This window comes from Affinirhizobium capsici, from assembly GCF_977018625.1.
Map to the genome: position 1 here is coordinate 1 of NZ_CDRNXD010000008.1, position 57,511 is coordinate 57,511.

Consider the following 57,511-nt stretch of genomic DNA (forward strand, 5'->3'; position numbering starts at 1 on the left):
GGTAGCGTCAACTTCCGCGCTGGCAGTCAGTTATTCATGTTGCCACAGCGGCCATATATTCCAGCCGGAACGCTTCGCCGCGCGGTGTCCTACCCACAACCCGCGGAAAGCTGGACAGCGGAAGAGATCGGCGTCGCTCTCGATAAGGTCGGTCTAGGCCAACTCAACGACAAGATCGAGGACGAGGCGCCTTGGGACCAGACACTGTCAGGCGGAGAAAAACAACGGCTTACCTTTGCGCGCTTATTGCTCAACGCGCCAGACATCATCGTCATGGACGAGGCCACGGCAGCGCTGGATGACAAAAGTCAGGACAAAATGATGCAGATTGTGATTGATGAGCTGCCCGATGCAACAATTATTAGCGTGGCGCACCGAGCTGAACTGGAGGCATTTCACAGCCGCAAAATTACACTGGAACGTCGAGAGGGCGGCGCAAAACTCGTAAGCGATGTCGAGCTCATGCCACGCAAATCGCGCGCAGGTTCTGTGCTTCGCCGAATGGTAAAGCGCAAATAGTCGGCAGCGATCAGCACCTGGTGCTGATCATCACAGATGACGTCCCTGCCCAGCTTCATCTCGCCATTTGGATTTATCTTCGATACGAACCTCAGACGAAGCGGATAGCTGAGCTTCTTGAGTATCGAATTACGAGGCGCGGTTTAGGAAATGATGGGACGAGAAGTGAGTGAAAAACCTACCTGTCGCGTCTGTTTTGCCGCCAGCGTTGGAATTTGCGCTTCAGCCAGATAACTGCTGCCATAAATAGCACGAACCTGCCCACAACCGGATGGATCATGAACCCAGCTATCGTCAGCACCATGATGCCTACTGCCGCTTTGAATAGCGACATTTCTTCCTGACCTTCGTCCTCTGGCACGACGGTATCTAGCGGCTTGCTACCCTGCACTAGGCGGTCGCTCGGCTGTGCGCGTAGGCCGACTATATCCAGTGCGCTGCGGGGTGGCTCTTCGTGAGGCTGTGATGCTGGTTCCAGTTCAAACAAAACCGGGTCCGGTGGGGGCAAAGGAGGTTCGGCAGGTGTCCACCAGCGTTCGAGCGGCTGTTCGCTCGCAGCGGATCTCGTACGGAAAGTGCGTTCTGCAGTAACTGGAACTGCCTGCCGGCCATGGCGTTTTTCAAGATCGTCCACCAATGCAATCAATGGACCGCCGGTTTGCGGTGTCACCATGTGAACGAAACTTGCAAAGCCCCGTGCCGCGTCCATAACGTCCTGCGCCTGGCCCCAGCGTTTGCCTTCCGGCCCACTGGCAGAAATACCGTGCAGCAGGGCGCGGAAGCGGCGCAGCACATCGCGTGGCACGGCAACGCGGTCATTGACAGTGAGGCCAGTCACTTCCTGCCGACTGCCGCGCCTCATGATGCGCGTTTTGTCGGGATGGACTATAAATCCTTCATTGGCAACAATTTCGTGCACTAGGCCAATCAGCGCACCCGCCTTGCCCGCGCTGTGTCCCGAGGCAGAGAATGTCATGTCATCGGCATAGCGCGTATAGGTGAAGCCAAGCGAGTTCGCGAGCCCAGCCAGACGATTATCGAGCCGGGAGCAGATCAAATTGGTCAACATCGGGCTTGTTGGCGCACCCTGTGGTAGACGGCGCGGTCCACGCGCCGCAAACAAGCGTTCGCCATCGATCTCCAGTTCATCCACATCAGGCTCAGTGCACAGTAGCGCGAGAACCGTGGCGACTGGTTCGCAATAGCCGAGGCCACGGAATTTGCCCTTGATACGGCGGAAATCGAGCGTCGGGAAAAAATCCTGAAGATCGAGGTTGACCACCACGTCACGGCCGGTATGTGCGCTCGCATTGGTGACGATTGAACGCCCTGGCACGAAACCTTGGGCAGCATCATGAACCTTCGCATGCACAAGAATATTGTCGAGGATCCAATACTGCGCCCGCTTTAGGCGCGGCATGGGTGCCGAAATCAGCCGCTGGCCACCGGTCTTTTTGGGAATGGTGAAACGCTGATAGTGGGATATACGCGACAATGCACGGTCATAGGCGAGAAAGCGCAATTCCGCCAGTTCCACGCCCATGGCCACGGCAAGCGCTTTGGGCGTTGCGAGATCGTGCAGGCCAGGTTTCGGCTTGCTTTGTCCGCCATCGGCGTCGGTGTGCAAACCGGCAGAAACCGTTTCGCCAAGATAAAGAATATCGTTGTTGCGCCGTTCGTGCCAGGCCAGCGCCCGCTCGTGGCGCGCCGTTGCATTGCGCTTTTTCGTTTCTTTGCGCCGCTCCAACGCCTGCTTTTTGCGGCGGCGATGCATTTCGCGGATCGCCGCTTCGGTGTCGCCCCAGCGGGCATCCTGCGCGCCGAGTTCGGCAAGCTCGCGACGGATTTCGCCGCGGCGGCGGATCAATTCCTCCGGAGCGTCGGGCTTTTCCTCCTCTGCTTTCCAAAAGCCAAGCCGGATCATTTCTTCAAGAATGACCTCGTCCTTCGAGCTTTCACGGATGCGATCGTAAAGCTGCTGGCGGGTCAGTTCGCCGGGGCGCACGGTCATGGGCGTGATCTCCGTGCGGAAAATATAAGGGGAAAGAGAGGTGCCGGGCGGTTTGCCTTCGTCTCGTCCTGGGACTGGATCGTTCCACTCGAAGGCGGGACGGGTACCTGTGCGGGTGCGGGTTCAGCGAACCCAAACCGGGAACCCGCACAGGTACCCTGTCCCGCCCCAGTGAAGAGCGAGCCAGTGACGCTTTGCAGGGCAGGGAGCAAGGACGGCGAAACGCCGCCCGGATTGCAAGGTCCTCGCCGCCCGGCATCTCTCGTAGGGTGCAATGTAAAAAGAATATGCGTAGGGATCAACCGTTTCATGCTGCCCCTCATGCTGATTTTCCTTCCACCTGAACGTGGAATTGCCGCCGCAGCGCCAACATATGCTCGCAAGGGCCGCGCATCAGTCTGTTATGTCTGTAAAAATCACATCCACATGTCGCGCTTGTCAGTCGGTCGTCGCCATCGACGAAAAGGCGGATCTGGTGCTCCTTGCTGTCATCCAACACTTGGCCTGAAACGGTGGTGCGGTCGCTTATGTGCTCAACAGAGGAAATCGTCACCAAACCGGCCTGAATGAACCGGTCTGCCTTCTCTTCCTGCTCGGAGGCAAAGCGCAACGAACCGAGCTGTAACGGATCGCGCAGCAATTCGCGTAGGCGATAAACACCCTTGTCGAGATCGAACATCGCGCGCCCTGCCTGCACATAAAGTCCAAGTGCGCTTGCAACGACTGGGCCTTCAATACCGGTATCGGCGGCAAGTGTGGCAATATCGGCAAATTGGCGTTTTTTTAGTGCTGCAAACACTACTTCCGACGTACGTCTATCGACGTTGCCCCGCGGATTAAGCAGATCGAACTGTCCGGCGCGTGACCAGTCATTCGCTGTCCAGCCTGAAAGACCGAGCGTGAAACGCAGACCGCCATAATCGACAACCGCGAAGGACGGCAGGCCGGTTCCCAGCAGATGCAGCCGCACCGAGCGCGCCAGCGGCAGGGCGCGGGCGAGAATTTGCAGGCGACGGCGACCCCAGAGGCGAATTTCAGCTCCCTCCGCGCCTTTGTAGATTGAACGCCTGAAGGTGAGCCGCTCATTCCATGGCTCAATAAGCACCGAAACCGGCTCGCCGGGCGTTAGCAGAAAACGTAGCGAACGAGGCCCGTGCCGCTCTTTGCGCGCTGCAAGCCGCGAGAGAATGGCGTGCATATCGACAGGATGAAGATCTATTACATGCGCGGGCTGCGTCATGGCGCTCGATACCTGCAAAAAGCCGCGCATCCAGCTATCAGGCAGTTCGATCTTGTCTTCGCGAAACGCCACCTCGCCTTCGGTCTGCACGTGGAAGCCCGAAGGGTCGATGCTCAGTTCCGTGTCGCGGTAGCTGCGGATTTTCTGGAATTCGTCGTATAGCGCGTGGCTGTAGTCAATATTTGTGGTTCCGCAAGCCAGATCGTCGATGCGTTCGAATACATCGTGGTCGCAGGACAAGCGACCGTACGTCGATTCATCGAGGCTGAAGCATTCGAAGAACACCTCATCAGGATGAACGGTAATAACGGGATCGAGAACAATCCACGCGTCGCGATTTTCTTTGTAGAGCCATTCGAAATATCGGCTCTGCGCGCTCATGAATGGCCGCATGATCGCGTCGGAGGCACGATTGATTTCGGCCAGCTCTTCGCGTAGCGCCTCTATGCGTTCGCGGACTTTCGCCCGATCTCCGAGCGCTTCGGCAAGGAGTCGCTGTTCGTTTTCCTGTAACCAGGCCAGATAAAGCGAACGGTCTTTCGGCTTGAAGCGCATATCGGACACAACGACGTGATGCAGCGCCGAAATCGCTTCACGAAAGGGCATGTGCTGCCGCACTTTTCCGATAAAAAATGTAGGCTCGCGCAGAACGTCTGGCGCGAAGCCGAGCGCGGTGCTGATGGCATCAGAGGAAACCGAACTCGCGCCGAAATAACGATGGACGAAATTCATCTGGCAATTCTCTCCGTGACCGGGCGGCGCACCAGCGGCATTTCGATCCCTTCATGTGTCAGGGCGATATCGCGCAGGGCAAGAATGGCTGCGGAGCGGTCACGCGCCACCCCGGCCAGTGACAGATCGGAAAATAGCGGGGCAATCTGCTCAGCACGGCGGCGATCGCGCAGCGCTTCCGCAAGTAGGAATGCCGATATGCGGTCCTTTGCGACACGACCTTGATGAACCTGCAACATGATGATGCGTGCCAATGGCAGGAGCTTTTCGAAAGCATCCTCGCTCCGCACACTGTCCGCTGTCAGCAATTCGGTGACCAGCAGATGCATCGAACGCGCCGGATGTTCCAGCAGTCGCAAGAGTTGAACAGGCGCGTCTTCCGGGGAAAGATGGCTGCGCAGAAGACGCCGCGCCAGTGCCAGCACTTCCGGCTTCACACTGTCCGTGATGACTGCAAGCGTAGCGGGGGCCCATGCTTCCGGCGGCCATTGGGTGAAGTAATCCTGCGCAAAGTCCAGCGTATCCGGCCAGTCGCTCTCCACCAGCAACACCGCATCCTGCGCTTCGGCCTGAAAACGCGCCGGGTCGGCGGCAAAAGCCTCGAGCGCCCAGGAGCGGGCGGCAACATGCGGATGGTTGCCGAGCCGCGCCAGCTGGCGCACCGAGAAAATGTCATAGAACCGGTTCAACAATTCTGTCGAACCGAGAAGTTGCGCGCCTTTCGCGCGCGCCTGCAACAGCCGCCACAGCATGTTGCTGTCAATTGCCGATACCTGTTTCGGCATTGCTGCGTAAAGCAGATCAACCGAATCCTGCGGCCAGTCATCGTCAGGCGAGGCAAGAAATAGGCTGTCGACAAGACGCCGAGACAGATCTTCGGCAAGTTGCAGATCAGTTGCCACCAGCCGCTGTACCAGTGGTCGTGCGGCCGTGCGCAACCGGTGAGAAGGTGCTGTCGCGAATGCGAGAACAAGCGATGCATGCGTGGTCAGTGCCGCGTCGTTCAAGCGGCCAAACAAACGCAGAGCCGCCGTCTGCACATCTGCCGAGGAAGAGCCGAGCAGCTGTTCCCAGGTCGCATTATCGATTGTCGAAACGTCTGCACTGGAAAGCGCAAGCATTTCAATGCCGGCGGCTGCCACTGCGGGAGCGGAATGAATGGCGATCCTCATGGCGATCCCGGCCGCAACCGGCATGGGCTCGTTTGCCCAGAGAATTGCAATCCGTTCGCGCAGCATACGCAGTTGCGCCTCGCTCTCCACGTCCAACACAGCCGGATGCCGCTCCAGCCATGCTACGAGCCGATCCACAATGGCCGTGGCCGAAGAATTATCCGGCTGGCGTTCATGCGCCCAGCCCTGCACATGTTCGGCGATATCCTCGTGCATGCCAGTAAGCACGGCGAGCGACAGATCGGCATCCGACCAGGGCAAGGAGGGCGTAGCGTCGATACGGGCGATAGCCAGCCGGCGCGCGTCGGGCGTGTGAGCGCATATCAGCGCGGTAAGAAGCTCAAGGTCGCATTCGCCCCGCGCCAGCCGTTCTCGCGCTTCCGCAAGGCCCAGTCCCTGGGCGGCAATGTCATGCGCCCTCAACAGCCGCGCCAGAATGGCGGCCGGGGCCGCGCGTAAAAATTCTGGTGTCGCTTGAAGTACGCGTAGACCAAGATCCGAAATCGGTTTGCAGGCGCTTTTGCACGCCAGTTCCAGTGCGAGATCAGGGCGTTTGTCCCATAATTCGGGAAATGCCTCGCCGCGAACGGAAGCGCTGGAAGCAGGGGCTTCCTCGCTCGTCAGACTGCTATAGCCGAAGCGCATACCGGGATTGTTGCGCCCCAGAAGCTGGCTGGCCGTCCAGGTGCGCGAAAACGGCCCAAAAGTCCGGGTTTCTGTGTGCCAGCGATTATTGGCGTCCTGCACCCAGCGTGACCGGGTGGCGGTGGCGGGCAAATCTTGCGGGCGGAAACTTAGTAGAAATGCCGCCGCCATCTCAGTAAATGCGCCGTCGCCTTCTTCGCCGCGCTTGCGCAAGGTACGCCAGATGCGACGTTTGAGGTAACGAAGCGTCGCGTCGGAAAGGCCGATTTCCGTATCCGGCTCGCCGAGAACCTTTTCCAGCCGCACCCGTTTCTGAAGCTCGGGAATCCATGTCCACGGGCTGTAGCGGTTGCGCGTGTACATCGCGGATGCGGTCTCGAAACGATGCGCGGTCGCTGCAAAAATGGCTGCGTCGTCGCTCATTTCCGCATATTTGAACAGTCGCCGCAAACCGATCAGCCAAGGAGGACGGGCCGGTACGCGCAACAGCACATCTGCCAACATGCCATGTAATCGGCTGTCATTTTGCGCCATGCGGTATAGGGTGCAAAGCGCGGGGCCGGTGGCGGAGGAATCGCGCTCGGCGAGTGCGAACAGGGCGCCACTCAGGCTGTCAGCATCGCAGCTTCCCGCAGCGCCCACGAGAGAGGGTGGCAATTCGCGGCCGTCCTCTATCCGCCTAGACTCCCCCATAAGCGGCGATACCAGCGCAAAGCGTGCCAGTTCGCGTGTGGTTTCGATCTGTGATGTATCGGCTATATCGCTGAGAACCTCTACGGATGCCGGACCTGCGGCACGAGCAAGCGCCCATACCAATGAATAACTTGCGTCAGTAGCGCCTTTGCGGCTCGCAAGGCGCAGAAGATCGCTCGTAGCCCCAGCAAGCTTCAACTGGCCGATGCGCCACAGAAGCCGGTCGAGGTCCTTTGCAGGCCATGTGCTGCGAATGCATGCTTCGAGCCTTGAAAGCAGGGTCTCATCACGAGCGCTGTCGATGTCGTCGCGGATTGCTCGGGATGAAGGTTCATCGGTGCGGCGATAGCCGTCATTGACTTTGGATACGACTATACTGTCAAAAATTTTTGTAGCTGCGGCAAGCGCTACCGGAGCTGGCGTCTTTGAGCCTTCCCGCAGTGTCGCGCCGCGTCTTCCGTAGCGGAAGTTGACCAGATAGCGCTGTTCGGACGGAAATGCGTCGTTTTCCAGCAGGTCTACTTCGTATACTTTGTCAGAGCTACCTTCCCTGAACCAGAGACGAGCCGAACGAACGGTTTTCATGCGTTCCCTATGACATTGCTACTAGGAGTTGGCGAACCTAGGGAAAAACCCATGGCATTGCAAGCGCAACGCCTGCCACGGTTTTACGGTCAGGGCGAGGATGTGTGAGGACGGTTGCGACGAACATCTTCGTCAATGAGCGCGACCGCAGGAGGACTGACGCAAAGTCGACAAACTCCGGCTGGTTTTCCTTCTCGGCAGATAGCCTCCACCAGGCGGCCGAATTCTGGCTTGGATCTGTATCGATAAGCAAAACACGTTTGTCATAGCTTGCGTATTCGCCCGCGATGATGGTCGCCAATGTGGACTTTCCCGTGCCGCCCTTGAAGCTCAATGTCCCAAAAACTGTTGCCATCTCAATGCCCCTAATGCGTGTAATTGAACGCCATTATGATTTAGGTGTAACCACATCTCTGTCAAACCACTGATGCACCAAACATGTTTGATGCAATGCCTTGCTAGCGGAAAAGAGTAGTAACATCAAATATGTTTGGCGTTATCATTGATAAATAGGTCGCATGAGCTCCGCTAAATATGTCGGATGTATATACACCAAATTGGTTTTATATGAAACAAAGTTGATGTTTTAGAGTTTGCGTAGCTTTCCATCAAGCCATTTCGACGCAAACCATGTTTAGCGGTTTACTAGTACGCATTTAAAATTCGTCAGTGTTTTCAATGTCTGCCACTTCTCCATCGTTCTCCTGAAGTGGTGGTGAACCCCGGAGCCGCGCAGGGTCTGACTGCGGCGAGCGCACGCAGCCAGCAAGGGCTTCAGAGCGTCAGCGTCCCTTGTCTGGCGAGTACGATTGCAGCACCAAAAGAGCCGAAGCGGACCGAGGTGAACCCTAGTGAGCGCCCGTCAGGAACCTTCAACGGAGGCCGCAGGCCGACCATGAAAGAATGCCGAACGCAGTGAGACCAAAAGGCGACCGAAGGGCGTGGAAAAGAGGCATATTCGAGAGTTATTGGTTTGGCAGGATACGCAAAAATGTGATACATTTTGCCGGTGATCGAGGTTTCGATCTGTTTCTCATTGCGTTGTTGTGATTGGAATCGGCAAAGTGGCAGCTACGAGAGCCAACAAAGATCCCTCGAAGACTAAAAGCCGGACCATCCACGCTCGTGTAACCGAAGAGCAATTAGAGGCAATCTCTGCGGCAGCAAAGGCTGCCGATCTGACCGTTTCCGCATTCTTCTCATCCTTACTTTTAGAAGGGGCGGGCGTTGTTCCGTTCCTGACAGACGACGACCGAGTGGTCCTACGTGTCCTTCATGAGGATATGCGCAAGGTGGGTGTGAACCTTAATCAGGTGGCTCGTGCACTCAATTCCGGTCGCGCGGTTTATCCCGACGAGGTGTTTGAAGCATTGCATGGTGTTCTGCAGGTGACGGATGCAATGCGCTCGGAGCTCCGAAATCTGACTTCGCGCCCAGGCCGAGAGGGTAGGGGCTCACAATGAAGGGGTTCATGCCAGGCGCAACGGAAGACGAATGGCGACGCCGCAGGGCGGCAGCTCTTGAGGAAGAGGAGCGTCGTCGGCGTGGAGGAGCTGGTGGCGGTGGTGGCTCAGGGTCCGGTTCTTTTGGCAAAGGCGGCTCGCGATCTGGCTCTCTCGCATTTTACAAACGTTCAGCGAAGGAACATGCGGGCTGGACAGCGCCGAAGACTTCACCACGACCGGTTGTAGAGCGTCTGAAGTCTGTGGCGGCTGGAAGCCAGCCAGCCGTTGCCAAAGTGGCATCCTATGGCGGTGGTGTTCGCTTCGGTGCGATGGCGGAATACGTTTCGCGCGGTGGTGAGATTGCGCTTGAGAACCAGAACGGCAAGCGCCTTCAATCGCGTGAGGATATCGCTCGTCTGAGGGAGGAGTGGAGCCCGCTTTTCCAGAACCGCAGTGACAGCCGGGACATTGCCGGCTTCCGGGTTGAGATCGAGGCAGAGCCGCCAGAGACCGAGGCAGATGTTCAGGCGCTGATCAGTGGTGCATTGAAATCGGGTCTTGGCGAGCGGCGCTTTGCCTATGGGATTACACAGCGAAGCTATGGTCGCTTCGAGGTCTCCGGTCTGGTTGTTTTGCGCGCTCCTAATGGTGAGCGGCTGACTGGCGACGAGGTGGCTGGCCGTCATGTCCAATCTCGCATGAGTGCTGATCCGGCAGGGGAGGGGGTGTCTTCGTTTCGGTTCACCGGCTTCGGCAATGGCCTGGACTACGGCACGAGCAGGCTGCGGTTCCTCACCAAGGCCCATGGCGGCAACGTTCGAGACGAGCGTGGTCGCACGATCCGCAGCGAGGATGCGGCCGCGGATCCGGTTCAGAAGGACTGGCGTCGTCACTTGCACAGTCGCACTGGTCGCGACGTGATGCATGTCATCCTGTCGGCCCGTGCTGGAACAAACTCGGATGCATTCGAGGCGGCATCGCGTGGGTTCCTGGCAGAGCAGTTCCGAGGCTTCAAATACGTGTTCTCCAAACACGATCCGTCAGACGATCCGAAGGATCAGCATGAGGGAGGCAAGCGACCGCATATTCATATTCATGCACTCGTCGTCATGCGCAACGAAGACGGTGATCGCATCACCACCAGCCCGCAGGTGTTCCGTGAGTGGCGCGAGCGTCTTGCTGAAAAGGCAAGAGAGCAGGGGATCGCGATGGAGATGACGGATCGCCGGGAGCTGGCGACGGCTCCTGCCTTCCGGCAAACACAGGTGAGAGCTGTCGATCACACCGGCCAGACACGTCATGTCGGAACCAGTGACGCTGCCCAGGCACGCTACGACGCCAAGCGCGCGGAAACCCCGACGATTGCGACTTCGGATCGCAGCCTCTCATATGCATTCGAGATCAAGGACGCATGGAGGCAAATCGCAGCCGATGCTGCTGATGAGAAGATCGCGAACTTTGCTCGTGAAAAAGAGCAACGTGTGACCACTGCCATTCGCGATACGGACAAAGGTGTTGTCGCCAGCATAGCGCGAGGAGTTCTATTCTTTTTCCCATCAGGAAAAACGACATTTGTCTTGAAAGCAGAGATCTTCTTGCTGTTAAGGTCGCGGCTTCTTTGGAGTTGATGCTCCTGCCATTTAAGATGGTGCAATGTTCTATCGTGGACTTTGGCCCCGGTATGAAGGGTACCCGCTCTGGCAGCATTGGCAGACGGATTCGTACACCAGCTTGGTTACCTGAGAACGAGGATGCGCACAGCTATCTCCTCGACAAATCGAGGAGTGTGGCAAGTCATCCCAGCATACAACATCTCAATACGGCCATGGTAGCGGAGTGGAGGAGATCCGCGCGCTAGATACCTTGACCGCAGGTTACCTAGATCTGCAGACTATCATTTGGTGCTTGAATGGCCAACGCAACTTGGATGGGCCGTGCCGACAATTGCAGCGTTGCCGAGAACCCGCTCGCCATGCGGCTCGTTCAAGACTTGTCCCGCAGTAAGAATGAGAAACCGTATCGAAAAGAATGCCTAAACAACGCGTTCCTGAGATTGTTGTGCATCACCGTACTGCATGCTTGGGTGCGTTTAAGTGCCACAAACACGCCGTCATCGGCGCTTGGTCTCGAATTAGGAGCAACCTGATCAAGTAGGGTAAGGTTACTACGGTATCCTCAGCATATGCGCCAGATCCTCCCGCCTGAACGGCTTTGTCAGCCGCGGCAGATCCGGCGCAACGTCTTCCACCTCCGAAAACCCCGAGACTATCAGAATCTGTACGTCAGGACGGGCTGAGATAACCAGGCGCGCGAGCTCTGTTCCGTTCATGCCAGGCATTAGTTGGTCGGTGATAAGTATGTTCGGCTTCAGTCCCTGATCCAGTAATGTAACAGCTTCTTCCGCAGATCCCGCCTCGATGACTTCGTAACCCAACTCGCGCAGCATCTCAGCGGTGCTGAGCCGGACCAGCTCCTCGTCATCGACAAGCAGGGCAACACCGGAAAGGGCAGCTGTCGTAACGGTCGACGGACGCTCTTCCTCATGAACGCTTTCCGCGCTAACAGGCAGCCAGATCTCCACGTTCGTGCCAATTCCCGTTCGGCTTTTGATCGTGAGCGTGCCCCCTGACTGGAGCGCCAAGCCGTGTACCATCGAAAGGCCGAGGCCCGTTCCCTTGCCTTGGCCCTTGGTCGAGAAGAAGGGCTCGGTAGCGCGCTGCAAGGTTTTCTCGTCCATACCAGTACCGGTGTCGGACACCGACAAACAGATGTAGTCTCCCTTTGCGAGTTCCGAGGGTCTTGTCTTTCGGCTAGAAGATGCCTCAGCGGTAATCCGCAGCGTTCCGCCATCCGGCATGGCATCGCGTGCGTTGACCGCAAGGTTCAAGAGCGCCATTTCCAACTGGTTCCGATCCGCCAGAGCCGGTGGAAGATTTTCCGAGACTTCCACCGCGATGTGGATCTGAGGACCGGTGGTGCTTGAAATCAATTCAGCCATGCCATGGACCAATTCCCCGACGCCGACGGCCGCAGCCTGTAGTGGTTGTCTGCGTGCAAAGGCCAGCAAACGCTGTACGAGCACACGGGCTCGCTCTGCTGCCTGGGCGGCACCTGCGATCATGCGCTGTTCTCGTTCGCCACCAACTTGTTTTCGCTGCAGAATATCAAGGCTTCCGACGATTGGAGTCAGAAGGTTGTTGAAGTCGTGCGCAACGCCGCCCGTGAGTTGCCCGATCGCTTCGAGTTTCTGAGCCTGTCGGAGTTGCTCTTCAGCGAGCGACAGGCGTTCCTGCTCCTTCAGAAGTTCGGTAATATCACGACCAATTAGATAGGCTGCTCTCACCGCACCATCTTCGCCAAAGACAGGTCGGAAACGCATCTCGTAGACACGCCGACCGATGTCGTCCTCGCCCCACCAACCGGTCTGATCGAATGCCTCACCAGCGAGCGCGCGATCCCAAACGGCCTTTGCTCCATCTCTTTGAGGGGGGACATGATCAAGCAATTCAATCAGGCTTTGCCCCGGTTGGGGCCGAACACCAAAGACCCGTTCATAATCCGCGCGGGCTGCGGGATTGATACCAAGGAACCTGTAGTCGCGGTCGATCATTTGGATAGGAGAGTCGGTATCCTCCACGATGTTGGCATAGATGCGCCGTTCCGCAAGGCTCTGGCTCACCCGCTCCTCAAGCGTTGCATTTAAAGCGCGCAGAGTGCTCTCAGCACGCGCGCGTTCGACCGCCCCCCAAGTTCGGTCCGCGACTTCGAACGCGATAGCTGCCTCTTCATCGGTCCAGCGCTTCGGTTTGCTTTCATGAACATACAAGATTGCTACCAGCCGACCTCCCTTTATCAGGGGGATGACTAGCAAAGATCTGGTTCCGATGCTCGCATATCCTTCTGCGTATGGTGCAGATAAAGGATTATCGGAGATGGAATCCAGGCGCAGCGTGTGCCCGGCCCTTAGCTCAGAAATGATGGCCGGGCCGAATATTTCTAACCGTCGTGTTTCGCCACCAAGTGACGACATCTCACCGTCGCTCCAGTCACGTTCGACTGTCACATATTCCTGGGTTGCATCGATTTCCCCGTAGCCGGCTCTTCCGACCGCCAGATATTGCCCTAGCAATTGCGCCGCGACCTGTTTGATTTCTTCGGCGCTTGCGAGCGGACGAAGCTGGTCAGACAACGTCAGCAAGAAGGACTGGCGTTCGGCATGTGTTCGCAGGTCGGCTTGAGCGTAGGCCCGCTCGACGGCTGACCACGTTCTCTCGGCTACCTCACGTATCAATGCAAGGTCCTGCTCCGTCCAAACTCTGGGCTCCTTGTTATGGACGTAAAGCGCAGCCACGAAGCGACCGCTACGGATCAGCGACACTGTCACCACACTCCGGATCTGGAGGGCCTGAAACGCCGATGCGCTGGCGGGATCGGAAACCCTGGCATCGGTGAGGGAGTCAGAGATGACGAGCGAGATCCCACTCCTCAGAGCCTCAAGTACCATCGGCCCGAAGGCGACAAGATCATGTGTACCGCTATGACTTTCCACGGTGCCATCGGTCCAGTTGCTGGGCGTCGTGAAATAGCGCTCGCTGTCGTCTACCGATCCATAACCAACTCGGCTCACGCCAAGATGCGACCCAAGAGCCTCCTGGGCAATCTCAATAATCTCGAACGCATCGTCGCTGTTATGAAACGCGGCTTCGAGATCGATCAGAAAAGCCTGGCGAAGCCTCGCAGTCACAGCCTCGGTCGTTTCTGTGCAGATGCATAAGGAGGCGGCAACTTTGCCATTTTCATCGCGAACTGGGCTATACGAAAAGGTGAACCATGCCGGCTGCGGCGTTGGTCGGCTCAGCATCACTTTCATATCCTGAAAGAGAGTTGACCTCCCTGCAAAGGCCTCATCGATGATAGGGGCCACCTGCTCGCCGACTTCAGGCCAAACCTCAAAGAACGGCCTCCCAAGCGCCGAGGGATGACGGGAACCAAGAATCGGTATGTAGGCTTCGTTGTAGATCAAGCGACGGTCGACCCCGATCACGATAAACATAGGGAAGGGGGCATTGGCCACGACGTCGATGACGCTTTTGAGGTGGATCCCCTGTTGCTCGATGAACTGCTCCAGGTCTGCAAAAAGCTCCCGCCGCCCACCTGCCAGGCGATCTAAAAGTTCGCTCACTTATTGGTCTCCGCGCCGTCTGATGCAGCCTTTGTTTTCGTTAGTACACATAATGCTCTGCGTCGATCAGCAAAGATGCCAACTGGAAATTCGAGTTCGGGAGATAGGGTAGAGAAAGAGGCTGCCCAAATATACGTTCAAACCCGTCCACAACACCGTTAAGGGTATGTTCGAATAGTCTGGCTCACCCGAGCGCCGCCCTTGATCAAGGTATGGCAAGACAATAGACTAGACTAGACTACCGTGGAAGAAGGTGTCTAGGCTAGGGCAATCTTCCTGATCGAGAGAGGATGGAGAGCGCCTGCCAAGCTTCGATACATTGGTTCGGGCGTCGTAAATCGGAACCGGGTCTTCGCTCACCAAAACTTCGCTAAACGTGAAGTCGAGCTTTAAGTCTTCTTGGAGACGTCGTGCTATCTCCAAACCTCGACTTCAAGAAAACTGCCAATGCTGCCTTGTCCGTAAATCTGAACGGTGACCCAGCAATTGCCCTGCAATATGAGTTCGCGAGCATCTTGCGACATAGACCCATTCGCAAGCATCGCCTCGAGTTTCTGACGGTTACCCGCGTCGTTGAAGAATGAATCGTCTTCGTCGCCACGATCACGAATGCCGAACGAGTGAAAGTTAGCGCGATCTTGGCGGATGATCTGCCAAGGCTGGGTGAGCCTGGCTCCGGTGGAATTTCGAAGGTCATCTCTGCCGATAAACGCTGTGTAAGTTTCAATCACCTCAGGGTGGCGTGCCCTCGTAATCGATTGTGCTTCTGCTGAAGTACACATAAGCAATGCAGATATGATCGCGGCTAAAATCTTCATGGAGCTCCCTCGGCGCAGTTCCCTTTTTATCCAACGGTTAATGCGGCGCAGGCGAGAGATCAATAACCGGCGCGATGAAGCTGTATACGCATTTAAAAGAGCTTGCCCAGGAGCTGACAGGGTTCAGTTGGGCGTCACGGAATGGATTCCGCCATACACAACGATCACCCCAATGAAGATGCCGAGTATGGCGACCCCGCCGCAGAGCCCAATCAGGATCAAGCTCCCCTTCACAGTCTTGCTCTTAGGATCGTTTGGGGTTGTGTTACCGGCTGCCATGTCACTTCTCAATTCTTAATCCCGTAAGACAACCCGAACATAAGCGATTGACGCTAGTTCCAGGCCTATGTTGGCTGCGTCACTCAGCGCCCTTCCATTTCCGCATCGTGCTCCTCTACAAAAACCTCCTAGTCTCGGAGGTTTCAGAAAAAAGCAACCAGCTATACGCGCGAGTTGGCGCCAGAAGCTGTGCATGCTTGTAACCTGTCACACCGGCACCGATGAGGACGACGTTGAAAATCGTGCTCGCTCCTCATACCTGCGAAGATTTCAAACCAGCGCAATCTCGCGGAGATGCTCGGCAGTGGTCGACGGGAAACCGAAAAACTCCAAATAGGCAGGGATTTGTTCGAACAGCATGTCGAGCCCCAACTGGAACTGGCATTCACGCGCGCGAACAGCTGCGAGAAAAGGCGTGATTTCTTGTTTCAGTACCACTTCACCAACGAAAGCGGCCGGTGAAATCCGCTCCACATCGAAGGGAAGCGGATCATGATCCAGCATGCCCAATGGTGTCGCATTGACGACGATGTCGTAGCCATCCGGGTCGGTTGCACCTGTTATAACCGTAAGGTCAGGATAGTGAAGGCGTAGACGTTGCCCGAGATCAATCATCATCGGCGGATACGCGTCGTTAAAAGCAAGTTCTGCGATACCTGCCTGCGCCAGTGAGGCGGCGATAGCAGATCCCACACCACCAGCACCTGCCAGGATCGCGCGTTTGCCCCTGATTTCTCTTCCCCTACGAAGAACGCCGCGAACAAAACCCTCGCCGTCAAACATATCGCCGATCAACCGACCGTCAGTTCCGATGCGAACAGCATTACAAGCACCGGCGACAGAGACGCGTTTCGAGACTTCGTCCAACAATCCGACGGTTACGATCTTATGCGGCATGGTAATGAGCGCGCCATGGACGTTGGACAGCTTGAATACCAGTTTCAGGAAGGCAGGATAATCCTCAGTGCGGCAGCCCATTGGCACGACAGCGGCATCGATATCAGCTTCCTCGAAATAGGGATTGTAGATCAATGGCGCCTTGAAGGTATGGGTGGGATAGCCGAGATGTGCGATAAGTTTCGTGTTGCCGTTGATCATCGGCTTCACCTTCCATGAAATGACAATTCAGACAGCGGCCAGCAAGACGCTGGTCAGTGGCCAAGGATTTCGCCCAGAAACTTGCGTGTCCGTTCATGCTTCGGGTTGGAGAAGAATTCGGCAGGCGGTGCCTCCTCGACGACAGCGCCACTCGCCATGAAGATGACGCGGTCGGCCACTTGGCGGGCAAAGCCCATCTCATGGGTGACGCAGATCATTGTCATGCCTTCTTCGGCAAGGCCAATCATCGTATCCAGCACTTCCTTGACCATTTCGGGGTCGAGCGCGGAGGTGGGTTCATCAAACAGCATGACCTGAGGCCGCATGCAAAGGGCACGGGCGATGGCGACACGCTGCTGCTGGCCGCCCGAAAGCTGCGCGGGATATTTGTCGGCCTGCTCCGCGATCTTCACCCGCTCCAGAAGTTGCCGCGCACGGGCCTCTGCTTCATCCTTTGGAAGTTTTAATGCACGCAAAGGGGCCAGCATGCAGTTCTCCAGCACGGTCAGGTGTGGGAAGAGATTGAACTGCTGGAACACCATACCCACCTCGCGGCGAACCGCGTCGATGCTCTTTGCCTCGTGGCCGAGCAACAGTCCGCCTACGCGGATTTCCCCTTTCTGGTAGGTCTCCAGATGGTTGATACAGCGGATGAGCGTCGATTTGCCGCTACCGGATGGGCCACACAGGACAATCTTCTCACCCTTTGCGACGGAAATGCTAATTTCCTTCAAGGCCTGAAAAGCGCCATACCACTTTTCAACGCCACTCATGTGGATCATGGCCGGGTCGCTGTTCGCAATGGTCGAGATGTCGTTCATGAAGAGAACTCCGTGTGGCACAACATGAGGATGAGAAAGTTGCCAGTCACGCTGTTATCTCGCCGAAACTGCGAACTTGCGTTCGAGATAGGCGCCGTAGATCGTCAGCGGGCAGCACATGATGAAGTACAGAGCCCCGACGATCCCGAAGACCGTCAGTGGCTGGAAAATCTGGTTGGATATGATGTTGCCCGCGCGCGTAAGTTCCGTAAAACCAACGATTGATGCAAGCGACGTCCCTTTGATCAACTGCACGAGAAAGCCAATTGTGGCGGGAAGCGATATGCGCAGCGCCTGCGGCAGGATGACGTCTTTCATTCGTGAAACGTAGCTCAAGGCAAGCGCTTTGGAGGCTTCTGTCTGTCCGCGGGGGACGGCCTCGATGCCACCGCGCCAGATTTCACCCAGATAGGCACTGGCGTGAAGGGTAAGACCCACAGCGACGGCCGCCCATGCGTCCATTTTGATGCCAATCAGCGCCAGACCATAATAGACCACGAACAACTGCATCAGCAGCGGCGTTCCTTGGAAGAGAGCGATATATCCGGCTGTAGCGCGCTCAAGCGCAGGTATGTTCGATGTCCGAAATAGCGCAATCACGAGGCCTGCCAGACAGCCGCATACGAAGCCAATCGCTGAGAGCGCAACAGTCCATTTCAGGCCGATCAAAAGGAAGAGTAGTTCATCGTGACCCATGATCATGTCCTTATTTGACCGGGTAGGCGAAGTAGCGGGCAGAGAAGAGCGCGAACAGGCGCATCATCAGCCAGGAGATGACCAGGTAGAAAATCGTAACGGTGAAATAGACTTCAAAGCTGCGAAAGCTGTCCGATTCAATTCGCTGGGAAACGGATGTCAGTTCATAGGCCGAAATGGCAGATGCGATGCTGGTGGTCAGCGTCAAGAGCACGAACTGGCTCGTCAGAGACGGGAAAATCGCTCTCAGTGCCGGCTTCAGGACGATCAGACGGAAGACCTGCCCCTTGTGAAGACCAAGGGCCAGTCCGGCTTCCATCTGTCCCTTCGGTATCGACTGTACGCCGCCGCGGATGATTTCGATCGCATAGGCACCGCCATTGATGCCAAGCGCGATAATCGCAGTCGGTGTCGGATCCAGCCGGATGCCGATCAAAGGTAAAGCAAAGTAGATGAAGAATATCTGCACCAGGAACGGCGTATTTCGGATCAGTTCGACAAAGCCGATCACCAGCCAGCGCAAGGGGGGGACTTTCGATTGTCGCAGCACGACCCCGCCGATACCGATGATGGTTGCTAGAAACATGCCGCAGATCGCCAGGGTGAATGTGCCAAGGCAAGCCACCAGCAGGCTCGGCAGACCTTCGATGACGGGCGTGAAATCCAACGTGTAATTCATGATGGCTCCGTCATTGATGCGCGAGAGGGACCGCCTGCCATTTGGGCCATGGCCTCGATCGCCAGCTCATATCCCCGAGCTCCGAATCCAATCATAATTCCTGTCGCAACACGGGAGATGAGGGAGTTGTGGTATATGCTTTCACGGGCGTGGACGTTTGAGATGTGTAGCTCGATCTTCGGTCCGTCGAACATTTTTAAGGCGTCCAGCAGTGCCACGGAGGTGAAGGTATAGCCTGCAGGATTAATAATGATGCCGCAGGCTTGGCGACGGGCCTGATGAACAGCTTCGATGAGATCGCCTTCAAAATTGCTTTGCCGAAAATCGATCTCGAAGCCGAGTTCTGTCCCACGGGCGATGCAGTTCCTTTGAATGTCGGAAAGCGTCGTGGTGCCGTAGATCGATGGCTCACGTTCTCCCAGAAGGTTGAGATTTGGGCCGTTAAGCACAAAGATCGTTTTGCTCATAGTAATGCTCCCAGGTCGGAAAGCGGAGGCGGCTACACGCAGCCAGCTGCACGTCGACGTTGTCGACACCGCCGAAGCGGTGTCGACCTGCCTCATGAATGTCAGAGGAAGGATCGCTATTTTGCTGCGAACGGGATGCCTTCGAGGCTGTCCGGGAATTCAGGAACAGGAACCTTCATCCACTTGTCGTAAATTGCCTTCAACTCACCATTCCCCTTGATCTTGTCGATGAAGGTATTGAGCGCGGCATTAAGTTCTTTCTCACCGAGACGCGTGCAGGCGCCGTTATAGAGTTTCTGGAACTCCAGCTTGTTCTCGAACTTGCCGGGAGCAGCTTTTTCGACGCGATCCAGGTAGAAGATGTTGCCACCAAGTGCTTCAGCCTGACCGGATATCAGGGCCTGCACGCTTGCTGCATCGCCATCATATCGGCGGATCGTTGCTGATGACGGCGCATTTTTAGTGACTTGCGTATCCTGAGCCGCGCCCTTGGCGACCGAGATGGTCATGTTGGCCATGTCCTCGTTGGTCTTGATGGACTTCTCCTTGGGACCAATCAGGACGATGGCATTCGCGTTATAGGGTTTTGAAAATTGCACGGCCTTGGCACGATCGGGAAGCATAGCCATGGTAGCAAACAGAACGTCAACACGGCCAGAGGTCAATGCCGGTATGCGGTTGTTGACTTCGAGCGGAACGAACTCAACGGTCACGCCAAGTTCGTTGGCAAACAGTGTCGCCATATCTGCGTCAAAACCGTCCTGCTTGCCCGCGCTCGTCACGAAACCCCATGGTGGGTTATCGCCCTGGATGCCTACGATGATCTTGCCTCGGGCTTTAATCTCTTGCGGCGTAATGGCTGCGGCAGACCCTGCAAACGACGTAGCGGCCAACACAGCGGCTGCCCCTATCAAGACGCGACGCCGCGTCAAATTCCTACCCAACATGCTGCTCCTCCTAACGTTGTTCAGCCAGCACTCCCTTTGCTGTCTAACTAGAAGTGCCATGGAGCTCCTCTCCAATCAACAGACAATTTGAAAAATATATGGTAGAAATTGATTTCACATTGACTTTGAGGAGTGTGCCGTGGAAGCGATATGGTCCTATCGCGTCATGGTTGATGCTGAAGGGGAGGAGAACCCATGAAAACGTCAATCGCTACTGTTTCGATCAGTGGGGAACTGCCGGAGAAACTCGCAGCCATCGCTGCGGCGGGTTTCGACGGTGTGGAGATCTTTGAAAATGACTTCCTAGCGTTTGATGGCAGCCCACGCGAGGTCGGACGCATGGTGCGCGATCTCGGAATGGAAATAACGCTGTTCCAACCTTTCCGAGACTTCGAGGGGATGCCAGCCTCCCATCGGCAAAGAACGTTCGACAGGGCAGAGCGTAAATTCGATGTCATGCAGGAGTTGGGCACGGATCTGGTGCTAGTTTGCTCCAATGTGTCGCCGGTTTCTCTGGGCGGAATCGACCGTGCCGCCACCGATTTTCAAGAGCTTGGCGAACGCGCAGCAAAACGTGGCCTGCGTGTCGGTTTCGAGGCGCTCGCTTGGGGGCGCCATATCAATGACCACCGCGATGCGTGGGAGGTCGTAAGACGGGCCAATCATCAGAATGTCGGCTTGATCCTCGACAGCTTCCACAGTCTCTCACGCAAGATAGACATCAACTCGATCCGGTCCATCCCGAAGGACAAGATATTCATCGTACAGCTGGCGGATGCGCCTCTGATTCACATGGACCTGCTTTACTGGTCGCGTCATTTCCGAAACATGCCAGGGGAGGGCGATCTATCCGTAACGGCCTTCACGGCTGCTATCGCACAGACCGGTTATGATGACTATTTTTCCTTGGAAATTTTCAACGACCAGTTTCGCGGCGGCTCTACCCGGTCAATTGCCGCCGATGGCCATCGCTCCCTGATCTATCTTGGCGATCAGGTGCGGCGTGTTGCAGGCGCAGAAGGTCTTACTGTTCCCACCATGCCCGATCGCGCAAGTGTCGACGGCGTCGCCTTCGTTGAGTTTTCCGCCGATCAGGACGATGCGCGAAATCTTGTCGCAATTCTCCAAACGTTGGGTTTCCGGAAAACAAAGATCCACCGAACCAAGAAGGTCGAGCTTTACGAGCAGGGGGATATCCGTCTTCTGGTAAATACGGAAAAAAGAGGGTTTGCCAACACATCCTTCGCCCTGCACGGCACTTCGGCCTACGCGGTTGCGTTGGCAGTGGACGATGCCGAAAAGGCGCTGGCACGCGCCATTGCGCTGGGCGCGGAACCCTTCCGCCAACCAGTTGAAGAGGGGGAAGTGGAAATTCCAGCGATCCGTGGCGTTGGCGGTGGCCTGATCTATCTGATCGACAACAAGAGCGAACTTAGTCGCTTTTCAGAGATCGATTTTGTCGCCACCGAAGAAGCTGACCGCATGATCGTGCCTGCGCATCTGCAGCGGATCGATCATATCGCCCAGACGGTTGCTTATGATGAAATGCTCACTTGGCTACTCTTTTACACTTCAATATTTGAGGCTCACAAAACACCTGTAGTGGATATCATCGATCCCTCTGGGGTGGTACGAAGCCAGGTGATCGAAAATGATAGCGGTGCTTTGCGCATAACGCTGAACGGCGCGGAGAATAGGCGCACCCTCGCTGGGCACTTTATTGCAGAGAAGTTTGGCTCCGGGGTTCAACATCTCGCATTTGAAACACCTGACATTTTCGCCACAGCGGTCGCATTGCGTGAGAACGGGTTTAGGCCACTTCCAATTTCAGCAAACTATTATGGTGATGTCGAAGCCCGTTTCGGACTTGATCCTGAACTCAGCGAGCGTCTGAAGGCGGAAAACATTCTCTACGACAGGGACGATAGTGGAGAGTATTTCCAGCTCTATAGCGGAACCTTCGGGGAAGGTTTCTTTTTCGAAATCGTCCAGCGAACAGGATATCGCGGTTATGGAGCGTCCAATGCCATATTTCGTATTGCCGCTCTCAAGAAGCAAATGCGCCCTGAAGGTGTGCCAACGGGATAGTCTGGTTCATTATCAAACATAGTTGGTGTTGAAGTCAGTCTAATTCCTGTTACATGGGACGATCCGTAAAATGTCAGAGATCTCCCGTGTTTTCTAAACCTACGACAGAATCGGTTGCGGAAGTCAGTTACAGGCGAATTCGTGCTGACATTATCTTTGGTCGGTTGGCTCCAGCGCAGAAACTGAAGCTGGATAACCTCAAGGAGACATACGAAACGAGTGTCAGCACGCTGCGCGAGATCCTGAACCGATTATCGTCGGAAGGTCTCGTGGTCGCAGAGGGCCAGAGAGGATTCGAGGTCGCTCCGACTTCCGCGTCGGATCTTCGCGAGATTGCAGCCCTTCGTCTTCTTCTCGAAACGCATGCACTGGAGCAATCCTTCACGCATGGCGGGGTCGATTGGGAGGCGCGTGTTGTCTCTGCGCATTACAAGCTCTCCAGGATGGAGACGTTCATGGCGACTGGCGAAACTAGCCAGGCTGAAAACTGGAAGCGTTACGACTGGGAATTTCATCAGGCTCTTATTTCTGGATGCGGTTCGAAGCTCTTGATGGCGACCCACTCTGCAATTTTCGATAAATATCTACGCTATCAGATGGTTGCGCTTTCCTATCGAGGTGACATCGCAGCCAAGGAACACAAGCAGTTATTGGATGCAGCCTTGAAGCGTGATGAAAAAACGGCAAAAGCAATTTTGATTGAGCACATCAATGGCGGGGTGGAGCACGCACTGACGCGTAACCGGCTGGGGAAATAGATGTCAATCCGGGCACAGAAGGGCTTAAACGATCAAGCCGATACAACCGAGCACGCCGGAGAAACAATCGGCGACGTGGTATTTCGTCAGGTCAGAGCGGATATCATTTCCGGTGTCCTCGTTCCAGGTGCCAAGATAAAGCTGGAGCAGGCAAAGGAACGTTACTCGATCAGCGTGTCGTCGCTGCGGGAAATTCTCAGCCGCCTGACGGCCGAAAATCTTGTTCGCGCCGAGGGGCAAAAAGGCTTCGAAGTCAGCCCGGTATCAACGCAGGAACTGATCGAGCTTGCCGATCTGCGCATCGTTTTGGAGGTCCACGCCATGAAACTCGCGTTTGAGGCTGGCGACCTGGAATGGGAAGGGCGGGTCGTGGCTGCACAACATAAGCTCGCTGCCGCAGAGAAAAGGCTGCTTTCTGGCGATGTTTCGCGCACAATGGATTGGGTGCGATCCGACTGGGACTTTCATAGATCTATTGTCTCGGCCTGCAATTCCGAAACGCTAATGGCGACTCTTTCCTCAGTCTTTGACCGCTTTCTCCGCTACCACCTGCTCGCACGGAGCTTCCGTGGGCAAGGCGTCGCTAACGATCACCGTTCGCTTTTCGAATTAGCACTGGCAAGAGATTTCCGGACCGCGAAGGAGGTCATCCAACAGCATGTCATGAGCGGTGTCGAACACATTCGCAAAGAACTCAAGCTTAAGTAATGCCACAGCATTCTGGCGCGCGCGTCATATCAGAGATGAATTTCTGTGCGACCGACCGCAGCGTCTGATGCAATTTCTTACAGAGCATCACGAAAAGGATTTATCGACCAAGCTTGGCCTTGCATATCTTGCCTCTAGTTGAGGCGGCTGGTGGATAGAAGAGGTCGAGAGTGTTGCTCGATATAAATCCGATGGCCCCAGGCGGATAATGGGGCCAATCCCTATATTTTAGAATTATCGCATTCTTTGCTGATGACTTTCCGGTCTTGCGACCTTCGTCAAATCAGAAGGCTATTCCGCTGCCGGCTCAAATGCGGAATGTGCTGCCTGATCCGCCGAGAGGCTTGCAATTGCATTTGCAACACCTGCGCCATAATGGGGATCAGCCAGGGTACAATGAACGATGTGCCGTTCGATAATCGCCTGGTCGGCACCCTTGATTGCTCTTGCCGTGTTTTCAAACAAGATGGCCTTTTGTCTTGGTGACATCAGTCTGAAAAGATTGCCCGGCTGTCTGAAATAATCGTCATCCTCTCGATGGTTCCAACGTGCGGCGGCACCTGTATTTCTTAAAGGCGGCTCCGAGAAATCTGGCTGTTCCTGCAGTGCTCCAAAGCTATTTGGAGAATAATGCGTGCTGCGACCACCATTGCCATCTACCCGCATGGTGCCATCGCGATGATAGGAGTGGACAGGGCATCGTGGGGCATTCACGGGGATCTGCGCATGATTGACACCCAGCCGATAACGTTGCGTATCGCCGTAAGAGAATAGCCTCCCCTGAAGCATCTTATCGGGTGAAAATCCGATGCCCGGAACTATGTTCGCCGGGGAAAAGGCTGCTTGCTCTACATCTTGGAAGAAGTTCTCCGGGTTTCGATTAAGCTCAAAATATCCCACCTCAATGAGCGGAAATCCCTTTTTGGGCCAGATCTTCGTGAGATCGAACGGATTGAAGTGGCATGCATCTGCCTCCTCTTCACTCATAATTTGGACGAACATAGTCCAGCGCGGATACTTTCCACTCTCGATGCTTTCGAACAGATCTCTTTGATGATTTTCGCGATCTTCGCCGATGATGGCCGATGCCTCCTCGTTAGAGAGGTTTTCGATACCCTGCTGCGTACGAAGATGGAATTTGACCCAGTGCCGCTCATTTTGGGCATTGATAAAGCTGAAGGTGTGGCTGCCGAACCCATGCATATGCCGCCACGATTTCGGGATGCCCCGCTCGCTCATTACTATGGTAACCTGATGCAGAGCTTCCGGTAACAATGTCCAGTAATCCCAATTGTTGTTGACACTGCGCATGCCGGCGCGTGGATCGCGTTTCACTGCATGATTGAGATCAGGAAACTTCAGCGGGTCTCTGATGAAGAAAACAGGCGTGTTGTTTCCCACAAGGTCCCAATTTCCTTCCTCGGTATAAAACTTCATGGCGAACCCGCGGATATCCCGCTCTGCATCCGCGGCACCTCTTTCACCGGCAACGGAGGAAAATCTCACAAACATCTCCGTCTGCTTGCCGATGTCGGAAAAAATTTTCGCGCGCGTATAGCGGGTAATGTCGTGTGTAACGGTGAATGCGCCAAACGCACCTGCGCCTTTTGCATGCATTCGCCTTTCGGGAATAACTTCTCGGTCGAAGTGGGCCAGTTTTTCCAGAAACCATACATCTTGAAGAAGTGCAGGACCGCGTGGGCCTGCTGTCAATGTATTGTTGTCATCAGCAACCGGCGCACCAAATGCTGTTGTTAATTTCGCCATAATCCGTCTCCCTTTCAACCTGCCTCTGCAGGTTTACGGGAAGCCTAGTGTGCTTAAGATGATAGGTGAAAGATAAATGCCCTATCAGTCTAATTAGGTTTTTCTTATGAATCGACTAGTGCCGGTTGTCTTGGCATGACCAGTTGATGGCTTGGCACAAGCGCTGCAATAAGCGCAGCCAATCCTTCGAATTCCTCTTCCCGCGTATCTCGCTTGCGCCATACCAAAGCTATGTCGCGACCGATATGGGGCTGTGGAACAGCTGCAACTGTTTGCTCATCGATCTCCGAGATCGCTAAGGCTGGAAGTAGCGTGCAACCTTCGCCAGCGCTGACCATGTATTTCAGCGCCGAGATGCTTGTTGCGAACCGCTTTTTCGTATCTGCTACCCCGCACCCCTTCAGCGCCTGCTCGCGCAGACAATGACCTTCGCTAAGAACAAGGCGTTCTTCGGAGGGCAATTCGTGCCACGCCTGGCCCTCACGCAAAGTCGCCGGATGACCCAGAGGACCGATTAGAACAAATTCCTCATGAAACACCTTTTGCCACTGCAAGGTATTGTTTCCGACCGGCAGGGATATCAGAATCGCGTCAAGCTCTCCGATTGTCAGCGCTTCCATCAGTTCGCGGCTCATGCCCTCGTTTAGTAAGAGAGTGGAGTTTGGGTAGGCCGCTCTTAGTCCCGTAACGATGCGCGGGTAGAGATAGGGGCCAAGTGTCGTAATTGCGCCAAGTTTCAACTCGCCGCTGAAGGGCTTTTCTTTACTTCGCCCGAGATCGGCAAGAACCGAAGCTTCCTTCAAGACCTTGCGCGCCTGGGTTACGATCTTGGCGCCTTGAGATGTTACGTAGACGCGCCGGGTGCTGCGTTCAAAGATATCGACCTCGAGCCAGCGTTCCACCTTACGTACCTGAACTGATAGCGCTGGTTGGGAGACACCACATTGATCGGCCGCTCGCCCGAAGTTTGCAAGATCGGCTACGCATACGATGTATTCGAGGTCACGAAGTGACAAGCCAGAAAAGTTCATCGATGTCTCTATGTCTTATGATGGAGATGTATGCAGCATCATAAGCGGCAGCCGGGAGCAAACGGTGTGCCGGGTTTGCGATTTAACCTGGGCCGGAAGACAACTCGCGCAGCGGGCAACGGTTTGATCCGATCAATATCGGTTAAGCTGCACCGCTTCCCCAAAAGTTATGAGCTTGCATTTGCGAGCCATTCGGCAAACATTCGCCTTCCTGCATCCCGCAAACGTGGACCGTATTTTTTCGCGTCTTCACGGATTGTTTGGGGAGGAATCCCGGCATTTGCCAGCTCGAAAGCATGGCCCACAAGCCAATCTTCCATGCCACAGGAAGCATCCACCTCGGGATGAAACTGGAGTGCGAGGACGAAGTCACCAATGACAAAAGCCTGAGTCGGACATGGGGGCGTTGAAGCAAGATTAACGCCTTCCGAAGGCACTTCGAACACATCGCCATGCCAATGCAAAACAGGGATGCCTAAAAGGTGCCGAAGCGGGCTACTGCGTCCATTATCATTGAGCGTCAACGGCGCAAATCCGATTTCTTTCATTCCTGTCGGCGCAACTTTCGCTCCTAAAGCGGCTGCGATCTGCTGCGCTCCAAGGCAAATGCCAACTGTCATTCGACGCGCGTTGAACCGCGCCGAAATGATTTTGCGTTCTTCAAGTAGAAACGGATAGTTTGCATCTTCGTAAACTCCAACAGGTCCCCCGAGTATGAACAGCAGGTCAGGCTCTGTCGGGTCGAAAGATTTGAGGTCATGGCTGGCAACATCAAAATAGTGAAGTTTGTAGCCAGCTTGATGGACTATTGCCTCGAATATCCCCAGGTTCTCGAAGTGGACATGCCGTAGTGCAATTGCCGTCTTCAACATCGCCAGTCCCTGCTGATAGGAAGCTCACCTCCATCATCTATCTTGACGTTGTTTAAGGATGGGTAGAGCCGGTTGTTCCACGGCCGTGCAGCCGGATGGTTGACCCCTGGTGGCCTACCACTCATTATACAACCGGCCCGTCTTATTTAGTTCCAGGCGATGTAAATGATTTTCATCGCTCCACGCTATGCTCATAGCAATAAGGGACAAAAATGAGTGTCCATCTTTAAGATACCTAGGACATTTTCAAGAAGACTCTTCGCATTGCGTTCTGCGGATTCAGTAAGACGGGAACAGTTTTGCGTGTATTGCAGTGAACGGAAAAGTCACATCTAACCCTGTTCGTTTTGGATTGCCGAAGTGGCAGTAATGCCTTCAGGCTGCGGGCCTGCGTCGACAACTTCCAAGTTGCCGCCTCAAATCGAAGTTTGAGCAAGTGTGTGGCTGGAGAACTTTTGCGTGAGAGGCTGAAATGGGAAAAGGCACAGTCTTGGCACTTGAAGTCGTTCCGAAAGAGCGGGAGCCTATTTTTCTTGCATTGGCACGATCGATCATCGCAGAGATAGAGCGCGGACGGCTCGCCCCTGGCGAGCCTTTGCCAGGCACTCGATCCATGGCAAAATCCCTCGGCCTTAACCGCAACACCGTTGATGCCGCCTATCAGGAACTATTAACGCAAGGCTGGCTGAAAGCTGCGCCATCTCGTGGCACCTATGTGGCAAGAAATCTCCCCGACCTCAGGGATGCTCCCAGAGTTGCGCGTGCATCTGAGAGAAATATTTACGGCCTAGCTTCGCATCGCCCCTCAATCCGCTTCTCCGACGGTGTTCCAGATACGCGTCTGGCGCCGACTGTAGCGCTTGGGCAAGCTTTCCGCAGGGCAGTTACGTCACCAATTTTCATGTCTGAAGACACTTATGGCGATCCGCGCGGTAACCCCTTTCTGCGAGAGGCTCTGACTTTTTATCTGAAGGACGATCGGGGCCTGAATGTTTCTGCCGACCACATTTTTATTACCCGAGGAAGCCAAATGGCCCTCTTCCTCGCAGCAAGCGCGATTGGAGATCAGTGTTTACGCATAGCGGTGGAAACGCCCGGCTATTCCCTGGCATGGGCAGCGTTTCGTGCAAGTGGCGCTGAAGTGGTGGGTGTTCCAGTGGATCAGGAAGGCATCGACGTAGATGCTCTGGAGGAATTGGCGAGGACCGATAAGCGTGTCAAAGCGGTCTACGTTACGCCGCACCATCAGTATCCGACGACAGTGCCATTAAGCCATGCGCGCAGATTTCGTCTTCTAGAGATTGCTCGCAAGTATGATCTGGCCGTTATCGAAGATGACTACGACAACGAGTATCGGTTCGGTGGACGCCCCGTCCTGCCTTTGGCTTCCCAGTGTCAGGGCGATCTCAACTTCGTATATATCGGCTCTCTGTCCAAGCTTATCAGTCCCGGTATTCGGCTTGGCTATGCGGTTGCCAGTCCACAAATATTGCGGCGTATGGCTGATTTTCGCGAAGCGATCGATCGTCAAGGCGATGTCGCTCTGGAGCAAGCGTTAGCTGATCTGATTGCAGATGGAACTGTACGTCGGCATGCGCGCAAAGCATGCCACATTTACCATCAGAGGCGAGACAAACTCGCAGGCTTATTGCGCGCTCAATTGAGCGATTACGCCGATTTTGACGTGCCGTCCGGTGGCCTGGCGATGTGGCTAAGGCTCCGGCCCGGCATTAGCGCAGAAACCTGGGCCGCGAGTGCTACGCGGGTGGGTCTCGCTGTTTTGCCGGGCGTGCACTTCTCTCTCGATGTCAATAATGCGCCAGAAGCATTTCGTTTGGGCTTTGCTGCCCTTGACGATGCCGAGCTTGAACGCGGTGTCGCTCTTCTTCGTGCTTCGCTGCCGCCAGCGCCCCAGGAAGAAAAGATCGAACTTCAAAAGAAAAGAGTTGAATTTATATAGGAGTCCTATATAACTAATGCATCGGCAGGTTACGAACGGATGTAAGCAGCGTGCCAGCATAGTCAATCAATCCCGCCGACCAGGCTGCCACCTGGAACGCGTATACCAGGGATTGCCTCCAACCCCAGGCAGAGAGAAGGAATAAGGTCTATGAATTTGAAATATCTCACCGGCGCTGCAGCCGCCGGCACGGCATTGCTATGCCTGACACTTGCTCATGCAGGGCCAATAACGGCCAAACCCAAGGATGATGTCACGGCGTCTTTCGACATCGTTGAAACGACAATTACGACAAAGGGCGAAAATGCAATCTTTTCTACTCGTGTTCGTGGCGAAGCTGGCAAGGATAAGCCTGACGCGACGGGCAAATTTGAAGGATCGCAAGTCTACGCCTATGTCTGGCCTACAAGCCTCGATAGTGGCGAGATAGGCTTTGACAAGAAGCAAGGCATTGTTGCGCTCGCTGTCACATTCCACCCTGATTTTGATGATGCCGCCAAAGGTGCGAAGAACCGCCACATTTGGCATCCGCATTGGGTGGTGTTGACGAAAGATCAGGCTTGCGGTGCTGGCCTCAAGGTCGTCGACATTCCAAAAGGCACGACTCCGAAAGTGCCTGAGACATGGCCAGGCGTACCTCTGCTGATCGACAGCCCTGAATATCCAACGACATTTACGGGCGATAAGGTTGATGTGCAAATTCCGCTCAAGCTCATCAACGGCATTAAAGGCGCTTCGTTCGATGGCGTAACCGCGGGCTTGAAGGTGAACGGCAATCTGCACGCTCCCCTACTTTGCGTGGCCAACGTGTTCAAGGTTGCTTCCGGTGATCTGAGCCTGCCTGGCAAAGTTCAAGCCACCAAATAATTACCTAGCGCCGGTTCGCCGACTGCCATCGACGAACCGGCATATCTTCCCCCCAGGCTAAAGAGAGAAAGACTATGACTAGAGTTACCCTCGTTGACCCCTCTACTGCAAGATCTGAGGTTGCGGCCCAGCTTCAACAAATCAAAGGCGCATTTGGTGTTGTGCCAAATATGTTCAAGGCTGTCGCCAATTCTCCCTCTGCTTTGAATAGCATGTGGGGTGCGTTTGGAGCACTGGGCGGTGGCCGTCTGGGTGCCAAGCTTGGCGAGCAGATCGCCGTTGCAATTGCCGATCGCAACAATTGCAATTATTGCCTCGCGGCGCATACCTTGCTCGGCCGCCGGGCTGGCGCTACGCCGGAAGAAATGTCTGAAGCGCAAGCGGGTCGTTCTAACGATCCACGCGCAGCGGCAGCTCTTGCTTTCGTCACCAAGGTCGTTGAGCGTCGAGCAGACCTGCACGATGCGGATGTCGATGCACTGCGTGCAGCAGGCTTTGACGACGAAGAAATCGTTGAGATCGTCGCGCATGTCGCGCTCAACCTTTTCACCAACTACATCAATGTTGCTCTCGATGTGCCGGTTGATTTCCCAGGTGTGAAGCTCACCCGCGCCGCTTGAAACATACTACTTGAACGGGCCGCTTCTGCGGCCCGTTCCTGTTTGCCCATTCGCTATCAACCTATTCTTCAGGAGAAGAACGATGCGCAGCAAGATTTTAATTCTGGCCATTTTGGCGACAATTTCTGCAAACCTTCAAGCGCAGGCCGCCGAGACGGAAAGCTACCGTGCCCGCCTTACCGCCTTGAACGCGGACAAAATCGGATCAACCTCGGTAGGTGAGGCACTTTTCACGATCAAAGGCGATAATCTCGAAGTTCACATCAAGATGAGTGGCGTTCCGGCCAATATAGAACATTGGGAGCACTTCCATGGCTTCCCCGATGGACGCAATGCTTCCTGTGTCACCCAGAACATGGATACCAATAAGGATGGCTATATCGATCTGGGTGAAACTGAAAAGCCTTCTGGTACGACAATGGTGCCCTTCAACGACAAGCCCGAGGAGATGGTGATCCCCACGAACACCTATCCACACGCTTCTGCCAAGGGAGATTTCGAGTACACGAAAACCGTACCGTTGAAGCAACTTGCCGAGACCTTCGGCCGGACCTACTCCGGCGGGACGATCGATCTGGATAAGCGTGTTATCTATGTGCACGGCATTCCCAGCGACTCCCACCTTCCCTCGTCCGTCGGCTCCTTGGGAACTGTGCCATCACATGTGACCATTCCAATCGCATGCGGCAAGATTGAGAAGATGTCCTGATACGGACCTTTTAGCAGGCGATAGCTGACAGAGGACGACGCTGGCGACCTGACTATGCGATGTTTTTGGCTATAGAGAAGCGCCGTCGGCCTGGAATTTCTCCCAGTCGGCGGCGCGTTTTTGCGTATCCGATGGTAGTTGGTCACGACAATCAATCCGCAACTCACTCTGCCCGAATGCGGCATCCACGAACCGGCAATGGTGTGGATGTGAGGGATTACTATGTTCGAAAGGTGCGAAGTAACGACATGTCACGCACATGCGCTGCTCGGGGATCTTGTTCTGTTCCTGCAATTCGCGGATCATCGTGATCAGAAGCAGCAACAGATCTTCTTGTTCACAGCTAGCCAGTGCTCCGACGGCCCGTTCAGCTAAACTGTCCTGATGGTGAGATTGGAGTATATCGGCGCCGGACGCAGTCAAGTGTATCCGCACCGCGCGTCGATCTTCGGCGCTGGCGCGCCTCTCAACAAGTGCCTTCTTCTCGAGAGCGTTCAAGGAATCTGTCGCGGTTGGTTGGGAAATGCCGAGGTGAGCGGCAACGTCCTTTACGCCAAGGCCAGAAACGCGGCCGTCGAGCACCGTCAAGATCGCTAACTGGGTCGGGTTCAGCCCCAGCGTTTTGGCCCGGTTCCACTCATCGACCCGCATGATTGTGGCAATGCGTGCCAGCCCTTCGCGGATCCGATAGTTGATTGAATGGGGATCTTTAGGTGTTTCCATGATGTGAAAAAGGTTCCAAAAATTCAGCGGACACTACTAGCGAAAAAAGGAAAAGCACTGCGGAGCAACTGATGCTTTTCCGCAGTGCTATTGAATTGTTATACGCCCATACGCTGGCCGACTACCTGCCAATTTACCAGTTTCTCCAATATCGCTCGAATATGATCTGCCTTCCGATTTTCGTAATCGAGGTAGTATGCGTGCTCCCAGATATCGATCCCGAGATAGGCAGGTTTGCCTGTTGCCATTGGGTTGTTTGCATCTTCATAACCAACAAATTCCAGTTTGCCTTGATCTCCACGGGTCAACCAAATCCAGCCTGTGCCGAAGACGCTGTCTGACACGGTCACGCTCTTTTTGACAAACTCGTCCCAATGGCCAAACGCTGCATCAATTTCAGCTGCAACTTTGCCTGCCGGTCGCTCTGAGCCGCCAGGTGCGAATTGCTCCCAATAGGCATTATGGTTCCAGGCCTGTGCCGCATTGTTGAATATTTTGCGGTCATTGCCGCTTGAGCTGGCTGTGCTTTTCACAACCTCTTCAAGTGACATCGCTTCGTAGCGCGTGCCCTGCGCAAGAGCATTCAGATTTTTAAAGTAGGCACTGTGATGCTTGCCGTAATGGAGACCAACAGTCCGTTCTGATATTACAGGAGCAAGAGCGCTTTGATTGTAAGGCAATGGCGGCTGCGAAAACGGTGTTGCTGCTCGAGCAACCTTTGGTGACGAAAGCGTTGAGGATAGTGCAACTGCGCCGCCCGCGGCAAGTAACGCGCGTCTGGAGATGTTCATTGGATTTCCTCTCTAATTTAAGCTTTATGGGTACTGTCCGGTAACGATCATCTAGATTAATGTTCGACACTGCATCGCCCGTCGGCGCAGCCGTTTGGTTCATACTGCGCAGTCTCTACCTGTGGCTCTTCCTCATGTGAGGCGGCGAGTGCCATGGCGATGCGTGCTCCAAGCGCAATATCGTCTTCCACGCCAAAGGCAGCATGAATGATTGCTCCATCACGCCCGATTAGAACAGACGAGGGAGTTCCGCGGAACCCATATCGCTGCATTGTGATTGGGGTATCTGATCGAGGGTCTGCAAGATCGACGCCAACAGGGGAGGTGATCCGGTATTCGTGGAGGAATGCTTCAAGAGTAATCGGGCTCATCGCCTGATGATGCTCAAAGACGGTGTGAAGACCGATGATTTGCAAATCGGATCTAGCAAAGATCCTTTCCACCCGCTTCATTTGCGGAATTGCGTCTGAGACGCAGCCCGGGCAAAGCAGCTGGAAAGCGTGCAGCCAGATCGGCTTTCCTCTTAGATTGGCGAGTGTCAGAGGCACCTTGGTGTTGAACCACTGGCTAACGGCCAGTTCGGGTGCGAGGGTGATATGGTTTGAACCAGGCATAACACAGTATCCTCTTATGATGCGATCCAACTCGAACTCAGCTCAGGAACTATAGTCACGCAATATGTATAGGATTCCTATTTAAATGCAAGAGACGTGTCGCATCACTCAGCAGATGGAATTTGAATTGATAGAAGCCTCCTATTAGACTCATATAAAATTCGTCATTCTCTAACTTCCTCCGTTTCCTTACCGCTTCCTGAGCGAGCTCTTGGTCATGCCATTCAGACTCTTTTGCGGGAGGATGACAGTCGGTTGACCGGAGCATACTGAAATGCGCAGCGGCAAGTCCGCTTGATACGCGCCAGCTCCTGCGGAATTCCGATATGATTGAAACTGATTATCTGGTGATTGGCGCTGGCCTTTCAGGTCTCGCCTTCGCTGACGAATTGATCCGGCGAACAGATGCCCATGTTACCATCGTGGATAAACGTGACGCGCCTGGTGGTCATTGGAACGACGCCTACCCATTCGTGCGGCTGCACCAGCCCAGCAGCTTTTACGGAGTTGAATCCACCCCTTTAGGCGACGAAAGAATTGATAGTGACGGTTATAACAAGGGCTTCGCCCGCCTGGCGGATGCACCGGAAATTATCGCCTATTGCCATGCGGTGATGAGGGATCGACTGCTGGCAAGTGGCCGCGTCTCGTATTTACCGATGAGCAGCTATGAAACTGGAGACATGGTAAGACAGCTATTGTCCGGCAAGGTTCAGCAGATCCGGATCAGACGAAAGCTTGTGGACGCGAGCTACTATACCAATTCAATCCCCCTGACGCACAAGCGCACCTTTACAACTGGTCCCGGCGTGACATGTATCGTGCCAAATGACCTTCCAAGATTGGCCCACGAGTTTGATTACTATGCCGTGATTGGAGCGGGAAAAACCGCAACAGACACCTGCCTGTGGCTCCTGTCCCGGGGTGTTGCTCCGGAACGGATAAGATGGGTTGTATCTCGCGATCAATGGTTCGTTAATCGGGCGAAAATTCAACCCGCGCCTGAGTTTTTCACTGAGGTCTTCTCGAGCATTGCTCAGGCGCGTGAGGACATCGCGCTCGCCACCTCCGCCAGAGATCTCGCCCGTCGACACGAGGAAGCCGGGTTCTGGTTGCGTGTCGACAAGAATGTTGAGCCGACGGTGTTTCGCGCTGCCTTCATGTCAGAGGGTGAAGTCGAGGCGCTATCATCGATCAGAGACGTCATCAGGATGGGTAAGGTCCGCCATCTTGCAGATGACCGGCTTGATATGTCGTCCCGGAGTGTCTCGGCGCGTCCGGACACGCTTTATATCGATTGTAGTGCTTCTGCTGTGTGCCAAAAGCCGGGCTTACCAATCTTTCAAGACGGGCGGATCGTTATACAAGCAGTTCGCTTTCCACAAATCCCGTTCAGCGGCGCGCTTATCGCATTTATTGAGGCTCAGTTCGACACTGATGATGAGAAAAATGCACTGGCTGCACCCGTTCCCGTACCCATTTCGGTCGACGATTATATTCGCGGAATGAAGGTCGATCTCGAGAACAGGTTGCGACAGGCAACAAGTCCGCCCGTGAGAGACTGGATCAAAAACTCCCGGCTAGACGGCTTCTCAATGATGGCTTCTGGCATCGATCCCAAAGACCTCGAAAAGGTAGCGTTGCTGGATCGGATTAAAGCGTCGACCGTCGCAGCCTATAGCAACATATCGAGGTTGCTCACGACACTGCCAGCGTGAGTTAGGCAATTAGCAATGGGATTGGATCAGGCCCAGAATTCAGTGGCCTCGGTTTAGCTGGAGAATAAAAATGAACTTTTCCTACGCCGCAATTGAGAACGCATCGGAACTCGTATCGCTGATCAATTCAGCCTACCGCCTGCCCAGTTCCTCACCGGGGTGGACTGATGAGCGAGAGGTCATTTCAGGGCCAAGGATTGACGCCCAAACTATTCTATCGGAATTTGAAGCAGGGCGGTTCTTACTGTCCCGCACTGCCCCTGAAGAAGAAGTCGTTGGCTGCGTTCACATATCCGGTCTGGAAGACAATGCTTGGTATATTTCGCTTCTCGCAGTGAAGCCAACTTATCAAAGGGGAGGTCTTGGAGCCTCCATTCTCAACGAAGTTGAAAAACAGGCTGCTGCCGAGGGCGCATCTTGCCTTCGCATAACAGTAATCAATCATCGCAAACCCTTGATTGCCTGGTATGAACGTCGCGGCTTCCGCAAAACCGGTGCAGAGGTTCCATTCCCCTATGACGATCCGAGCGTAGGCATTCCGCTTCGGGATGATCTGGCTCTGGTCGTACTCGAAAAGCCTTTGAGAGCCGACGAAACGACCGACTGAACATGCGGTGACAGATGTAGTTCGTGACGTCGGAATGTTCTGGCATTTGGGTCTTTCCACCCGTTCAGGTCTTAGCAAAGCATCATTTGACCGCAGAATTCCGGAGCGGTCATATTGGGAGATCTATAATGATCACTTCCACAAATCGCGTCGGCCCCGTCGGTGCTTCACTCTATCGCGCCATTTGGCGTTGGCACTTCTTTGCGGGCCTGTTGGTGATCCCGGCACTGCTCAATTTGGCGATTACGGGCTCCCTCTATCTGTTCAAGGACGAGATCAATAATTCCGTCTTTTCCTATCGCTATACGGTGAGAGCCTCCGGCGATGCACTCAACCCGGAAACTATTGTCGAGAAAGCAGTGGCAGCCATTCCTGGGTCTACTGCAACTACTTACAAAAACCCTGCGTCAGTGACGCAATCCGCTATAGTCACAGTCTTACACGACAATGTATCGACCCTTGTTTTCGTCAATCCATACACTGGCAAAATCCTGGATAAGGTAAGTGTAGAAAGCGAATTCAATTACATTGTTAAGCGCATACACAGCTGGGCATTTTTCGGCAGTTGGGCCAATAAGCTTATTGAGATCGCTGGCGGGTTCACAATGGTGCTTGTTGTAACAGGCATATATCTCTGGTGGCCTCGCCGACAATCCGGTGGTGTGATATCAGTCAGAGGCAACTCTTCACAGCGCGTTTTTTGGCGGGATCTCCACGCGATAACAGGAGTTTCAGCAGGGGCGTTTATCTTCTTCCTCGCACTGAGTGGAATGCCTTGGTCAGGCTTCTGGGGCAGTAACCTCACTAATTGGGCAAACGAAAGAGGTCTCGGATATCCTGCGCAGTTGTGGGATGACGTTCCAAAATCAACCAAAGTATCAAAAGACATTTTGCCCAAGGTCGGATGGGCAGTCGAGCAAGCTCCCGTTCCACTATCGGATGCAGCCGTGCTTGAAGCAAAGCCGCCAGTAGGGCTGGATACAATCGTAGAGCAGGCAAAAGCTGGCGGGATCAGCCCCGGCTTCGATGTCGCGCTGCCAAGAAATCCGAGTGGTGTCTACTCGGCAGCCATCTATCCTGATCAGGTTGCTGGACAGCGCATGATCCATTTTGACCAGTATTCCGGAAAGCCGTTAGTCGACCTATCCTATGCGCAATACCCCATCCTTGGCAAATCTATCGAATGGGGTATCAGTGTACATCAAGGGCAGGAGTATGGGCGCGTCAATCAACTCTTGATGCTCACCGCTTGTCTTCTGATAATTGGCATGAGTGTCACGAGCGTTGTTATGTGGTGGAAACGACGACCCGCCGGAACTTTGGGAGTTCCTCCTAAACCTCGTTCACATCCAATTCATGTGGGTCTTTGGCTCGTGATTATTCTGTTTTCTCTCGCGTTTCCGCTCAGCGGCCTGGCGATATTGGTCATGATCTTCATTGATCAAATCCTGGTGCGACTCGTCAAAATAGCGGTTGCTTGAATTCCTCGCAGGATGCCGCGACTGGAAGTGACGTCGACTGTCTAGAGCCAATCTTGCGCAGGTCAGTGGCCTAGCCCTGAAAAACTGTCCGGCCCTGTGTGAAGGTCCGGGGAGCATCTAGATACAATATCCACGCATAAAAGGATTTAAATATGAAAGATGCTTCATCGCAGCCCGTTAATCCCTTCATGACCGACGCATTCGCCCGTGTCTACGAGGAAACCGGCGAGAGAATTACCGGTCAGGCTTCACGCGCTGCATTGAAGTACACCGGTAATATTGAACCTGGCCACCGCATACTGGACATCGCTGCCGGAACCGGCGCTTTGACCATTCCTGCCGCTGAGATGGGTGCCAATGTCACGGCTATTGATATTGCACCGGGCATGGTCAGGCGTTTGGCGAGTAAAATTGGGTCATTTCCAAATGCGGAAGCTTTGGAGATGGACGGGGCTCGTATGGATTTTCCCGATGGAGCCTTTGATCTGACTTTTTCGATCTTTGGCGTGATAGTTTTTACGGACTGGCGGAAAGGCTTAACCGAACAGTGCCGTGTTACGCGACCGGGCGGAAGAGGTTGTGTGGTGACTTGGCGCGATCCGTCCGGCGGAGGACCGTTCCAAATTATGGCTGCATCCATTGGTAGGGCGCTGCCAAACCGTCCGCCTGCGTTCAAGCCGGAAGCTTTTGTTCGTCTTAGTGAGCCAGATCATCTGATTGCCGAAATGGAAGCGGCTGGATTTCAGGATGTGTCTGTAGAGGAGATCGAATGTTACTGGGAAGGGCCAGCGGGGGAGGCATATCTGGAACAGTTGCGCGCGCTACATAGCTACATGCCGCCTTATGTCATGCTTTCTCCTGAAGATAAGCTACTGGTTGATGAAGAAGTGGTTCGTCTCAGTCAATCCAAAGCCGTAGACGGTAAACTTCGGCTCCCGTCCAGAGTTCTGATTGCGGTCGGAACGAAAGCTGACGCAACGCTTCATCAGAGCTCAGTTCTTTGATCGAGAGAAATTTTAACCTCCTTGCCTTGCAGATTGGTGGCCTGTCACAGCTTGGTCTCGGGGGGGTAGTGAGCGGCATAGAGAAAACCCCTGTCGGTCAAGAAATTAACCTGTCGCCGGGCGGTTTTGAAGGCGATCGGCAAGGGGATACGTCTAAACATGGCGGACCAGAGAAGGCGGTGCATCATTATCCGTTTGACCATTATGCTGCTTGGCGAAGTGAGCTTGGCAGTCATCCACTACTGGAGAAGCCCGGCGCCTTCGGTGAAAATCTGGCGACGATTGGTTTAACAGAAGAGACTGTTGCCATCGGCGACATATTCAGACTTGGAAATGCGTTAATCGAGGTTAGTCAGGGGCGGCAACCCTGTTGGCGTCTTAACGCCCGCTTCGGCCTTACAGCTATGGCCAGGCAAGTTCAGCGAACAGGTCGCACGGGCTGGTACTATCGTGTGCTGGAGACTGGCGCTGTCCGGCCAGAAGACAAGCTCGTGCTGACAGATCGAAAGCAAGCCGACTGGACACTCTCCCGGATATGGCATGCCTTCTATGTAAACACACTGGATCACAGAGAGCTTGAAGGCATTGCCAACCTTTCGCCATTGGCTGAGAGCTGGCGACGATACGCGTTGCGAAGGCTGGAAACCGGTCAGGTTGAGGATTGGTCGCGCCGTTTAGGCGAGGGGTCTGACGCAGATATGATCGAGAGCAGAGCAGCCAAATCCGACTTCTTCTGAGCTACATCAGCAAGAGTGTAGCGATCGAAGACGGCTACGAATGCGGCTGTTGCTTCCCGCAATACATTTGGCAACCCACAAGCAGGAGCGATTATGCAACCGTCACAAACAAAGAGATCTGTCAGCTTTTCGGTATGCCTCAAAATGGATCCAAGGTTGATCTGATCCGCAGGCTTTGCCAGACGAATACCGCCGTTGCGTCCTCGGATCGCTTGTATGAAGCCTGCACCTGCGAGGTCTTGAACGACCTTCATGAGGTGGTTTTCCGAGATGTCGTAGATACTGGCAACCTGGCGGATCGATGCTAGCCGATCATCTTTCGCTGCAAGGTGAATCATGACTCGCATCGCGTAATCGCTGTAAATGGAAAGTTTCATAGCCGCTCCTGCGACAAAATGGCAACGAATGAAAACATGCATTTACATAGCATCTTTTTCGGATCAATAATAGATGCAAATGAAATGCATCTTTAGGTGGGTTATGGGCGAAGTCACTCTCAGGCAAGAAGACATTATGCTGGTGCTGTATCGCTTTTATGCGAGAGCACGGCGAGATATCGAACTCGGACCCCTGTTTAACGATACGGTGAAGGACTGGAGCGAACATCTCCAACGGCTCGAGGATTTTTGGTCATCACTCATGCTGACCACCGGGCGATATAAGGGCAATCCTGTTGCCATGCATCTCATCCATGCCCATCGGATCCAGCCGCATATGTTTACGCGCTGGCTCAAGCTTTGGGAGGAGACGACCAATGAACTGGTGTCAGCTGACGTCGCCTGGGAAATGCAGACCAAAGCCGCGCGGATTGCGGAGAGGCTTAACACGGCGATGCATGGGCCCGAGGCAGTTATAGTTGCGCGGCGGCCGGAAGATGACGGTCGATTGCGGCAGAAAAGCTTAGGTGAAATCGACGCGGTGCCGGTTCCAATCTCTGAAAAAGGTGGAGAACAGGCCCAAAGCAGCTCGGGGTCATGCTTCACATGAACGGCGATCGAATTGCGATGAAGATACGCCCAATTCACAGTGGGCTCCAGATCCGCGCTCTGTCTGGCGGGGCTCCATCCCGTTCGCTTTCATCTTGAATGTCTCGACCGCGACAGCCGAGCATTTTTGAGTACCCAACATCAAGGAACTTTCCCATGACTACATCTCTCAGTGAATCTACGATCCTGCTTGTCAAAAGCAGTGTGCCGGCGCTTGCGGTGCACGGAACAGCCATCACTACGGCAATGTATGCCCGCCTTTTCCAGAATGAGCATATAAAGGCGTTATTCAATCACTCCAATCAGGGTGAGGGCGGATCGCAGGTTCATGCGCTGGCGGCGGCAATCCTGGCCTATGCTCAGAATATTGATAATCTGACGCCTGTTGTCCCGGTGGTCGAGCGGATCGCTCATAAGCACATCGGCTATCACATCCTGCCCGAGCATTATCCTTATGTTGCCAAGGCACTGCTTGACGCGATCAAAGATGTTTTGGGTGATGCCGCAACGCCAGAACTTCTACAGGCTTGGGGTGAAGCCTATTGGTTTCTCGCCAATCTTTTGATGGCGCGCGAAGCTGACATTCGAGAGACGCTTGAAGCGGAAGCTGGAGGATGGAAGGGTTGGCGTCCTTTCGTTATCGCTGAAAAAACCCAAGAAAGCAGCGTCATTACGACCTTTATCCTCAAGCCTGCAGACGGCGGTCGCGTCATAAGACATAAGCCGGGGCAATATCTGACGTTGAACTTGGCTCTACCCGATGGCTCAAGCGTCAAACGGAATTATTCAATCTCCAGTTCGCCGAACGATAGTCACTACCGCATCTCAGTCAAACGGGAGGCAAGTGGAGCAGGCGGATCACGCTTTTTGCATGACTCTGCCCAAGTCGGCGCCACGTTTGAAGTGACGCCCCCAGCAGGCGACTTTTTCCTTCCTGACGAACCCGTTCGACCGGTCGTACTTCTTTCCGCGGGCGTCGGGCTTACTCCGATGGTTAGCATGATTGAGACGATCGGCGCCAACTATCCTGAAGTACAGGCGCATTACGTGCATGCAGCTTTAAACAGCTCCACCCATGCAATGGATCGCCATGTAAGAGCCATTGCAAGGAACCACGGGCGTATTTCTGTTGCCACCTTCTACAGCGAGCCCGCTTCTACTGATGCAGCCGGCCTGACGCATGACTACGACGGTTTTATTAGCGTCGACTGGTTAAAGCACAACACGCCGTTCGCGACAGGCGATTTCTACCTGTGTGGTCCCAAGCCCTTTCTCAAGTCACTCGTGACAGGCCTTTGGAAGGCCGGGGTGGATGCAGAACGGATCCATTTTGAATTCTTCGGACCGTCTGACGAACTTCTTGCGGCTTAAGCCCCAGACGAACGAGGGCGGAGAAAAGCCCGCCCGACTATACGCAACGAAAGAAACTGCCATGTTTGACACCCTCAAACGCGCCACTGGTTTAACGATACCGCTTGTACTTTTACCCGCAACCGCATTTGCACACGTCAAGTGGTTTGCGCCTTACATTGTTGGAGCTCCACCGGAACCCGTGTCAGAAACGCTCGGCAATATATGGTTTTGGATCGGTATCGGTCTCGTGATCGCCTTTTTTCTTCTTACGCGCGTGGTTGAGAAGGGTAAGTGGGGCGAGATAGCAATCGTTGCGCTCAATCGCGCAACGCGCCCGGTGTGGCTGCGGCAAGACGACTATATCCGGTCGATCATAGCCGCATTCTTTATCGCTATATTTGCCGTTGGCAACGTCTACCTTACGCCTGATCTTAAGACCCCGAACGAATGGGTGTCATGGTTGCAGCTTGTCATAGCGTGTTGCATTTTCTGGCGGGCGACGATGCCGTTGGCAGGCATTGGCATTATTGCGTTGTGGCTGTTTGCCCTACGAGATTACGAGCTGTTCCATCTGTTCGACTATCTTGCTTTGGGTTTGGGCGTTGCCGCATACCTGATCCTCGAACCACAAAAAAACGAAGCACTGCGTGCCCGCCGCTTCGAGGCATTGCGATGGGGACTTGCCGTGGCGCTAATGTGGTCAAGCCTTGAGAAGTTCGCATTCCCCAGCTGGTTCTATCCTCTTGTTTTGGAAAAGCCATTCCTCACCTTTGGAATGCCAAGAGATGTATTCATTCCAATGGCGGGCGTCACGGAATTTACCCTTGGCTTCGGTCTCCTGTGGACACCTTTGATCCGTAGGCTTTCGGCAATTGCTTTGCTCGTGATCTTTACAGCGGCAGTTTGGCCCTTTGGCCGGATCGATTTGATCGGTCACGGTCTTATCATGGCAATCTTGATTGCTGTTGCTGCTGAACAAAGTTCCGGCCTCGACCTTATGACGAAATTCAAACGTAAGCTTAGCAATGTGCCACTGGGATTATCTGGTGCCTTGTTCGTTTTCTGCACCGCTTACTGGGGACTGCATCTGGCATTTTACGGAGTAAACGGAGTTATTCCGGTAACCATTGAACCCAAGACAACTCACTCTTACAGCGCAGAGCATCCGCATGGACCGGGTGGGCCAACAGAAGAAGCACCTGATCATCATTAATATGATATGTAAGCAAGGCCTTTTCATTAAGGCAGGCATTTGAGTAGACGTGACCCGCGACCCGCGTAGCGAATGGCTGCTTAAGTAACGGGATTGGAGTTGCGCTTCTGCTTTTTGATCACGTCCATCGAACCAGTTGGCAAGTAAGCTCTTGATATGTTGCGCCGTACTGAACATCTCGCTTGAACCTGCCGCAAGGGCAGCACCTCGCTCAAATTTTGGTGTAGTCACGTTAAGTTTGTCTGGCTGGAAAGGTCAGCGGCTCATGGATATTCGGGCGACACCGGCCACAATTTTCCATGCATCGAACGCTTCGAGCCGATGGTAGCGAATTGTTTGCGCGGCGCGGCGACGCGGCGGAACTGAAAAGCAATTGCGGGTCGCTGAGTAGTGCATGGAGACGAACCGTTGCAACGTGCCTGGTGACCGGTGGCCTCGCATGGTTCGTTCCCATTTTCGAAACGGCAGATGGCTGTTCTCGGCTCGATTATTGAGGCCCTTGTGCGATCAATGGTCAAGGCCGAGTGCCACCTCCGCCTTTGCTGCACCGTAGGAGCGGAGCTATCGGTGATGATCCGTTTGGGAGCAAAGCCATAGCGCTTCATTAGCGCCACCAGCAGGCGCTTTGCCGCCCTTTCATCACGCCGGTTCTGCAATGTCTCTTCGAGAACGGTGCCATGCTGATCGACCGCACGCCAGAGCCAGAATTTCTCTCCAGCGCATTTCACGACAACTTCGTCCAGGTACCAAATATCGCCGGGGCGCGCATGCCGCCGCAAGTTGCGTGCGATCTGGGGTCCGAACTTGGCGATCCAGCGGCGGACTGTCTCATAGGATATGTCGATTCCACGCTCGAGCAGCATTTCCTTAACTTCACGCAGACTAAGGTTAAACCGCAGATAAAGCCAGACCGCGCGAGCCACGAACTGTGGCGGAAAACGGTGACGCTTGAAGCTGATATCTCGTGTCTGCATCGCCGAAATTTACGCCCAACCCGTCAGCCAGGCAACCGCAGCCCGGTTAACGTGACAATACCGTGCCGTGTCTTACGACGCAGGTGAGCTGAGTTCTATCAGGTAACTGCTTCTTAGCTATCGTTGACGCCCCAACTCACGGACAGGAACAGGGCGACGCAATGGAATGTCGGGGTTGTTGGGGTCCTTCTGCCAGTCGATCAAAGTCGCCGGGCCGAAATGCAGATGGAACAGCAGATGTTTGACCAGTCCGACCTTCCGCATGTCCTCCGGGTAGCCCTCTCCGCCCATTTGTCGGGATGGGAAGAAGCCGAAGATTTCTCCCGGTTCGAGCAAACCAAGCCGATTAGATGCGGATGAAAACAGCTTATAGTCAGAGTATTCGTCATGCATGTCTCGGCTGAGACTATAGCCCTTGACGCGAATTGCGTGACCAAGGGCAAGATCCGGGCTCATTTCTCTCCCTTCGCCGTCGCGAATTGGCCCCTCACCCTCAACGGAAACTGTTCGTTCGAAGGCGGCAAGATCTATATTCGTCAGATGGTATTTCTGGCTCCAAGCCATTATCTGACCATCATAGAAATAGGCGCAACAATCGAAATCGTCAGCGGAGAATTCGGGGTCACCCTCGAATGCGGCCTTCAGTACCGGGCGAAGAAGATCAGGATCGCAAATCCACATGAAGCCCTTTAACAGCGCACCGCGCCCATGCTCCAGCCAGAACTGGATCATCCCGTCAGGTAGCCGACCCCGGTATTTCTCAACCTCAGCCTCAGTAACGGGGGTCACATGTGTCATAGGTCCCAAAATATCGGCAATATCGTGAAACGGTCGTTCACGATCCGTGAGCGGAACGTCATGAAGTTGCTCATATGTAAATTCGACCTTGTCACTCATTAGGGCGTCTACCATTGAGTTGTTGCTGCTTTAGACTGAAGTTCGACAGCTTTCGGCAGCGCAAATTTATTTCAGTCTGGAAAGACCTCTGAACTCCCGCTCCAATAGCTCCGGGGGAATTTCAAGCTGGGTCCAGCGCTCCCCATCAAAGGTGTGAACACCATGCTTGGAATCAAAGTAGAACAAAGTGTCGTCTACCGTCTGAACTTTCACCGGGTTCGGCACGTTCCTGTTGATATTGGGATCAAGAACAGGCTTTAGCGGCGATAGCATATGGCCGTCGAACCAATGCAGCGCATAATCAGACGCGATGACCATCTTGTCTCTGAACCTGGTGATCGAAATCAAACCTTCGCTGTTGCCTTTGAACGATACATCCTCAAATCCATGTTCTGCATTGCCGACCAAGATCACACCGTTATCGCCCACGGCCCAGATCTTGTCTTTGCTCTCAACAAAGATGTCATTTAAGGTTGCTGGTTCAGGATAATATTTTCCGGACCGTGGCTTGAAGATCTCAAGCCACTCCGCCCCATTCCAGTGATAGAGGCGGCCTTCAATAACACGAGAAGGGCCTTCTGCAGCGTGATGAATAGCAAGTGCTTCATCATTTCTGCCCTGCCTGAACAGTTCGCGTGCTAGGTTTTCCTCCTGCTCAGTCAAAGGCCTATTCGTGCTCGTGGGATGATACGAGACTGCCAAGTAGAGGTCGTTTTCCCCTGTTCCGGCAATTTTGCCAAATGCGAGATAGTCATAGGTCTCAGGAGGCTGCGGTAGCTGATCTCTAACAAACCATTCACTCCCCGCTTCATTAATGCGGTAGAGCTGTGAATGGTAACCCGTGACGAACAGGGTCTGGCCAATCAGCGTCATCGAATTCACATATCCAAGGCCGGTAGCGTCTTCCGAATAAACGCCGGCTCCCTCGATCTTCCTGTAAGAGGAGTCATGTCCCATTGGCAGAGTGTATAGGTCGCCTTCGTCACTGAGGGCGTAGATGATCGGCCGACCATCCTTGCCAATTTGTCCAGCCAACCCATCAATCTTGCGCGGCACGTCTGAGCGGCTCCATGGCTGTTCCAGCTGGCTCTCATAAGTCAGGATGTAAGAATATAGGTCATCAGCATCTTTGCCGCTCAGCACAATACAAAATATGTCTTTGGTGAGTGCTACGGCTCTGTCCAGCCGGAGGGGATCATAAGACTTCATATTTCCTCGCTTCAGTAGCTTCCTGCCTTCAGAACATCAATTACACGCTGTCCTCCCGGCAGCTTTGGGGGGTGATGGTTGATTGACCCGGCTGTCTGGACTTAACATTCACTTGCGCGTCAGCGGCATCTTTTGCCATTTTTCCGGAAGATCTCGAACTTTATCAAGCGCCTTATGAGCCTCGTCCCTTAATCTTGCCCAGCGGGGCGGTGCCTTGCGGGCTATTGCTGTCCCAAAGTATCCAGGGCCGGATTCAACGATTTATGCACAGCATCATCATCTGTGCGGTGCATAGCCTTTGTCAGACAAATAGCCTGACCCTGATTATATGTAGGAGAATTGGGAATGCGGTTTGCATTTGAATCTTTTTCTGCTGCGTTAGCAGGAGCAATTCCAAGCCGATAGACCATATCTGAAATAATATGATGGGCCTCGCCCGGGCAAATCATGTTCACATATTTGTAGGGACCGACAACGCAGTGCCATTCATCTTTATTATCTGTGTCGACCCTCACGCCATTGGCCAGTGCCAACTGCAGCTTCTTCGCCTTCTCAATTTTTAGCGATGCTTCAAGATATTCCCGTTCCTGAGCGATAGCGAGTGTGACGCTCTCAGTTGCCTGCGAAAACGCACGGGTAACAGCATCAAAGGAAACGTGACCGATCAGAAGCATTGCGCCCGTAGTCAGTTTCATCCCGATCGCCAGACATCCAATGGAATCCTGCCCAAAAGAATGGCTCGTCATGACATGGATCGGATCGACGCCAGCGATCGTTGGAACACCGTCAGGAGATACCGCGACAATCAAATGAAGGCCGAGCTGCGGTGTGGTCGCCGTGGTAGCGAGCGGATTGGAATGACTCTCAAGCTGCGTAGCAATGTCTTGTTTCATGATCGGATCACTCCGCTGATTAAGCAAGGATAGTTATGCACGTCGAAGTAAACTGGTGTGCCGGATCAACGTCCCACAGCTCGCAGATCCAACTCCCTTGATATCGCCTCCTTGTCATGCGTCAGTGACATCTTGACGAGAGAGTAGGCTGAGACGCCTGTCACCCACCCTTCGAAAAGCGTCTGCCGTGCCTCTTCGTCAAAGGTGTCGATCCGGCGCCTGACATCCAGAGAATTCAGGCCAACAATGGAGGTTGTTGACGGGGCGGCGTTCTTCTGCACGTAGAATTCACTGACGAAGGGTTCCCCGCCCGCCGTATCCCATCCCCGCGCGTAGGAATGCGCAATTACCTCTCCGCTCTCGTTCTTGAATGTTTCCATGGTGGGACCGCCAGCAAATGAAACCTTGCCGCTTTTCTCAACTTGATCGGTGAATTCCGAAATCATCTTAGCGCCGACCTTGCGCGCTTCTTCCAATGTTCCCTGACGGATAAGCAAGAGAACATTGGGGTATTCGTTACGCTCAATCGCCATTGAGTAATCGGCACTTCCCGCCGGCCGATCGGTATCGTCCAGTTTATTCAACTGCCAGTCGCGCGGATAAAGGAATCTCTCACCGTGCTCAGTCTTCTTTTCAGCTAGGCTCTCTAAGGCCGACGATGCTTCATCCATCTTGATACCGCCGAAGAACCTCGCAAGCGTGTCTTCTAACTCAGGATAATCGGCGTAATCGAACTGCGCCATCACGATCAGTACGTCCCGCCCATGGGTTACGACTGCGGCGCGGGCCATCCGCGAATAACCTTTTGCATCATAAAATTCGCTGCCGGCAAGATAGCCGAACACTGTGTTACCCTTCGCCTTATCTTGAATAATGCGGTTATAGCCGTTCAGCGCCAGAAATCCGTAACCGGTCACCTGGGCCTCAGCGAAGGAGGGAAAGCGCAGCCGATGCACGTCGATCATCAGCTTGTCCCGATTTTCCGGCTCGTAGATCTTTGCGATCACGCCCTGCTTGTCATTCACTGCAGGATCGATCCAAATCTCCATCTTGTCATCCAGGATGGTCGTAAAACCGAAACCGGTTTCACCGAGGTCGATCTTCTTGCGCAAGGAGCCAGCCGCAGCCTGGTCGCTAGTCGCGAAAATGCGCTCTGCTGTATGCGTCTCAGCCATGGAAACCTCAGTCATTACACTTAAGAGCATCAGGGATGCTCCCGCTATTGTCTTTAGATACAACCCAAGGCGAAATTTCGTTGATATTTCGGGGTCAAAACTCTGAATTATGCGCATTGTCTACCTCTATTCTGAGGAAGGTCTTTGCAGACCTATTCCCAAATTCAGTCCGCCGCCGACGCCTACAGCTGCCTTGGCCTTTGTTCGGATGCCCATCTGTCATCATTGAGCGGGCCGGTCTCGCCCTCGATTGCGGCACTTGCTCCACCACTCGCCTGGCCACCGAGCTCCAGGGAGATCCACCAGAACCAGGAATTGTCGGTTTCCTGCCGTCGCGCATCCCAATCGGCCTAGTCCGCCAGGTCGTTATAGGTATGCACTAAGACGTTTCCAGCCTGATAGGACATTCCAGAAAGACCGCCGCCTGCCTTGACCTCCGTCGCCGGCTTGCAATTGGTGAGTACGGTTGCCGAACCAGCAGCCAAGTGGCATGGGCGCTCCGATTTCCGGAATGTAGGGCAACCGTACGGTACATAAGCATCGCCCACCCGCATCAACGGACGATTGTTGGCGTGCACGTTCGGGCTCCCGTCGTGACAGGGCCCCGGCGGAAAGTGACAGCTACGGCCAGAACCAATGTCACCTTTGCTATTGGCTTGTGGCACGGCAACTCCTCTATTTTCGATGCGAACCGCATCCCTGTGTAAAGCCCTTTTCCCAAACGCTGTAAGCGTCAGGCTTCAGGACATCTACGCGGATGCCAGCACTCCCGGCCCCGCGGATGTCCGCCGGTAAATGGGAATTGGCCTTGGCGGCGAGCTGCACTCCGTTAATCATCAATTCGCTGACACGGCCCGAAAAGCGGTCTTACGAATACCCAGCTCAGCAATATCTAAATCGATCATCTGGTCGTTCGATGTGTAGACGAGACGGGTCTGCCTGTTCGAGGCCAAGATCAGGCGATTGGTGCAGATTGCACAGTGTGGCTCAGCGTCTGCGTTCTGATATTGGAATACCCATTTCCCCGAATTCGCTGCTGCTTGGATAGCTCCAGAGCTGTCAGGACCGCCTCGAACCAAAAGCTCCAACGCAGCCTCGCAGCTTACTAAGTCGTCGCCAGACATACCGTCGCAAAGCAAAGGGCGGTTGGCAGCGAAAGCTGGCCAGCTGATAGTAATGAGAATAAAGAAAACTACCAGCTTCTTCATACCGACACCGCCTTTCTATTGCCGTATATTCTTAAAATGCAGATAGAACCCGACGAAAAACAAAAGTGCACAACCCACTAGTACAGCGACGTTCGTCACCGTCAGATCGGCGGATGACAAAAAGGATCCTGATCTTTCTCAATCTGGTTCGTTTCAGCGCCTTTACAAAAGTTGTCCTGTTGCGACCGATGAATGAGTCATCATCGTTCTCGATTTCTCGGACGACGTCTTTCTGTGCATGCAGATAAATGGTTTCGCGACCTACCTCATCTTCAAAAGTAAGTTCGTTGAAACCGACGTCCTTATGAGTGTTGGTTCGAAACACACTTTTGGTCTTATGGGCCGGCAAATCATAGGGCACGGCATTTGTGGGGTTTGGCACGACACCGATGACCAGCGGACGGTCTGGGTCGCCATCGACAAAGGCGACCATCGCCTCCATGCCTATGCGCGGGTCACCTGCGCACCCCAGGTGCCGCCGCCCCAGCTTTGCGTCACGCGAATCGAGCAGGTGTCAGAGCCGTCAGCCGGCGGCTAATACGCTGATTAATGCCGAATTACTCGCAGGTGATTCAAGGCACGCCCTGAACGAGCGAGCCGCCGTGAGCACAAGGATCGCCTAGCCGCGCTACTGCCTTGCCCTCTATCTTTGCAATGGCCGAGCCTCCGGTTATACGATCCGAAGTGGTTGGGACACCGGTGCAAAGAAGACTGTCTCCCACCGTTGCAATCGGAACACCTTCAACTGTCACAAAACTCTGCTGCGTCGACACAACTGGGCCTCCTACGTGAGGCTTCGGACCGGGATCAACCAGGGCAGACGTGCATGTGACCTTTCAACGATACGACGCGCGTCATCAGTCTTTCACCCTCGCTCAGCATCACGTCTCAAAACTTTGTCTGTCGTCAATTCATCGCCAGCCTTCAAAATTTTAAATTCTGGCGTATTGGTTGGAACGAACCTCAGGTTTAAAGTAAATGCGTAGTCATCATCCGATACACTTGGAAAGGCTTCAAATACTAAATTATACTTATCAATGGGAACGTCTACATTTTTCATGTTTCCTATTGTGCCGATTTTGACTGGGGAAGAAGCAACTTCAAATGGCGTTTGAACTGCCCACAGAGACGCTTCGGACACGTTTGTGTTTTCATAAACTTCAATTTTCAATAGGCACTGCCCGTCGTGGTCAGGTACGCCGAAACTAACTATCCCCTCTGACCAAGCGAAACCTTGGGCAACATGATCATCATCCCAAAGTAGGCCAGGACGAGGAGTATCGGGAAGATGGACAACAACCTGTGTGTAGAGAATAGTGATCGGAAATTCTGCTAACATCTTATGGTCCTACCCTGATAGTTATCTTGCAACCTTCTGGCACGCCGTTCAGCTGAGCTCCCAACTGGCCACGCGCGCTTCTATCATCACTTCTTGGTATATGGCGTACACTTGAACCGGCACCACCTTCTGCGAAAGTTGCAGGTGGATACTCATCCCTATCCATTTTTGGCATTGTTGGAACACCGCGCAGTGACGCGGCTCTTCTAGAATCAGTTCCAGGCCGATCTAGCGTCAGGATACTAGGGTGCTCTGCTGCCTGAGCATCAACAATGTGCTGAGCGGCTTGAGGTGAAGCACCTCTTGATATCAGAACGTTAAGACAGCATGGGCAGTCCTTGCAACTCTCTGTTTCTGCCTTTGCATCGGCGTTGTCTGCCGCTTTGTCAGCGATCCACCAGTCCGAAATGTGCTTATCAATGTTGGCGCCCGCCGCGCTTCCCCGAGTCCATCCGGTAGCCGCGCCGGCTGTTGCGCCCGCTATCCCGCCGACAGTAGCCCGTACCCTCCACCGATTGTGGCGCCGGCAGCAGCTCCCGGCAACGCCCCAGCACCTGCAAACACCGCGCCACCCGCACCGCCGATGGCAGCGCCGACTGCACCTTCGACAACTGCACCTCCCGCCGCACCGGCAACGCCCCCTCCAACGCCACCCAATATCGCGCCACCTCCACTGAACAGCGCCTCAAAAAAACCGCTCATTCCCGTGCCTCGGTTGCATCCAGTTGATTGCATCCGACATGAACTGCTTTACCTGCTGGTCAAGACTTCCGCCTTTGCGAGAGATGAAGTTGAGCGCTTCTTTAGATTGGAAAACGCGTCCATTCGTCTTGCACATCATAAACGCCCATCTGCAGTGAGCGCCTTCCGACACGAGCCCGAGTTGCTTGCCTGTCTCTTCACTGATGCGGATGTGCTCTTCCAACGCTTGCCGAGATGCGCCCTGGGTTTCTGCTGGGCAGGTCTCCTGAAGATAGGTTATCCGTCGCCGTCGCGATCCAGCCAGACCAGCTGCGGCGCAGTTCTTAACTGGTCAGATGTTCCGTTACCTCGGTCAAGGTAGAGCGGGCGGTGGACAAAGTCACCTTCGAACAACGCGTTCGGGAGGTCGTCGAATTGTGCGCCATCCAGCGCGGCAAAGACAGGCAGATCACTCTCCAGAATGATCGGCTTCAGAGCAGTGTAATCCGCCATCTCAACCTCTCACAAATGACGTGGAAGGTTTGGCCATCTTACGAAGGCACGACAAGCCTTCCAGGACGGTAGTGAACCGATTATCTGATTAGTATACCGGTATGCTCATAAACGAACGGTTAGCTGCGTTTGACAAGGTTGTTATCAATCCAAGTGCGCAATCTAGGTTTCGTTTCAGGCACCGCGTCTAAGAGGTGGCCAGAATGATCTCGGTCAGGTGAATATCCAAACTCTACGAGAAGCTTAAGCGCCTCAAGCGCGGTGTCTTCTTGAGAGTAGCTACCTTTCGGGATGCAATTAATAGCTTGATGAGCAATTGTTATCTTCGCACCTCCATAGCGAGCGACAGTAGCAAAAGTCGTCACTGACGCTCCCTTTTCTAACAGGATCCGAGCCTTCTCCAGTTCTCCGAACTTTATCTTGGTAGATAGCGCAGTGAAGCCTTCTTCCTCCGCTATATCTATGGCGTCTTTGCGGGAGAATTCGTCTGCGAGCCATCGAAAGACTTCGATGTCAAATGGCTTTTCCGGCTCCATGAGAACGGTCGAACGCGTATCGTCTTGCTCGGTAAGGTCTATTCCCTTGTCCCGAAGAAATGAAAAGGCCTCAATGGTCGATGCTGCACTGAACCAAAGAGGCATGCCATGAATCCGAACATCCCTTTGCACCTGCGACAAAAACCAATCATCATCAGAATGATCACCCTCCAGAAATTTATCTTCCCATCTTTCATGACGTTCCAAATTCATTGTCTCTATCTGCTGGACGTTGGGATGACGCTCATGCCTGGTGTCACTTATATCTCACAAGGAGGAGCCCGGGTTATTGGAAGCTAAACCAAGAAGCCTTCAACTACTTTACCGTCATGTGCCTCGGTGTCATCCAACTGGGCAGGAATTCCCGCGGAACCCCTATATGCCCAGATATTCAAGAGACTAGGCGTACTGACAAGACAATCGCCGATCGCAAGCCGCTTAGCATGCTGCTGGATGACACCAGAAAGAATCTCTCTTGATCTGCATCGGCCACTGCTTTTTCTCTCCCGAGCGTCACAAAGGACCATCGTGCTGAGCACGATAGTATTATTGCAAGGCATCCATAAGCAGCACCAATATCGCCGAACTGCATGGCTGGATACACAGGCGACAGGTCGCTCTGCAAGCAGGTAGGATTCAATCGGTGGATAGCGAAAGACAGCTCAGTGGCACGGTAACGGCTGTTATTCCAGTCTGCAATCCAGCCACTAATCGCTCTTTCTCTGCGTGCCTGCCAAGCACTTTCAGCGGCCATAAACGCGGCTTCGCTGAGGGCAGTGAAGACACTGTCAGCCTCTTGATATTCCTTGACCGGTTCCACTTCATGTCCCGCTCCGAGTAACCTCAACGATGAGATCACGTCGGTTTGTCTTGTAAATAGTATTATGCCAGCTGCTTCCCCTGGAATAAAACCGAATTGGTTTTGCTGGGTGAAAAGCCGCTTTTGATCATTAAGGCAATTGAGCCGCAGTCGGTCACTGTAGCTGTCTACTGCTGCGACCATAACAAGTTCGGAGCGCTCAGATGGTGCCTGGATCAAATAATCTGCAATGGCAGATCCGACACCGGCGTGGCCGGCTGCCCGCATAACCGTGCCCGAAATGTTGAGGCCGAGGCTGCTGGATATATTGTTTTGCAGCTCATCAATCAGATCACGACCAACAACTGCAAGTGAAGCCCTATCAAGCCCACTTGCATCATCTATTTCGGGCAGGATAAGGATCAACTTTGCACTTCGCCCACGCAGTTCAAACAAAGAGGCGTCACGAGCAATCCAGCGCGCTATCAGATCGGCGGTTGCCTCTCGCAACAACTCACGCAGACGCTGTGCGAATTCCCCGATACCGTCTTTTTCTCTGAAGGCGCAGAGCTGCGGCTGAAAATCGCTCCCAATGAACGTTTCATACCGAAAGAGAGCCGATTTCTCGTCTTCCAAAGCAGCTTCGGTCGCATCGAAACCTGCAGCGAAAGCTGTGGTGAGACCGTATTCGAGCAGCGTCAGCATGGGTGTCAACTGTCACTTTCATCACAGACGACGAGACGGCCATTATCACCACCGGACACGACGTTTAAAAATTCCACTACGCCATATTTTTGCTGCTGAAAATCACCGAAAAGCAGTTGGGTAACTTCGCCACGTTTGCGTTTGGATATCTCGGCCTCTTCATCACGAAGCCGTCGATCGAGTTTATCTATGGATGTAAAGACACCGCTATCAGTCAATCGGAGAAAATAGTCCTCTATTCTTTTAAGGTGCTTGGGCGGAAATGCTGCATCGGTTGGCGATGTGATGATCAACCTTTCCAATTCCATACCGTCAGGGTCTGCAAAATCATCATTCACTGCGCCCTGCAGAGATGCATGCTCAGGAACAATGATCGCCTCTTCAACGTAGTTGAGCACATCTTTCGTAGCCACCACGCGCTGATCCAGAGGAGTAAGTTCGGCTATGACCAAAGATGCAACATTTTCAAGGAATGTGGTGGGCTTTGGTAGTGCCTCTATACCGTCTCCGAGCAAGGCTTTTAGAGATTCATAGGTCTCGCGATTGGTGTGGTGGAGATTAATGATCAAACGCACACTGGCCACCAGTGCATTATAATGCACGCCGTCACATGAAAGATGGACCGTCATACGGTCATCGGGCTTCCACTCAAGGAATATTTTAGCAGCTTCACGGGTGGGGTAACAATCCCAACAGAAAAAGCCTAATTGGATGGCCTTTTGCAGTTCTGCAAAAGCCTCTTCAATGGTCTCTTGCCGCTCACTGCTCGGGAACATTCCAGCACGATAATACACCTCAATTTTGAGAGATCGGAGATAGAGCGGCAGGGAACCCGATTGAACCTCTATTACTTCGTGAATGGCGTTGGACATGAAGACCCTCAATATATGAAATCAATCGAAACGTGTGAGATACGCCTCGACCTTGTCGGCGTGGTCCGGTGTAAGGCCGCCGCCAAAACCGAAGGCTTTCATGCAACCTTCGGGAATGCGAACAGGCGCGAGATACCGGGCGACGGCTTTATAGGCGCTGATGTCTTCACCCTTATTGACATCGCCCCAAATCGGCTGTTCGCCAGCGGTTATGCATAAAACACTGTCGGATTTTTCTATCGTGACCCTAGGCGTTTTGAGGAGTTCAGCCGGTTCTGCAAGCCGATCCCAGAACTCTGAACCAATGAACGTGCGCCAGCCTATATCCGCGATACCCGGCTGCTCGCCAGGTTTCCAGCGGTAGGCTGATCCTTCTCGGCGGATTCCTTCGTCAATCATATGAGGCGAGGTCTCAATTGCGGCTTTATAGCGGGCGATTGCGCCACCGAGCATGAACTTCAAGCTACTTTTATAAGGAGGCAGGAAGAAACCCATCCCCATTACCCCGCAGATCACTGGCACGTTCAGGAGACGCTCTGTCACAAAATTTGCGAAATCTAACGTCGAGCTAGCATCTTCTGGGAGAGCGATCTCAAGAAAATTGAAATAGTTGCTTTGTTCAATGCCAAAGAACGGAAGTGCTGGTTCTTTGAAATTAGCGAGAGCGTAACCGTAGCGCCTGATGCCTTGGCCATATTGGGCGGTCTCGCGCTGAAAAAATGAACGTCCGTCCTCCAGGATCTTGGGGTTAGCCCAACGAATCTTACCTGTATATCCCGGGAAATTGTAGGAAGTGACATTGGCACTTGCACCAAAAAGCGCCTCGAACTTCGCATAGATCGAAGTCAGAATTTGTCGATCGCGCTCGCCATGCATGTCACCATCAACGACCGCGAAGATGCGAAAGGCAGGCACGGCAATCTGATCTCCATCATAGAGAATGAAATCAGGCATTGAGCACTCCAAATAAGTTTACTAGCTGGAAGGTACAACTAGCCCGCCCTTTTTATCGCATCGGCAGGTGTCGTTATCGATTTTTTGGGGGGATTTGCCCGAAGCACGGCGGTAGGCTTTTTCTTGCTCTTGCTTCCGTTGCCAATCATCCTGGTAACCTGTGTCAGGATCATCAAACTTATAGTCGTAGACATCAATTAGATCGCCGTCCTTGCCCTGTATGCCTACGTCAGGCACGACTTTGATGGCCTTGTCCATGACTGTTTGCGACTGCTGGATCATATCGTAGATTTCATAGCCGGTGTAGGCGAGGTCAGCGGCATCGACTATCGTAGATAGAACGTTGAGGCCGGGTACGAGTTTCATCCAGGCCTTACCGGCCATTTTGATACCCTTCTGGACAATTTTTCGCTTTACCAGTTTGTCGATTTGCCGTTTGATCGCAGCCTTCATTGCAGACTGATCGTAGATTTTTCTCGCCCCATCGAAAATTTTGTCAGCAGAACCAAAGAAGGTTTTTTCGGCATGCCCTACAGCGCCGGGAAATTTTCTTGCGATTGCTTTCGACAGGCTACTGTCTGACTTTCGAAGCGCGGCGGATGTCCTCTCTTTGGCTAAGGTAGACGGACGCTTGCAATTGCCGCCTTTTTTCTTGCACTCGTGCCATTCATCGCGAACCTGACAAAAAATCTTACAGAGTTCCTTCACCAACTCCTCGAGTTGGGCAGGGGGCTCGTAATGGCCGCCAGCACCGGAGATGCAGTTCTTGTTGTTCATGAACAGCTTATCCGACAGGCGGCAGATGTTCTGACCTTCTACATAGACGTTGGGAGAATAGGTGATCCAGGTGGACTCGTGCAGGTTTGTGCCTGACATCACGCCTTTGGAAGTGCCAGGTTCGTCCCCATAACCCGGTGTATGAGCCGAGCCTTTAATCGCGATCGAGTTGCCACCATCGGCAAAGACTGTGCGCGAACCACGGATGAGGTCACGCGAAAACGATATGATTGAATAGGGCACGGGCACCGGGCCGGAAGGGGTTAAGCAGACATCCGGCGTCGAGTTCTTTTCATAACCCCCTGTTCCCTTATGCGATATTGTCAAGCCATTGGCAGAAACCGTATTGGGCATCGTCAAACCTCCATGCCAATTCCGTTAAAGCAATCGGCATCTTCGGGCAGCACGCGAAAACCAGAGTGGCCGCGCAAGGCCAATTCACTGCGATCAACCAGTACGTCGTTCGCCGCGCTCAAAAGCGGCATCGCTCCGCAATAGGCGAGGGTTACAAACCCCGCATCCGGTAAGAGATGAATGGTCTGAAGATCCATAGGCGTTTCCTGCCATCGACCTTTGAAGCGCGTCATCAGTTCAAATTGCAGGGTTGGCAACTCGGTCGTAAAGGGCCCATGGGATGCAATATCGTCGGCCGGCATCATGTTCGTCAGGGTAATGATCGTACCCTTTGCTGGCGCTTGATCCAGTTGCTGATCCGCAGGCACGCTCTGCCAATACTCTTCCTGCAGGTCATCGGGCAGAAGCGGCGATTTCTTTCGCATCCAGTTTTGGTCGTAGGTTCCGGAATATTGCGCACGCTGCGGCCAGGATTTTGGGATTGAGGAAAATGCTATGGGTTCTGCCGTTTCATTCCATCTTGAAATCGGTTTTGCGCCGGTTGCATAAAGCCGCGGCAATGCCTTGCCTTTTGCGCCTGCTTCCGATGTGGCGTAACCTAGGCCTAAGGGATTGTTGGAAAACATCCGTGAGGGGCGGTCTGGTTCGCTCTCTTCATCCGCACCACCATAAGCATTGCTGAACCCCAGGAAGACTGGTGCGTCATCGTCCGCCGTCAGCTCCGCTTTTAATCTGTCAGACCATCTCATGGATGGATAAACGGACAAAGATTTGTACCAAGCTCCGATTGAGGCTGAAACCTCGAAGGGCTCATCTCTGAGAATTGAGGTCGGTCGATAGGCATGACCAGTCAACAGAACATCTGCTTTTATCTTGGGGAGGCCAATATCGATATCGGCTACCAAATCGCTACTGCCAACTTCGGCGCGAAAGAGAGGACTACGGAAAAGATCGATCTGTCTTCGTTCGAACAGACATGTTTGTTGATT

The 57,511-nt window shown here is 54.0% G+C and carries 53 protein-coding genes and 3 pseudogenes (1 of these 56 cut by a window edge); 18 read left to right on the plus strand and 38 right to left on the minus strand.

From position 1 onward, the window contains the following. On the plus strand, positions 1-519 hold a 519-nt coding region (locus tag AC0JZ1_RS19925), incomplete at its 5' end, for an ATP-binding cassette domain-containing protein (RefSeq protein WP_471884192.1). 178 nt (positions 520-697) lie between these two features. Here the strand turns inward: AC0JZ1_RS19925 and AC0JZ1_RS19930 are convergent. From AC0JZ1_RS19930 to AC0JZ1_RS19945, 4 genes are all read right to left on the minus strand, one after another. Further along, positions 698-2,530, minus strand: a complete 1,833-nt coding sequence (locus tag AC0JZ1_RS19930; RefSeq protein WP_471884193.1) for a reverse transcriptase family protein — start codon at positions 2,528-2,530, stop codon at positions 698-700. Positions 2,531-2,849: 319 nt separating this feature from the next. Next, on the minus strand, positions 2,850-4,502 hold the full coding sequence (locus AC0JZ1_RS19935; protein ID WP_471884194.1) for an SWIM zinc finger family protein: 1,653 nt from the start codon (positions 4,500-4,502) through the stop codon (positions 2,850-2,852). After that, complete coding sequence (locus tag AC0JZ1_RS19940) at positions 4,499-7,597, minus strand: hypothetical protein (RefSeq protein ID WP_471884195.1); 3,099 nt, start codon at positions 7,595-7,597, stop codon at positions 4,499-4,501. The genes AC0JZ1_RS19935 and AC0JZ1_RS19940 overlap by 4 nt, the downstream gene beginning before the upstream one ends. 37 nt (positions 7,598-7,634) lie before the next feature. Continuing rightward, complete coding sequence (locus AC0JZ1_RS19945) at positions 7,635-7,952, minus strand: ParA family protein (RefSeq protein ID WP_471884196.1); 318 nt, start codon at positions 7,950-7,952, stop codon at positions 7,635-7,637. A 709-nt stretch (positions 7,953-8,661) separates the two neighbouring features. Between AC0JZ1_RS19945 and AC0JZ1_RS19950 the strand changes: the two genes are divergently transcribed. Beyond that, on the plus strand, positions 8,662-9,060 hold the full coding sequence (locus AC0JZ1_RS19950) for a plasmid mobilization protein (protein ID WP_471884197.1): 399 nt from the start codon (positions 8,662-8,664) through the stop codon (positions 9,058-9,060). Beyond that, positions 9,057-10,670, plus strand: a complete 1,614-nt coding sequence (locus AC0JZ1_RS19955; RefSeq protein ID WP_471884198.1) for a relaxase/mobilization nuclease domain-containing protein — start codon at positions 9,057-9,059, stop codon at positions 10,668-10,670. The genes AC0JZ1_RS19950 and AC0JZ1_RS19955 overlap by 4 nt, the downstream gene beginning before the upstream one ends. Before the next feature lie 536 nt (positions 10,671-11,206). Here the strand turns inward: AC0JZ1_RS19955 and AC0JZ1_RS19960 are convergent. From AC0JZ1_RS19960 to AC0JZ1_RS20000, 9 genes are all read right to left on the minus strand, one after another. Further along, entirely contained in the window at positions 11,207-14,224 is a 3,018-nt protein-coding gene (locus AC0JZ1_RS19960; protein ID WP_471884199.1) for a GAF domain-containing protein, read from the minus strand. 413 nt (positions 14,225-14,637) lie between these two features. Next, positions 14,638-15,042: a hypothetical protein gene (locus AC0JZ1_RS19965; RefSeq protein ID WP_471884200.1), complete on the minus strand. Its 405-nt coding sequence runs from the start codon at positions 15,040-15,042 to the stop codon at positions 14,638-14,640. A gap of 123 nt (positions 15,043-15,165) precedes the next feature. Then, positions 15,166-15,321 (minus strand): hypothetical protein, encoded by a 156-nt coding sequence (locus AC0JZ1_RS19970; protein WP_471884201.1) that lies wholly within the window; start codon positions 15,319-15,321, stop codon positions 15,166-15,168. A 270-nt stretch (positions 15,322-15,591) separates the two neighbouring features. Further along, positions 15,592-16,419, minus strand: coding sequence for a shikimate dehydrogenase family protein (locus AC0JZ1_RS19975; RefSeq protein WP_471884202.1), 828 nt, complete (start codon positions 16,417-16,419; stop codon positions 15,592-15,594). 53 nt (positions 16,420-16,472) lie between these two features. Continuing rightward, positions 16,473-17,201, minus strand: coding sequence for an amino acid ABC transporter ATP-binding protein (locus AC0JZ1_RS19980; RefSeq protein WP_471884419.1), 729 nt, complete (start codon positions 17,199-17,201; stop codon positions 16,473-16,475). Positions 17,202-17,294: 93 nt separating this feature from the next. Then, positions 17,295-17,936, minus strand: coding sequence for an amino acid ABC transporter permease (locus AC0JZ1_RS19985; RefSeq protein ID WP_471884203.1), 642 nt, complete (start codon positions 17,934-17,936; stop codon positions 17,295-17,297). 10 nt (positions 17,937-17,946) lie between these two features. Continuing rightward, positions 17,947-18,615: an amino acid ABC transporter permease gene (locus AC0JZ1_RS19990; protein ID WP_471884204.1), complete on the minus strand. Its 669-nt coding sequence runs from the start codon at positions 18,613-18,615 to the stop codon at positions 17,947-17,949. Next, positions 18,612-19,082, minus strand: coding sequence for a type II 3-dehydroquinate dehydratase (gene aroQ / locus AC0JZ1_RS19995; protein ID WP_471884205.1), 471 nt, complete (start codon positions 19,080-19,082; stop codon positions 18,612-18,614). The genes AC0JZ1_RS19990 and aroQ overlap by 4 nt, the downstream gene beginning before the upstream one ends. A gap of 116 nt (positions 19,083-19,198) precedes the next feature. Then, positions 19,199-20,029, minus strand: a complete 831-nt coding sequence (locus AC0JZ1_RS20000; protein ID WP_471884206.1) for a transporter substrate-binding domain-containing protein — start codon at positions 20,027-20,029, stop codon at positions 19,199-19,201. 195 nt (positions 20,030-20,224) lie between these two features. Between AC0JZ1_RS20000 and AC0JZ1_RS20005 the strand changes: the two genes are divergently transcribed. The 3 genes from AC0JZ1_RS20005 (at position 20,225) to AC0JZ1_RS20015 (ending at position 23,583) form a co-directional block, all read left to right on the plus strand. Further along, entirely contained in the window at positions 20,225-22,117 is a 1,893-nt protein-coding gene (locus tag AC0JZ1_RS20005) for a bifunctional sugar phosphate isomerase/epimerase/4-hydroxyphenylpyruvate dioxygenase family protein (protein WP_471884207.1), read from the plus strand. Between the two features lie 86 nt (positions 22,118-22,203). Continuing rightward, positions 22,204-22,875 (plus strand): GntR family transcriptional regulator, encoded by a 672-nt coding sequence (locus tag AC0JZ1_RS20010; RefSeq protein WP_471884208.1) that lies wholly within the window; start codon positions 22,204-22,206, stop codon positions 22,873-22,875. Beyond that, a complete protein-coding gene (locus AC0JZ1_RS20015) occupies positions 22,876-23,583 on the plus strand; it encodes a GntR family transcriptional regulator (protein WP_471884209.1) in 708 nt (235 codons plus the stop codon). It begins immediately after the preceding gene. 291 nt (positions 23,584-23,874) lie between these two features. On the opposite strand, the gene AC0JZ1_RS20020 is transcribed toward AC0JZ1_RS20015, so the two are convergent. The 3 genes from AC0JZ1_RS20020 to AC0JZ1_RS20030 all read right to left on the minus strand — a co-directional run bounded on the left by AC0JZ1_RS20020 (position 23,875) and on the right by AC0JZ1_RS20030 (position 27,253). Continuing rightward, positions 23,875-25,350: a catalase gene (locus AC0JZ1_RS20020; RefSeq protein ID WP_471884210.1), complete on the minus strand. Its 1,476-nt coding sequence runs from the start codon at positions 25,348-25,350 to the stop codon at positions 23,875-23,877. A gap of 104 nt (positions 25,351-25,454) precedes the next feature. Further along, positions 25,455-26,381: a LysR substrate-binding domain-containing protein gene (locus tag AC0JZ1_RS20025; RefSeq protein ID WP_471884211.1), complete on the minus strand. Its 927-nt coding sequence runs from the start codon at positions 26,379-26,381 to the stop codon at positions 25,455-25,457. Positions 26,382-26,548: 167 nt separating this feature from the next. After that, complete coding sequence (locus AC0JZ1_RS20030; RefSeq protein WP_471884212.1) at positions 26,549-27,253, minus strand: glutamine amidotransferase; 705 nt, start codon at positions 27,251-27,253, stop codon at positions 26,549-26,551. 472 nt (positions 27,254-27,725) lie between these two features. Between AC0JZ1_RS20030 and pdxR the strand changes: the two genes are divergently transcribed. The 4 genes from pdxR to AC0JZ1_RS20050 all read left to right on the plus strand — a co-directional run bounded on the left by pdxR (position 27,726) and on the right by AC0JZ1_RS20050 (position 31,409). Next, positions 27,726-29,213, plus strand: coding sequence for a MocR-like pyridoxine biosynthesis transcription factor PdxR (pdxR, locus tag AC0JZ1_RS20035; protein ID WP_471884213.1), 1,488 nt, complete (start codon positions 27,726-27,728; stop codon positions 29,211-29,213). A gap of 150 nt (positions 29,214-29,363) precedes the next feature. Beyond that, positions 29,364-30,080 (plus strand): hypothetical protein, encoded by a 717-nt coding sequence (locus tag AC0JZ1_RS20040; protein WP_471884214.1) that lies wholly within the window; start codon positions 29,364-29,366, stop codon positions 30,078-30,080. Positions 30,081-30,154: 74 nt separating this feature from the next. Continuing rightward, positions 30,155-30,700 (plus strand): carboxymuconolactone decarboxylase family protein, encoded by a 546-nt coding sequence (locus AC0JZ1_RS20045; RefSeq protein ID WP_471884215.1) that lies wholly within the window; start codon positions 30,155-30,157, stop codon positions 30,698-30,700. Between the two features lie 82 nt (positions 30,701-30,782). Beyond that, positions 30,783-31,409 (plus strand): hypothetical protein, encoded by a 627-nt coding sequence (locus tag AC0JZ1_RS20050; RefSeq protein WP_252755078.1) that lies wholly within the window; start codon positions 30,783-30,785, stop codon positions 31,407-31,409. A gap of 69 nt (positions 31,410-31,478) precedes the next feature. On the opposite strand, the gene AC0JZ1_RS20055 is transcribed toward AC0JZ1_RS20050, so the two are convergent. The 3 genes from AC0JZ1_RS20055 to AC0JZ1_RS20065 form a co-directional block, all read right to left on the minus strand. After that, the gene (locus AC0JZ1_RS20055; protein WP_252755077.1) at positions 31,479-32,132 is read right to left on the minus strand and encodes a MarR family winged helix-turn-helix transcriptional regulator; all 654 of its coding nucleotides are present in this window, start codon (positions 32,130-32,132) and stop codon (positions 31,479-31,481) included. A 98-nt stretch (positions 32,133-32,230) separates the two neighbouring features. Beyond that, positions 32,231-32,923: a superoxide dismutase gene (locus tag AC0JZ1_RS20060; RefSeq protein WP_471884216.1), complete on the minus strand. Its 693-nt coding sequence runs from the start codon at positions 32,921-32,923 to the stop codon at positions 32,231-32,233. 56 nt (positions 32,924-32,979) lie between these two features. After that, entirely contained in the window at positions 32,980-33,537 is a 558-nt protein-coding gene (locus AC0JZ1_RS20065; RefSeq protein WP_471884217.1) for a thioredoxin domain-containing protein, read from the minus strand. A 326-nt stretch (positions 33,538-33,863) separates the two neighbouring features. Here AC0JZ1_RS20065 and AC0JZ1_RS20070 point away from each other — a divergent pair, with 326 nt between their 5' ends. The 5 genes from AC0JZ1_RS20070 to AC0JZ1_RS20090 all read left to right on the plus strand — a co-directional run bounded on the left by AC0JZ1_RS20070 (position 33,864) and on the right by AC0JZ1_RS20090 (position 39,084). Beyond that, positions 33,864-35,255: an NAD(P)-binding protein gene (locus AC0JZ1_RS20070; RefSeq protein ID WP_471884218.1), complete on the plus strand. Its 1,392-nt coding sequence runs from the start codon at positions 33,864-33,866 to the stop codon at positions 35,253-35,255. 70 nt (positions 35,256-35,325) lie between these two features. Next, the gene (locus AC0JZ1_RS20075; protein ID WP_252755073.1) at positions 35,326-35,862 is read left to right on the plus strand and encodes a GNAT family N-acetyltransferase; all 537 of its coding nucleotides are present in this window, start codon (positions 35,326-35,328) and stop codon (positions 35,860-35,862) included. Positions 35,863-35,990: 128 nt separating this feature from the next. Next, the gene (locus AC0JZ1_RS20080) at positions 35,991-37,343 is read left to right on the plus strand and encodes a PepSY-associated TM helix domain-containing protein (protein WP_471884219.1); all 1,353 of its coding nucleotides are present in this window, start codon (positions 35,991-35,993) and stop codon (positions 37,341-37,343) included. Between the two features lie 152 nt (positions 37,344-37,495). After that, complete coding sequence (locus AC0JZ1_RS20085) at positions 37,496-38,347, plus strand: class I SAM-dependent methyltransferase (protein ID WP_471884220.1); 852 nt, start codon at positions 37,496-37,498, stop codon at positions 38,345-38,347. Next, complete coding sequence (locus AC0JZ1_RS20090) at positions 38,344-39,084, plus strand: MOSC domain-containing protein (protein ID WP_471884221.1); 741 nt, start codon at positions 38,344-38,346, stop codon at positions 39,082-39,084. The genes AC0JZ1_RS20085 and AC0JZ1_RS20090 overlap by 4 nt, the downstream gene beginning before the upstream one ends. On the opposite strand, the gene AC0JZ1_RS20095 is transcribed toward AC0JZ1_RS20090, so the two are convergent. Next, positions 38,997-39,503, minus strand: coding sequence for an Rrf2 family transcriptional regulator (locus AC0JZ1_RS20095; protein WP_471884222.1), 507 nt, complete (start codon positions 39,501-39,503; stop codon positions 38,997-38,999). The genes AC0JZ1_RS20090 and AC0JZ1_RS20095 overlap by 88 nt on opposite strands. Positions 39,504-39,564: 61 nt before the next feature. On the opposite strand from AC0JZ1_RS20095, the gene AC0JZ1_RS20100 reads away from it, so the two are divergent. From AC0JZ1_RS20100 to AC0JZ1_RS20110, 3 genes are all read left to right on the plus strand, one after another. Then, positions 39,565-40,071, plus strand: coding sequence for a group III truncated hemoglobin (locus AC0JZ1_RS20100; RefSeq protein ID WP_471884223.1), 507 nt, complete (start codon positions 39,565-39,567; stop codon positions 40,069-40,071). A gap of 155 nt (positions 40,072-40,226) precedes the next feature. Continuing rightward, a complete protein-coding gene (gene hmpA / locus AC0JZ1_RS20105; protein ID WP_471884224.1) occupies positions 40,227-41,441 on the plus strand; it encodes an NO-inducible flavohemoprotein in 1,215 nt (404 codons plus the stop codon). Between the two features lie 61 nt (positions 41,442-41,502). Beyond that, positions 41,503-42,636 carry a hypothetical protein gene (locus tag AC0JZ1_RS20110; protein ID WP_471884225.1) on the plus strand — a complete coding sequence of 378 codons (1,134 nt, stop codon included), beginning with the start codon at positions 41,503-41,505 and terminating at the stop codon, positions 42,634-42,636. A 255-nt stretch (positions 42,637-42,891) separates the two neighbouring features. On the opposite strand, the pseudogene AC0JZ1_RS20115 reads toward AC0JZ1_RS20110, so the two are convergent. The 18 genes and pseudogenes from AC0JZ1_RS20115 to AC0JZ1_RS20200 form a co-directional block, all read right to left on the minus strand. Beyond that, positions 42,892-43,610, minus strand: a pseudogene (locus tag AC0JZ1_RS20115) (IS6 family transposase). Between the two features lie 117 nt (positions 43,611-43,727). Then, entirely contained in the window at positions 43,728-44,507 is a 780-nt protein-coding gene (locus tag AC0JZ1_RS20120) for a GAD-like domain-containing protein (protein WP_471884226.1), read from the minus strand. A gap of 66 nt (positions 44,508-44,573) precedes the next feature. Continuing rightward, on the minus strand, positions 44,574-45,716 hold the full coding sequence (locus AC0JZ1_RS20125) for a hypothetical protein (protein WP_471884227.1): 1,143 nt from the start codon (positions 45,714-45,716) through the stop codon (positions 44,574-44,576). Positions 45,717-45,937: 221 nt separating this feature from the next. Further along, a complete protein-coding gene (locus AC0JZ1_RS20130; protein WP_471884228.1) occupies positions 45,938-46,609 on the minus strand; it encodes a hypothetical protein in 672 nt (223 codons plus the stop codon). Positions 46,610-46,674: 65 nt separating this feature from the next. Then, entirely contained in the window at positions 46,675-47,784 is a 1,110-nt protein-coding gene (locus AC0JZ1_RS20135) for a hypothetical protein (RefSeq protein ID WP_471884229.1), read from the minus strand. Positions 47,785-48,620: 836 nt separating this feature from the next. After that, entirely contained in the window at positions 48,621-48,992 is a 372-nt protein-coding gene (locus tag AC0JZ1_RS20140) for a hypothetical protein (protein ID WP_471884230.1), read from the minus strand. A gap of 163 nt (positions 48,993-49,155) precedes the next feature. Beyond that, positions 49,156-49,517, minus strand: a pseudogene (locus AC0JZ1_RS20145) (bacteriophage T4 gp5 trimerisation domain-containing protein); the annotation flags it as partial. Positions 49,518-49,564: 47 nt separating this feature from the next. Continuing rightward, a pseudogene (locus AC0JZ1_RS20150) lies at positions 49,565-49,850 on the minus strand (PAAR domain-containing protein). Positions 49,851-49,857: 7 nt separating this feature from the next. Further along, entirely contained in the window at positions 49,858-50,331 is a 474-nt protein-coding gene (gene comJ, locus AC0JZ1_RS20155; protein ID WP_471884231.1) for a competence protein ComJ, read from the minus strand. 1 nt (position 50,332) lies between these two features. Then, entirely contained in the window at positions 50,333-50,506 is a 174-nt protein-coding gene (locus AC0JZ1_RS20160; RefSeq protein WP_471884232.1) for a NucA/NucB deoxyribonuclease domain-containing protein, read from the minus strand. Positions 50,507-50,811: 305 nt separating this feature from the next. Further along, positions 50,812-51,033: a hypothetical protein gene (locus AC0JZ1_RS20165; RefSeq protein ID WP_471884233.1), complete on the minus strand. Its 222-nt coding sequence runs from the start codon at positions 51,031-51,033 to the stop codon at positions 50,812-50,814. 276 nt (positions 51,034-51,309) lie between these two features. Beyond that, a complete protein-coding gene (locus AC0JZ1_RS20170; protein WP_471884234.1) occupies positions 51,310-51,525 on the minus strand; it encodes a hypothetical protein in 216 nt (71 codons plus the stop codon). A 119-nt stretch (positions 51,526-51,644) separates the two neighbouring features. Then, the gene (locus AC0JZ1_RS20175) at positions 51,645-52,274 is read right to left on the minus strand and encodes a hypothetical protein (protein WP_471884235.1); all 630 of its coding nucleotides are present in this window, start codon (positions 52,272-52,274) and stop codon (positions 51,645-51,647) included. Between the two features lie 178 nt (positions 52,275-52,452). Beyond that, positions 52,453-53,565, minus strand: coding sequence for a hypothetical protein (locus AC0JZ1_RS20180; RefSeq protein ID WP_471884236.1), 1,113 nt, complete (start codon positions 53,563-53,565; stop codon positions 52,453-52,455). 5 nt (positions 53,566-53,570) lie between these two features. Further along, positions 53,571-54,437, minus strand: coding sequence for a hypothetical protein (locus AC0JZ1_RS20185; protein WP_471884237.1), 867 nt, complete (start codon positions 54,435-54,437; stop codon positions 53,571-53,573). Between the two features lie 21 nt (positions 54,438-54,458). Beyond that, a complete protein-coding gene (locus AC0JZ1_RS20190; protein WP_471884238.1) occupies positions 54,459-55,391 on the minus strand; it encodes a hypothetical protein in 933 nt (310 codons plus the stop codon). A gap of 21 nt (positions 55,392-55,412) precedes the next feature. Further along, complete coding sequence (locus AC0JZ1_RS20195; RefSeq protein ID WP_471884239.1) at positions 55,413-56,522, minus strand: DUF4150 domain-containing protein; 1,110 nt, start codon at positions 56,520-56,522, stop codon at positions 55,413-55,415. A gap of 2 nt (positions 56,523-56,524) precedes the next feature. Further along, on the minus strand, positions 56,525-57,511 hold the 3' portion of the coding sequence (locus tag AC0JZ1_RS20200; protein WP_471884240.1) for a DUF2169 family type VI secretion system accessory protein. Its footprint extends 111 nt past the window's final position; the window shows 987 of its 1,098 coding nt (coding positions 112-1,098); its start codon lies off the right edge, out of view; its stop codon occupies positions 56,525-56,527.

Excerpts from the sequence above, each read along its gene's own strand:
- AC0JZ1_RS19940 (WP_471884195.1), bottom strand. The coding sequence starts at position 7,597 with ATGAAAACCGTTCGTTCGGCTCGTCTCTGGTTCAGGGAAGGTAGCTCT.
- aroQ (WP_471884205.1), bottom strand. The coding sequence starts at position 19,082 with ATGAGCAAAACGATCTTTGTGCTTAACGGCCCAAATCTCAACCTTCTG.
- AC0JZ1_RS20000 (WP_471884206.1), bottom strand. The coding sequence starts at position 20,029 with ATGTTGGGTAGGAATTTGACGCGGCGTCGCGTCTTGATAGGGGCAGCC.
- AC0JZ1_RS20125 (WP_471884227.1), bottom strand. The coding sequence starts at position 45,716 with ATGAAGTCTTATGATCCCCTCCGGCTGGACAGAGCCGTAGCACTCACC.
- AC0JZ1_RS19955 (WP_471884198.1), top strand. The coding sequence starts at position 9,057 with ATGAAGGGGTTCATGCCAGGCGCAACGGAAGACGAATGGCGACGCCGC.
- AC0JZ1_RS20160 (WP_471884232.1), bottom strand. The coding sequence starts at position 50,506 with ATGCCAAAAATGGATAGGGATGAGTATCCACCTGCAACTTTCGCAGAA.
- AC0JZ1_RS20005 (WP_471884207.1), top strand. The coding sequence starts at position 20,225 with ATGAAAACGTCAATCGCTACTGTTTCGATCAGTGGGGAACTGCCGGAG.
- AC0JZ1_RS19970 (WP_471884201.1), bottom strand. The coding sequence starts at position 15,321 with ATGGCAGCCGGTAACACAACCCCAAACGATCCTAAGAGCAAGACTGTG.
- AC0JZ1_RS19990 (WP_471884204.1), bottom strand. The coding sequence starts at position 18,615 with ATGAATTACACGTTGGATTTCACGCCCGTCATCGAAGGTCTGCCGAGC.
- AC0JZ1_RS20050 (WP_252755078.1), top strand. The coding sequence starts at position 30,783 with ATGCGCAGCAAGATTTTAATTCTGGCCATTTTGGCGACAATTTCTGCA.
- AC0JZ1_RS20060 (WP_471884216.1), bottom strand. The coding sequence starts at position 32,923 with ATGAACATCTCCAGACGCGCGTTACTTGCCGCGGGCGGCGCAGTTGCA.
- AC0JZ1_RS19935 (WP_471884194.1), bottom strand. The coding sequence starts at position 4,502 with ATGAATTTCGTCCATCGTTATTTCGGCGCGAGTTCGGTTTCCTCTGAT.
- AC0JZ1_RS20185 (WP_471884237.1), bottom strand. The coding sequence starts at position 54,437 with ATGTCCAACGCCATTCACGAAGTAATAGAGGTTCAATCGGGTTCCCTG.
- comJ (WP_471884231.1), bottom strand. The coding sequence starts at position 50,331 with ATGTTAGCAGAATTTCCGATCACTATTCTCTACACACAGGTTGTTGTC.
- AC0JZ1_RS20190 (WP_471884238.1), bottom strand. The coding sequence starts at position 55,391 with ATGCCTGATTTCATTCTCTATGATGGAGATCAGATTGCCGTGCCTGCC.
- AC0JZ1_RS20110 (WP_471884225.1), top strand. The coding sequence starts at position 41,503 with ATGTTTGACACCCTCAAACGCGCCACTGGTTTAACGATACCGCTTGTA.
- AC0JZ1_RS20040 (WP_471884214.1), top strand. The coding sequence starts at position 29,364 with ATGAATTTGAAATATCTCACCGGCGCTGCAGCCGCCGGCACGGCATTG.
- AC0JZ1_RS20140 (WP_471884230.1), bottom strand. The coding sequence starts at position 48,992 with ATGAAGAAGCTGGTAGTTTTCTTTATTCTCATTACTATCAGCTGGCCA.
- AC0JZ1_RS19930 (WP_471884193.1), bottom strand. The coding sequence starts at position 2,530 with ATGACCGTGCGCCCCGGCGAACTGACCCGCCAGCAGCTTTACGATCGC.
- AC0JZ1_RS20080 (WP_471884219.1), top strand. The coding sequence starts at position 35,991 with ATGATCACTTCCACAAATCGCGTCGGCCCCGTCGGTGCTTCACTCTAT.
- AC0JZ1_RS19985 (WP_471884203.1), bottom strand. The coding sequence starts at position 17,936 with ATGGGTCACGATGAACTACTCTTCCTTTTGATCGGCCTGAAATGGACT.
- AC0JZ1_RS20165 (WP_471884233.1), bottom strand. The coding sequence starts at position 51,033 with ATGAGCGGTTTTTTTGAGGCGCTGTTCAGTGGAGGTGGCGCGATATTG.
- AC0JZ1_RS20020 (WP_471884210.1), bottom strand. The coding sequence starts at position 25,350 with ATGGCGAAATTAACAACAGCATTTGGTGCGCCGGTTGCTGATGACAAC.
- pdxR (WP_471884213.1), top strand. The coding sequence starts at position 27,726 with ATGGGAAAAGGCACAGTCTTGGCACTTGAAGTCGTTCCGAAAGAGCGG.
- AC0JZ1_RS20120 (WP_471884226.1), bottom strand. The coding sequence starts at position 44,507 with ATGAGTGACAAGGTCGAATTTACATATGAGCAACTTCATGACGTTCCG.
- AC0JZ1_RS19965 (WP_471884200.1), bottom strand. The coding sequence starts at position 15,042 with ATGAAGATTTTAGCCGCGATCATATCTGCATTGCTTATGTGTACTTCA.
- AC0JZ1_RS20065 (WP_471884217.1), bottom strand. The coding sequence starts at position 33,537 with ATGCCTGGTTCAAACCATATCACCCTCGCACCCGAACTGGCCGTTAGC.
- AC0JZ1_RS20085 (WP_471884220.1), top strand. The coding sequence starts at position 37,496 with ATGAAAGATGCTTCATCGCAGCCCGTTAATCCCTTCATGACCGACGCA.
- AC0JZ1_RS20175 (WP_471884235.1), bottom strand. The coding sequence starts at position 52,274 with ATGAATTTGGAACGTCATGAAAGATGGGAAGATAAATTTCTGGAGGGT.
- AC0JZ1_RS20195 (WP_471884239.1), bottom strand. The coding sequence starts at position 56,522 with ATGCCCAATACGGTTTCTGCCAATGGCTTGACAATATCGCATAAGGGA.
- AC0JZ1_RS20095 (WP_471884222.1), bottom strand. The coding sequence starts at position 39,503 with ATGCATGTTTTCATTCGTTGCCATTTTGTCGCAGGAGCGGCTATGAAA.
- AC0JZ1_RS20015 (WP_471884209.1), top strand. The coding sequence starts at position 22,876 with ATGTCAATCCGGGCACAGAAGGGCTTAAACGATCAAGCCGATACAACC.
- AC0JZ1_RS20100 (WP_471884223.1), top strand. The coding sequence starts at position 39,565 with ATGGGCGAAGTCACTCTCAGGCAAGAAGACATTATGCTGGTGCTGTAT.
- AC0JZ1_RS20130 (WP_471884228.1), bottom strand. The coding sequence starts at position 46,609 with ATGAAACAAGACATTGCTACGCAGCTTGAGAGTCATTCCAATCCGCTC.
- AC0JZ1_RS20170 (WP_471884234.1), bottom strand. The coding sequence starts at position 51,525 with ATGGCGGATTACACTGCTCTGAAGCCGATCATTCTGGAGAGTGATCTG.
- AC0JZ1_RS20055 (WP_252755077.1), bottom strand. The coding sequence starts at position 32,132 with ATGGAAACACCTAAAGATCCCCATTCAATCAACTATCGGATCCGCGAA.
- AC0JZ1_RS20030 (WP_471884212.1), bottom strand. The coding sequence starts at position 27,253 with ATGTTGAAGACGGCAATTGCACTACGGCATGTCCACTTCGAGAACCTG.
- AC0JZ1_RS20180 (WP_471884236.1), bottom strand. The coding sequence starts at position 53,565 with ATGCTGACGCTGCTCGAATACGGTCTCACCACAGCTTTCGCTGCAGGT.
- AC0JZ1_RS19980 (WP_471884419.1), bottom strand. The coding sequence starts at position 17,201 with ATGATCCACATGAGTGGCGTTGAAAAGTGGTATGGCGCTTTTCAGGCC.
- hmpA (WP_471884224.1), top strand. The coding sequence starts at position 40,227 with ATGACTACATCTCTCAGTGAATCTACGATCCTGCTTGTCAAAAGCAGT.
- AC0JZ1_RS20025 (WP_471884211.1), bottom strand. The coding sequence starts at position 26,381 with ATGAACTTTTCTGGCTTGTCACTTCGTGACCTCGAATACATCGTATGC.
- AC0JZ1_RS19975 (WP_471884202.1), bottom strand. The coding sequence starts at position 16,419 with ATGATCAACGGCAACACGAAACTTATCGCACATCTCGGCTATCCCACC.
- AC0JZ1_RS20045 (WP_471884215.1), top strand. The coding sequence starts at position 30,155 with ATGACTAGAGTTACCCTCGTTGACCCCTCTACTGCAAGATCTGAGGTT.
- AC0JZ1_RS19945 (WP_471884196.1), bottom strand. The coding sequence starts at position 7,952 with ATGGCAACAGTTTTTGGGACATTGAGCTTCAAGGGCGGCACGGGAAAG.
- AC0JZ1_RS20070 (WP_471884218.1), top strand. The coding sequence starts at position 33,864 with ATGATTGAAACTGATTATCTGGTGATTGGCGCTGGCCTTTCAGGTCTC.
- AC0JZ1_RS20135 (WP_471884229.1), bottom strand. The coding sequence starts at position 47,784 with ATGGCTGAGACGCATACAGCAGAGCGCATTTTCGCGACTAGCGACCAG.
- AC0JZ1_RS20075 (WP_252755073.1), top strand. The coding sequence starts at position 35,326 with ATGAACTTTTCCTACGCCGCAATTGAGAACGCATCGGAACTCGTATCG.